We start from the raw sequence: 41,012 nt of genomic DNA on the forward strand, positions 1-41,012 counted from the left end.
CTTTTGCCTACGTTTCTTTGGCGAAGCAAAGAAAAGTAGGTCGCCTGCCGGGGCGAGACCCGGCCTCGGGAAGCAAAACGAGGCACGGCGATGAACCTGTCGCGTCCTTTCGTCCGCCGCCCCATAGGCACAGTCCTCCTGACCATAGGCATCGCCCTGGCAGGAATCGCCGCGTTCTTCGTCCTCCCAGTCTCCCCCCTCCCTCAGGTCGACTACCCAGTCATCTCAGTAAGAGCCTCGATCCCAGGAGCCAGCCCCGAGACGATGGCAACAAGCGTCGCCACGCCACTGGAAAGACACCTGGGAACCATCGCAGGCGTCAACGAAATGACGTCCACCAGCTCGGTAGGCTCCTCCCGAGTCACCCTGCAGTTCGACCTCAGCCGCAACATCGACGGCGCCGCCAGAGAAGTCCAGGCCGCCATCAACGCCAGCCGCGTAGACCTGCCAGCGACATTAAGAAGCAACCCCACCTACCGCAAAGCCAACCCGGCTGCGTCGCCAGTCATCATCCTGGCCCTGACGTCCAAAACAAAGACCCCAGGCCAGATCTACGACGCCGTCTCCAACATCGTCAGCCAGCGCCTGTCTCAAGTAGACGGCGTAGGCGACGTGGAGATCGGCGGCGGTTCGCTCCCCGCGGTGCGCATCGAACTGCTCCCCTTCGCCCTCAACCGCTACGGCATCAGCACCGAAGACGTGCGCGCTGCCATCCAGGCGTCGAATGCGAACCGTCCCAAAGGCATGGTGCAGGGAGAGGGACGCAAGCTGCAGATCTACACCCAGACCCCGGCACTGCGCGCAAGCGACTACGCCTCGATGGTCGTGGCCTGGCGCAACGGCGCGGCGGTGCGGCTGCGCGAGGTGGCCGACGTGATCGACGGCGTGGAAGACACGCGCACGCTGGGCCTGTTCAACGGCGAGCCAGCGATCATCGTGCTGATCACGCGCCAGCCCTCGGCCAACATCATCGAGACCGTCGACAACGTGCGCGCGCTGCTGCCCGAACTGCAGGCGCAACTGCCGCCGGACGTGACGCTGCAGGTCGCCTCGGACAGCACCAACTCCATCCGCAGCTCGCTGCGCGAGGTGGAGATGACGCTGGTCATCGCGGTGCTGCTCGTCGTGCTGGTGGTCAGCCTCTTCCTGCGCAGCGTGCGCGCGACGGTGGTGCCGGCGGTGGCCACGGTGGTGGCGCTCTTGGGCACGTTCGGGGTGATGCACCTGCTGGGCTTCAGCCTCAACAACCTGAGCCTGATGGCGCTCACGGTGGCCACGGGCTTCGTGGTGGACGACGCCATCGTGGTGCTGGAGAACACCAGCCGACACATCGAATCGGGCATGTCGCGCATGAAGGCGGCGCTGCTCGGTGCGCAGGAAGTGGGCTTCACGGTGCTGTCGATCAGCGTGTCGCTGGTGGCGGTGTTTATTCCGCTGCTGTTCATGGGCGGGCAGGTGGGGCGGCTGTTCCGCGAGTTCGCGGTCACGCTGTCGGCGGCGGTGCTGATCTCGCTGGTCATCTCGCTCACCACCACGCCGATGATGTGCGCGTGGATGCTCAAGCCCGGCGGCGAGCACGAAAAGAACAAGCCGCAAGGTCGCTTCGGCCGCGCCGCGGCGCGCAGCTACGACTGGATGCTCAAGCGCTACGAGAGCGCACTCGACTGGGCGCTGGACAGCAAGGCGATCGTCATGGTCGTGCTGCTGGCGGTGGTGGGCCTCAACGTCTACCTGTTCAGCGCGGCGCCCAAGGGCTTCTTCCCGCAGCAGGACAGCGGCCAGCTCAACGGCGGCCTGCGCGCCGACCAGAGCATTTCGTCGCAGGCCATGGGCGCCAAGCTGCGCGAGGTGGTCGACATCATCCGCAAGGACGAAGCGGTCGACACCGTGGTGGGCTTCACGGGCGGCGGGCGCGCGGGCGGCGGCTTCATGTTCGTCAACCTGAAGCCGGCGAACCAGCGCAAGGACAGCGGCCTGGCGGTGATCGCGCGGCTGCGCCCGCAGCTGGCGCAGGTGACGGGGCTGCGCGTGTTCCTCGGCCCGGTGCAGGACGTGCGCTCGGGCGGGCGCTCCAGCAACTCCACCTACCAGTACACGCTCAAGAGCGACAGCCTGGCCGACCTGCGCACCTGGGCCGTGAAGCTGGCCGACGAGATGAAGCAGCAGCCCACGCTGACCGACATCGACACCGACCAGGACCAGAACGGCGTGGAGACGGTGGCCAAGGTCGACCCCGACAGCGCGCGGCGCCTGGGGCTGACCTCCACCGCCATCGACAACGCGCTGTACAACGCCTTCGGCCAGCGGCAGGTGGCCACGATCTACACCGAGCTCAACCAGTACCACGTGGTGATGGAGTGGGCGCCGGCCTACACGCGCAGCCCGAACGCGCTGCGTGACGTGTACGTGCCGGCCACGAAGACCTCGGTGGTCGCGGGGCAGGCCGTGACCACGCAGGTGGCGGCAACGACCACGGCATCCACGGGCAGCAAGGCGGCCTCCACCAGTGCCGTCGCGACGGTGCCGGTGTCGGCCAACGCCGGCTCGCGCAACGCCTCGACCGGCAACGTGCTGAGCAACACGGCCACCGCGCTGGTGCCGCTGTCGGCGGTGGCGAAGTTCGAGGAGCAGTCGGTGGCCACGTCGGTGAGCCACGAGGACGGCGAACTCGCCACCACCATCTCGTTCAACCTGGCCGAGGGCGCCAACCTCGGCGACGCGCGCGAGGCCATCGCCAAGGCCGAGGCCAACATCGCCATGCCGACGAATGTGCGCGGCGCCTTTGCCGGCACCGCGCTGAGCGCGCAGCAGTCGCAGGGGCAGCAGGCGATGCTGATCCTGGCGGCGCTGGTGGTGATCTACATCGTGCTGGGCATCCTGTACGAGAGCCTGGTGCATCCGGTGACGGTGCTCTCGACCTTGCCTTCGGCCGGCGTGGGCGCGGTGCTGGCGCTCTTGATGTTCCGCATGGAGTTTTCCATCATCGCGCTGATCGGCGTGTTCCTGCTGATCGGCATCGTGAAGAAGAACGCCATCCTGATCATCGACTTCGCGCTGGAGGCCGAGCGCTCGCGCGGCCTGAGCCCGCTCGAGGCGGTGCGCGAGGCCTGCCTGCTGCGCTTCCGCCCGATCCTGATGACCACGCTGGCCGCCGCGCTCGGCGCGCTGCCGCTGGCCATCGGCTTCGGCGAGGGCGCCGAGCTGCGCCGGCCGCTGGGCGTGGCGATCATCGGCGGGCTCATCGCGAGCCAGTTGCTGACGCTGCTCACCACGCCGGTGGTGTACCTGCTGCTCGACAAACTGCGCCGCCGCGGCAAGAACGAACACGCGCTGGGCCGCGCCACGGCCGCCTGAGATCCATGACCATGAATGCCTCCTTCTCTTCTCTCGGCCCTTCACGCCGCTTCTTCGCGCTGAGCACGCTCGCGCTGGCCGCCGTGCTCGCCGGCTGTGCTGTGGGCCCGGCCTACAAGGTGCCCGAGTCGGCGGCATCGGCCGGCTGGAAGGAACAGCCCGCCGCCGACGGCTGGCTGCCCGCCGCGCCGGCCGACGCGCTCGATCGCGGCGAGTGGTGGAAGCTCTTCGGTGATGCCACGCTCGACGAACTCGCGGGGCGCGTGCAGGTGTCGAACCAGAACATCGCCGCCGCCGTCGCCAGCTACACGCAAGCGCAGGCGCTGGTGCGCGAGCAGCGCGCGGGGCTGTTCCCGTCGGTGTCGTTCGACGGCAGCGGCAAGCGCTCGGGCACGGTGGGCGGCAACGCCTCGGCCAGCCCGTCGAACACCTTCGGCGCCACGCTGGGCGCGAGCTGGACGCCCGACGTGTGGGGCCGCCTGCGCGAAACCGTGAACAGCGCGCAGGCCAACGCACAGGCCAGCGAGGCCGACCTGGCCTCGGCGCGGCTGTCGGCCGTCGGCGCCCTGGCCACCAACTACTTCTCGCTGCGCGAGGCTGATGCCGAGATCGTGCTGCTCGACGAAACCATCCTCGGCTACCAGCGCGCCTTCGAGATCACGAGCAACCGCTACGCCGCCGGCATTGCGGCGCAGACCGACGTGCTGCAGGCGCAGACGCAGCTGGTGAATGCCAAGGCCGACCGCGTGGGCCTGCAGCGCACGCGTGCCACGCTGGAGCACGCCATCGCGATGCTGGTGGGCGTGGCGCCGGCCGACTTCAGCCTGCCGCCCGCGCGCTGGACGCCCACGGTGCCCGGCGTGCCGACCGGCGTGCCCTCGACGCTGCTGCAGCGCCGCCCCGACATCGCAGCGGCGGAGCGCGCGGTGGCCGCGGCCAATGCGCAGATCGGCGTGGCGCGCTCGGCCTACTACCCGAACATCTCGCTCACGGCCTCGGTCGGCAGCAACGCGAGCCGCGTGAAAGACCTCTTCGGCGCGACCAACACGTTGTGGGGGCTGGGCCTGTCGGTGGCGCAGGTGGTGTTCGATGCGGGCGCCATCAGCGCCAGCGTCGATGCCGCCAAGGCCGGCCACGAGGCCAGCGTGGCGCGCTACCGCCAGACCGTGCTGGCCGCGTTCCAGACCGTCGAAGACCAGTTGACCACCGGCGCCACGCTGGCGCAGCAGGAAGGCTTGCGCCGCGAGGCCACGGCGGCGGCCGACAAGACGGAGCAGCAGTTGCTCAACCGGTATCGTGCGGGGCAGGTGAGCTACACCGATGTGGTGCAGGCGCAGGCCGCTGCACTGAGCGCGCGGCGCGCGCTCGTGCAGCTTCAGGTCAATCGCCAGGCCGCGGCAATCGCGCTGATCCAGGCCATGGGCGGCGGCTGGCAGGCCGACTGGATGGGCGATGCCCGCCCGGCCGGCAACAGCACTTCAAACAACAACGCCGCTTCCCGCACACCGTAAGGGGCGGGCGTCGCGGGCGGGCATGGGAACCTGCCTGGCCCGTCGGCCCGGCTCGGCGCGAACACCGGACCGGGCGTCGTCGCTTCGCGGCGGTGGTCACCGCTCGGCGCTCACACTATCGCTCTCTCCCCATCAGTGCGCCGGACGGTCGATGGCACCGCCCAGGTAGTCCTTGTCTGTCACCAGGACCCAGAGGGCGAGCACCATGATCAGCGCGGCAATCAGCACCGCGTTGACCAGCGCCGGCTCGACCATGCGGAAGTTGAGCAACCAGGGCGACACCGCCAGCCAGGCTGCCAGCGCCACTTCGGTCCACTCTTCCCACTGGTGCGGCACGAAGGTCGCGCCCAAGGCCACGGCGCCCAGCAGGATGCCGGTCGCCACCATGGTCCACATGGCGAGCGAATTGCCCTGAAAGCCCAGTACCCATGGCGAGACGATCAGCCACACACCGGCGACGGCGTTGACGGGGTCCTGCCAATGCTTCACATGCTTCATGGTCGTTACCTCCTGTCGCAGCACGACGCCACGACTCTGGTTGGATCGTTGTGTTACGCCGTGGTTCCACGGGGCCAACGCAGCGGGGGCTTGCGGATCGGCGCTGCGTTCCTATACTTGAGTGCGCACTCATTTAAACGAACGATGGAGATCATCGACGCATGGCCCGACCCCGCAGCGCAGACAAGCACAACGCGATCCTCGAGGCGGCGCTGGTCGAGTTCGGCCGGCGCGGCGTGTGGGCCACGCCGACCTCGGCGATCTCGCGCACCGCGGGTGTGGCCGAGGGCACGCTGTTCACCTACTTCGCAAGCAAGGCGCTGCTGACCGACGCGCTGTACCGCGTGCTGAAGACCGAGCTGGCCGGCGTGATGCTGGCCGACTGGCCCGAAGCCGCCGACCCGCGCACCCAGTTCCACCACATCTGGGACCGCTATGTGCAATGGGGCGTGGCGCATCCCGGCAAGCTGCGCGTGCTGGCGCAGCTCAAGGTGTCGGACGAACTGAGCGACGAGAGCCGCGCCGCCGGCATGGCGCCGTTCGCGCGGCTGGAGGCGGTGGCGCAAGACTGCATGCGGCGCGGCGAAGTCGTCGAGCGGCCGATGGAATTCCTGGGCGCGATGTTGACCGCCATGGCCGAGACCACCGTCGGCTACATCGCGCAGGCCGGTGATGAACAAGAGGCCTTTGACTACGCCGAAGCTGGCTTCGAGATTTTCTGGCGAGGCATCGCCGTGCCGCCCTGACGACGACGACCCCACCTCCCGCACGAACGACAAGACCCACCGAAGAAAGACCACGCCATGCCTCAACTCAAACGCCGCCACTTCGTGCTCGGCACCCTCGGGGCCGCCGGCGCCCTGGTCGTCGGCTGGGCCGCCACGCCGGCGGCTTCGCGCCTCGTACCCGGCGCGCCGCTGCCGGCGGGCAACGGGCAGGTCGCGCTCAACGGCTGGGTCAAGGTGGGCAGTGACGACACGGTCACGCTGGTGATGACGCAATCCGAGATGGGGCAGGGTACGCACACCGGCCTGGCGATGCTGCTGGCCGAGGAGATGGACGCCTCGATGTCGCAGGTGCGGCTCGAGCAGGCCGGCTTCGACGCCATCTACAACAACCAGGCCATGATCCTCGACGCGCTGCCCTTCAAGCCCGGCGACGAGGGCTTCGGCAAGCGCGCGGCGCACCAGGTCGTGGGCAAGCTGCTGCGCACGATCCCGGGGCTCTCGGGCACGGGCGGTTCGTCGAGCGTCACCGACCAGTGGGGCCCGGTGCGCGAGGCCGGCGCCTCGGCGCGGCTCATGCTGGTGGGTGCGGCGGCGGCGCAGTGGCAGGTGCCCGCCAGCGAATGCCGCACGGAAGCGGGCCGCGTGCTGCACCCGGCGTCCAACCGCAGCGCGCGCTTCGGCGAACTCGCGGCAAAGGCCGCGCAGCAGCCCCTGCCCACGGCGGTGAAGCTCAAGGCACAAGCCGACTTCCGCGTCATCGGCCAGCCGCAGCGGCGCATCGACAACGCCGGCAAGCTCAACGGCACCGCCACCTACGGCATCGACGTGCTGCCGCCGGGCTTGCTGTACGCCAGCATCGCCATGTGCCCGACGCTGGCCGGCCGCGTCGCGCGCTTCGATGCGAAAGCCGCCGAGGCGCTGCCCGGCGTGCGCAAGGTGATGGCGCTGGAGCCAGTGGCCGCGAGCCTCGTCGGCACGGGCAGCACGGCGGGCGGCGTCGCGGTGATCGCCGACACGCCGTACCACGCGATGCGCGCGCTGAAGCAGGTCGACATCGAATGGGACCACGGTCCGGCCGCGAGCCTGTCGAGCGCCGAGATGATCGACCGCCTCGCGCGCACGCTCGACGCCGAAGCGGGCAATGCACGCCTCGATACCGGCGGCGTGGCGGCGGCGCTGAAGTCCGCCGCGCGCACGATCGAGGTCGAGTACCGCGTGCCTTTCCTGGCGCACGCCACCATGGAGCCGATGAACTGCACCGTGCAGTTCAAGGACGGCGCCGCCACCGTCTGGGCGCCCACGCAGGCGCCGGGCTTCGCGCGCGCGGCGGTCGCCAAGACGCTGGGCATCGATGCCGACAAGGTCACGCTGCACGTCACCTACCTGGGCGGCGGCTTCGGGCGGCGCTACTTCATCGACTTCCTGGTGCAGGCCGCGCAGCTCGCACGCGAGGCCGGCGGCGCACCGGTGCAACTGATCTGGTCGCGCGAGGAAGACATGACGCACGACTTCTACCGCCCGGCCTACGTGGCGCTGTGCAAGGCCGGTTTCGACGCGGCGGGCGCACTGGTCGCGTGGCAGACCACCAGCGCCGGCTCCAGCCTGGGTGCGCCGTCGTTCATGGACAACTCGACCGACGGCGCCTGGAACACCGCCTACGACTTTCCGCAGGCCCGCGTGGCGCACGTGCCGGTCGAATCGGCCGTCACCACCGGCATCTGGCGCTCGGTGGCGCATTCGCAGAACGGCTTCTTCGTCGAGAGCTTCATCGACGAATGCGCCGTCGCCGCCGGCAAGGACCCGGTGGCTTTCCGCGCCGGTCTGCTCGCCAAGGACGCACGCCACCTGGCGGTGCTCAAGCGCGTGGCCGAACTCTCGAAGTGGGGCGAGCCGCTGGCCGACGGGCCCGACGGCACGAAGCGCGCGCGCGGCGTGGCCATTCACCGGGCCTTCGGCAGCATCGTGGCGCAGGTGGCCGAGGTGTCGGTGACGCCCGAGCGGCAGATCCGCGTGCACCGCGTGGTGTGCGTGATCGACTGCGGCCTGCCGGTCAACCCGAACCTGATCCGCCAGCAGATGGAAGGCGGCATCGTGTTCGGCCTGTCGGCCGCGCTGCGCGGCGAGATCACCGTGGCGCGCGGCCAGGTGCAGCAGAGCAACTTCCACGACTACACGCCGCTGCGCATCGACGAGTGCCCGGTGATCGAGGTCGACATCCTCGCCGGCACCGGCGCCGAGGTGCCGCCCGGCGGCGTGGGCGAGCCGGGCACGCCGCCCATCGCGCCCGCCGTGGCCAACGCCGTGTTCGCGCTGACCGGCCAGCGCCTGCGCAGCCTGCCTCTGCGGCTGGCCTGATCTCCCAGAACAGCAAGAAAGACACCCCATGACCACCACCACGCTGAAGATCAACGGCCAGACCGCCACCGTGAGCGCCGAGCCCGACACCCCGCTGCTGTGGGTGCTGCGCGGCGAGATGAAGCTCGTCGGCACCAAGTTCGGCTGCGGCAAGGCGCTGTGCGGCGCCTGCACCGTGCACCTGGACGGCCAGGCCGTGCGCTCCTGCGTCACCCCGCTGGAGGCCGTGGGCGGGCGCGAAATCACCACCATCGAGGGCCTGAAGGGCCGGGAAGCCGACGCCCTGCGCGCGGCCTGGACCGAGGTCGACGTGGTGCAGTGCGGCTACTGCCAGAGCGGCCAGCTGATGTCGGCCTGCGCGCTGCTCAAGACCACGCCCAAACCCAGCGACGACCAGGTGTCGGACGCCATGCGCGGCAACATCTGCCGCTGCGGCACCTACCCGCGGATTCGCGTGGCGATCCATCGGGCGGCCGAAACGGTGGGGCGTTAACGCAGAAACCGGGGTTGTTGTTTACAGAAGTTAATAATTTCTACGTAACTATCGAAAAAGTCGCCAGAACGGGATTTTTACGGAAATTGGGGATATGAAGCTTCGATACGCCGCCGTACCATCCGCGCGGCCTGCTTCGGGCCGTCCCCTGTTTTCGACTTTCGATGACCCCCCCAGACCCCTCGCGGACGCGCGTGCTGTCCGTGGCCGACACGTTGCGCACCCGCATCTTCGACGGTGCGATCGCTCCCGGCGCCCACCTGATGGAGATTTCGCTCGCCAACGAGCTCGGCGTGTCGCGCACCCCTGTGCGCGGCGCGATGGCGCGGCTGGCCGATGAGGGGCTGTTGGTCTACCACCCGCAGCGGGGTTTCCAGGTGCGCCGTTTCGACGCCAAGGACGTGTTCGACGCCTTCAGCGTGCGCGCCACGCTCGAAGGCATGGGCTGCCGCCTGCTCAGCGAGCGCGGCCTGGGCGGCGAGGCGCTGGCCGAACTGACGGCCATGGTCGACGAGCAGCACGCGCTGCTGCACGCCGATGGCGACTGGACCGACGAGCGGGCCGATCAGTGGCAGGACCTGAACCAGGCCTTCCACCACAAGCTGCTGTCGCTGGCCGACAACCGCTGGCTCAGCGAGGCCGTGCAGCGCGCCTGCCAGCTGCCGGTGATCTTCGACAGCCGCTCGCGCCCGCACAAGCACGACGCCGCGATGCTGATGTACCGGCACGGCCAGGCCCTGCAGGCGCTGGAAGAGCACCGATGCATCGTCGAGGCGCTCGGCCGGCAGGAAGCGGCGGGCGCCGAAGCCGCCATGCGCGAGCACATCAACGCCAACCGCGACCTGCTGGTGCTCTACCTGCGCCAGAGCGCTGGCCGCACCCGCGCGCTCGCCTGATTTCGTCTCTCAGCCGCCGCGCGCCACCGGCGCCATGAGGTAGGCCCCCGACTCGAACAGCTGCGCCTCGGCCTGGTCGATGCGCCGGATCACCGGCTTGCCCGCGCGGCTCGCCAGCAGCTCGACCAGCGCTTCCGTCACGGCCACGCCGGCGGCGACCGAGGGGAAGAACGAGGGGCTGTGGATGGTGAAGAGCAGCGTCTCGTCCGCCAGCAGCGACAGCGGCGAGGTCACGCTGTCGGTGATCGCCACGATGCGGCAGCCGGCCGCCTTTGCCGCCTCGGCCACCTGCAAGGCTTCACGCGAGTAGGGCGCAAAGCTCGCCACCACCAGCGCGTCGCCCTTGGCGAAGGCGCGCTGCTGCATCTCGAGCGAGCCGCCCTGGCCGTCCACCAGGTGCACGCTGGTGCGAAAGAGCCGGTACACGTACACGAACGAGAAGGCGATCGGAAAGCAGGCGCGAAAGCCCGCCGCGTGCACGGCCGGCGCCTTCTCCAGCAGCGCGCAGGCCTTGAGCAGCGCCGGCCCGCTCTGCTGGTGCGTGAGCTCCAGGTTGCGTCGCTGCACCTCGAACATCTCGCCCGCCAGGCTCTGGTCGGCGACACGGCCCACCAGCTGCTTGGCGCGCCCGCCGTAGGTCTCGGTGCCCAGGCCCATGTCGGCGGCGAAGGCCTCCTTCAGCTGCGGCCAGCCCTCGAAGCCCAGGTGCTGGGCGAAACGCACCAGCGTGGCCGGCGTGCTCTGTGCGCGCGTGCCGACATTGCGCATCGAACCCGTGACCACTTCGTTCGGGTGGTCGAGCACGTAGCGCGCGACCTGCTGCAGGGCAGGGCTCAGGTCGTTGAAGCGTTGGCGGATCTGTTCTTTGGCGTTCATCGAAATACCTTCGTGCTTCGCACTGCGGTGCGAGCTTGCTTGGGGCGGCCCGGCGCAGCGCTCATGGCAGTGTCTCTTTTCGTGCGGTGTCTGGAACGAATGTACCGGAGCAGGGAAATCCCGGAAGTTGACGGAACAAATGTTCCAAACAATAATTGGGCCGAAACGTTAGTTCCAATCCCAGTCCAGTTGCCAGCCGCCATGACGCACGTCTTCCACCGCCACCTTCGCCAGACCCCGCCCGTTGCCGCCAGCGCGCAGGGCATGTTCATCCGCGACGCCGAAGGGCGCGAGTACCTCGACGCCTCGGGCGGCGCGGCCGTGTCCTCGCTCGGCCATGGCCATCCCGAGGTGATGGCGGCCATGCACGCGCAGATCGACAAATTGGCCTACGCCCACACCAGCTTCTTCACTAGCGAGGTGGCCGAGCAGCTGGCCGATGAACTGATCGGTTCTGCCCCCGAAGGCATGAGCCACGTGTACCTCGTGAGCGGCGGTTCCGAGGCGGTGGAGTCGGCGCTGAAGATGGCGCGCCAGTACTTCGTGGAAATCGGCCAGCCGCAGCGCACGCACTTCATCGCGCGCCGCCAGAGCTACCACGGCAACACGCTGGGCGCGCTCGCGGTGGGCGGCAACGCCTGGCGGCGCGAGCCCTTCGCGCCGATCCTCGTGCCGGCCACGCACGTCGCGCCGTGCTACCCCTACCGCGAGCAGCGCGAAGGTGAAAGCGCCGAGCAGTACGGCCTGCGCCTGGCGGCCGAGCTCGAAGCAGCCATCGTCGCGCAGGGCGCCGACCGCGTGATCGCCTTCGTCGCCGAGACCGTGGGCGGTGCCACCGCCGGCGTGCTCACGCCGGTGCCGGGCTACTTCAAGGCCGTGCGCGCCGTGTGCGACAAGTACGGCGTGCTGCTGATCCTCGACGAGGTGATGTGCGGCATGGGCCGCACCGGTTCGCTGCACGCCTGCGAGCAGGAGGGCGTGGTGCCCGACCTGATGACCATCGCCAAGGGCCTGGGTGGCGGCTACCAGCCGATCGGCGCGGTGTTGGCGCAGCGCCGCATCGTCGAGGCCATGTCCAAGGGCAGCGGCTTCTTCCAGCACGGCCACACCTACCTGGGCCATCCGATGGCCTGCGCGGCGGCGCTCGCGGTGCAGCAGGTGATCCGCCGCGACGGCCTGGTCGCCAAGGTGCGCGACGACGGCTTGGCCTTCGGCGCGATGCTGGCCGAGGCGCTGGGCGATCACCCGCACGTGGGCGACATCCGCGGGCGCGGCTTCTTCTGGGGCGTCGAGCTGGTGGCCGACCGCGCGAGCAAGCAGCCCTTCGATCCGGCCCTGGCCATCAATGCGCGCCTCAAGAAGGACGCGATGGCGCGCGGCCTGCTGTGCTACCCCTTCGGCGGCACGGTGGACGGGCGCCAGGGCGACCACGTGCTGCTGGCGCCGCCGTACATCGCGACGCGCGACCACCTGCAGGAGATCGTCGCGCGGCTCACGGCCTCGGTCGACGCGGTCACGCGCGACGCGATGCGCTGAGCCACCGCCCCTTTTTCTTCAACCGCCGTTCCGAGGAGCGTTCCATGCCCCAGCTTCGCCTGTCGCTTTCCATCGCCGCCGCCTTCGCGCTGGCCTGTGCCGCCCTGGTGCCGACCACCGCCGCGCAGGCGCAGGCCGCCAACGACACGCTCGCCAAGATCAAGGCCAGCGGCGCCATCACCTTCGGCTACCGCGAGGCCTCGTTCGGCTTCTCGTACCTGGACGCCAACCTCAAGCCCGTGGGCTACAGCATCGAGATCTGCAACCGCATCGTCGACGCGCTGAAGACCGAACTGAAGCTGCCGGCCCTCGACATCAAGTACCAGGCCGTGACGTCGGCCAACCGCATCCCGCTGGTGCAGAACGGCACGGTGGACATCGAGTGCGGCTCCACCACCAACCTGGTCGAGCGCCAGTCGCAGGTGGCTTTCTCGCCGGACATCTTCCGCTACAACGTGCGCACGCTGGTGAAGGCCGATTCGGGCATCAAGAGCATCGCCGACCTGCAGGGCAAGACGGTGGTCACCACCGCCGGCACCACGTCGTTCCGCCTGCTGCGCGCGGCCGACAAGGGCCGCAGCCTCGAGGTGAACCAGCTCTCGGGCAAGGACCACACCGACTCGTTCCTGCTGGTCGAGAGCGGTCGCGCGCAGGCTTTCGTGCTGGACGACATCCTGCTCGCGGGCCAGATCGCCAACGCGCGCAACCCGAAGGACTTCGTCATCACCGGCGAGAGCCTGCGCACCGAGAACCAGTCGCTGATGTTCCGCAAGGACGATCCGGCCTTCAAGGCGCTGGTGGACCGCGTGGTGTCGGGCATGATGAAGTCCGGCGAGATGGACAAGCTCTACAGCAAGTGGTTCATGTCGCCGATTCCGCCCAAGGGCATCAACATCAACTACCCGCTCAATGCCGAGACGAAGGAGGCCTTTGCCAACCCGTCGTCCAAGGGCATCTGATCCCACCTGACTTCATGACACGCATCGCCCTCATCCACGCGCTCTCGCATTCCGTCGCCCCCATCAACGAAGCCTTCGCACGCGACTGGCCCGAGGCCGTGCGCATGAACCTGCTGGACGACAGCCTTTCGGCCGACCTCGCGCGCGACGGCAAGGGGCTCGACGCGGCGATGCACGAGCGCTTCCAGCGGCTGGCGCAGTACGCGGTGGACACGGGCGCGCGCGGCATTCTCTTCACCTGCTCGGCCTTCGGGCCGTGCATCGAGGCGGTGGCGCAGCGGCATGCGGGCATTCCGGTGCTCAAGCCCAACGAGGCCATGATCGAGGAGGCCGTGCAGGGCGAGGGCCGCCTGGGCCTGATCGCGACTTTCGCGCGCACGCTGGAATCGATGCCGCCGGAGTTTCCTTCGGGCATGGCGCTCGAACTCGCACTGGCCGAGGGCGCGCTGGCCGCGCTCGATGCGGGCGACACGCAGCGCCACGACGCGCTCATCGCCGAACAGGCGGCCGCGCTGCGTGCGCGCGGCTGCACGCGCATCGCCCTGGCTCAGTTCAGCATGGCGCGGGCGCGTGGCGCCTGCGAGGCGGCCAGCGGCCTGCCAGTGCTGACGACGGTCGACAGCGCGGTGCGCGCGCTGCGCCGGCGTGCTTCAGCTTCAGTGTGAGCCGCCGTTGCCGACGACCGTGAACAGCGTGGTCATCGCCACCTGCGCCGCCTCGCCGCGCGCGAGCGGGCGGCCCGGGCCGGCGTTGCCGCTGTCGGTTTCCAGGCCCTGCGCCAGGCGGCGGTAGATGTCCGACGAGGGCATGGTCGCCGCCGTGCCGAGTGCGTCGCAGTAGGTGTCGGTGAGCACGGCGGCCAGCCGTTCGCGCTCGGCGTTGGACCGCATGGGCGCCTCGGCGGCGAAGACCGACGCCACGCAGTGCATCAGGTAGGCCTGGGTCTCGAGCGAGAAGGCCTGCTGGCGCACGTAGTCTTCTACTGCATGCCAGAAGAGGGTGTCGGAGGTGCGGCGCCAGCTTTCGAGCACCTTGCGCGACCTGGCGACCAGGTCGGCGTGCGCGTCGTGCGGTTCGGCCGGGCGCAGCGCCAGGCCCTGCAGCGTGAGCGCGGCCACCGGGCCGGCCGCGCCGAGCAGGAAGCTCCAGAACTTCCAGCGCGCGAACCATTTCTTGTCGTGGGCCGGGCCCAGCGGCTCCAGCAGCCGGAAGTCGATGCACAAGGCGGCGTCGGCCTGCAGGCCGGAGGCCATGCGGTCGGCTTCCACGTGGCCCTGCGCGACGATGCAGGCGCTGGCGCCGCAGTGGTCGATGTCGGCCAGGCGCTGCGTCAGTTGACGCAGTTCGTGGGCCGAGGCGCCGGTGGCTTCGGCCACGCGCAGCATGCCGTGGCACTGCTCCCGCTCCAGTTGGCAGGGGCTCTTGAGACGGTCTTCGACATGGTCGTCGAGCGTCGAGGGGCGTTCTTCAGCGACGCACGCCTCGAGTTCACTCCCGGTGGTGAACGTTGACATGGATGCTCCTTCGGACGCAGATGAATAACTGTTACCAATATGTATTAATGCGCCGACGTCGAACATCACCCGAACTAGGTATTTCCGTGGGTCGGCTGCCTGGCGTTTCGCCGGCGCAACGGCGCCTGAACAGGGCCTGACCGGGGGGCTCGCCATAATTGCCGCTCTTTCAAGGAGTACGCGTGGATATCGTTTTGCTGGCCAAGGCCGCTGTCATGGGCATCGTGGAGGGTCTGACTGAATTTCTCCCGATCTCGTCGACAGGCCATCTGATTCTTGCGGGCTCATTGCTCGGCGGCTTCGGCGACGACCGGGGCAAGGTCTTCGAGATCGCCATCCAGACCGGCGCGATCTTCGCGGTGATCCTGGTGTACTGGCAGAAGATCCGCTCCACCGTGGTGGCGCTGCCCAGGCAGCCCAAGGCGCAGCGCCTGGCGCTGAACATCTTCATCGGCTTCCTGCCGGCGGTGGTGCTGGGCCTGCTGTTCGGCAAGGTCATCAAGGCGCACCTGTTCATTCCGACCGTGGTGGCCAGCACCTTCATCATCGGCGGCTTCATCATCCTGTGGGCCGAGAAGCGGCCACCGGGCTCGGTGCGCGTCGAGCACGTGGACGACATGACGCCGTGGGACGCGCTCAAGGTGGGCCTGGTGCAGTGTTTCGCGATGATTCCGGGCACCAGCCGCAGCGGCTCGACCATCATCGGCGGCATGCTGCTGGGCCTGTCGCGTCAGGCGGCGACCGACTTCTCTTTCTTCCTGGCCATTCCCACGCTGATCGGCGCGGGCGTGTACAGCGTCTACAAGGAGCGCGCGGCGCTGTCGATGGCCGACCTGCCGCTGTTCGCGGTGGGCCTGGTGTTCTCGTTCATCAGCGCCTGGCTGTGCGTGCGCTGGCTGCTGCGCTACATCAGCAGCCACAGCTTCGTGCCGTTCGCCTGGTATCGCATCGCCTTCGGCATCGTGGTGCTGGCCACGGCGTGGACCGGCGCGGTGGTCTGGGCGGAATAAGCCAGCAGCCTCAGGCCGCCGCGCCCAGCAGCGCGCCGGCGGCCTTCGCCTCCCGCCGCACGGCGATGGCGATCGGCCCGTCGATGGCCGGGTCGAACCCGCCCGTGGCGCCCAGCGCGGTGATCACGGCGCACACCCTTCCTGCGTAGTCGTACACCGGTGCCGCCACGGCGCTGATGCCGCGCAGGTAGGTGTCCCGCACGATGGCGCAGTGCGCCTGCTGCACCTCGCGGCGCAGCGCGCCGATGGGGTCGTCGGCATCGAGCAGCGCCCGCATGTCCTCGGTGGCGTCGGCCAGTTCCTGCTCGGCCAGCGCCACCACGCGCGATTCGTCGAGCAGGCCCAGGAAGGCGCGCCCGGTGGCCGACCACAGCATCGACATCACCGAACCGGCGCGCACGTTCACCGTCACCGGCAGGCCCGGCTCCTCGAAGCGCACGATGGTCGGGCCCTTGTTGCCCATCACGGCGACGAAGCAGGTCACCTCCAGCGATTCGCGCAGGCGGATCAGGCAGGGCTCGGCCGCGCGGATCGGGTCGGCCTGGCGCATGGCGGCCAGGCCGATCTGGATCGCCTCGGGCCCCAGGTAGTAGTGCTGCGAGGCGGTGTCCTGGCGCACCAGGCTTTCTTCCATCAGGCTCGCGAGGTAGCGGTGCACCTTGGCCGGGCTCTCGCCCACGTGGGTGGCCAGCGCCGTGAGGCTGCTGCGCCCGCCCAGGTGCGCCAGGCCCTTGAGCACGGCCATGCCGGTCTCGGCGGACTGCACGCGCTGGCGGCGCTCGCGGGGAGGGGAAGAGGGTGCTTCGGCGGGGGAGGTCATGTCGTCGGCATCTTAGGTGGCGGCCCCAATGGCCGGGTAAACCCGTGGATCGGTGATTACGCAATGCGTATGATAATTACGCAATACACAATTTCTACCCCGGAGACACCCCGATGAAGAAGCACTTCGCCCGCGGCCTTGCGGTCCTGTCCCTGGCTGCCCTGGCCACCGCCGCCAGCGCCCAGACCGCCTTTCCGAACAAGCCGATCCGCTGGCTCGTGCCGTACGCAGCGGGCGGCGGTTCCGACTTCCTCGCGCGCACCGTCGCCCAGACGCTGTCGACGCAGGTCGGCCAGCCGGTGCTGGTGGACAACAAGCCCGGCGGCAACACCGCGCTGGCCGCCGCCGAAACCGCGCGCGCCCCGGCCGACGGCTACACCGTGCTCTCGGCCGACAACGGCACGCTGGTGTTCAACCCGGCGCTGTACAAGTCGCTGAGCTACAGCCCCACGAAGGATCTGGCGCCCGTCACGCTGATGGGCAAGTTCCCGATGATCCTGGTGGTCGGCGCCAACTCGGGCTTTGCCACCGCCAAGGACTTCATCGCGCAGGCCAAGGCCAAGCCGGGCGGCATCAACTACGCCTCGGCCGGCGCGGGCAGCCCGCACCACCTGGCGATGGAACTGCTGAAGGTGGAAGCCAAGCTCTTCATGGTCCACGTGCCGTACCGCGGCGCGGCGCCCGCGCTGGCCGACGTGGTCGGCGGGCAGCTGCCGGCCATGATGGTCGACATGGCCGCCGGTGCCGGCTTCATCAAGGGCGGCAAGGTGCGCCCGCTGGCCGTGGCCAACCCCACGCGCCTGCCGCAACTGCCCGACGTGCCCACCTTCGCCGAGCTTGGCTACAAGAACGTCGAAGCCGCCGCGCTGGTCGGCGTGGTGGTGCCCGCGGCCACGCCGGCCGACGTGGTGAACACGCTCAACCGCCAGCTGGTGGCCGCCATCCACGAGCCCTCGGTGAACAAGCGCATGGTCGACTTCGGCGTCGAGCCCGTGGGCAACACGCCCGCGCAGTACACCGAGCTGCTCAAGGCCGAGACCGCGCGTTGGCACAAGCTGATCCGTGATTTGAAGATCACGCTCGACTGAGTCTGCTGCCATGTCCGACACCGCCATGCCTTCGCGCACTTCCGGTTGCCCCGTCGCGCACGGGGCGCTCTCCGCCGAGCGCACGCCCACCGGCTGCCCCGTGAGCCAGCGCGCCGCCGAGTTCGACCCCTTCGAAGACGGCTACCAGCAGGACCCGCCCGAGTACGTGCGCTGGGCCCGCGAGCAGGAGCCGATCTTCTACAGCCCCAGGCTGGGCTACTGGGTGATCACGCGCTACGACGACATCAAGGCGGTGTTCCGCGACAACCTCACCTTCAGCCCGTCGAACGCGCTGGAGAAGATCACGCCCACGGGCGAAGAAGCCAACGCCGTGCTCGCAAGCTACGGCTTCGCGCTCAACCGCACGCTGGTGAACGAGGACGAGCCGGCCCACATGCCGCGCCGCCGCGCGCTCATGGACCCGTTCACGCCCGAGGCGCTGAAGCACCACGAGCCGCTGGTGCGCGAACTCGCGCGCAGCTATGTCGACCGCTTCATCGACGACGGCCGCGCCGACCTCGTCGACCAGATGCTGTGGGAAATCCCGCTCACCGTGGCGCTGCACTTTCTCGGCGTGCCCGAGGAAGACATGGACACGCTGCGCAAATATTCCATCGCGCACACCGTCAACACCTGGGGTCGCCCCAAGCCCGAGGAACAGGTGGCCGTGGCGCACGCCGTCGGCAACTTCTGGCAGTACGCCGGCAAGGTGCTCGACAAGATGCGGCAAGACCCCGACGCACCGGGCTGGATGCAGTACGGCATCCGCAAGCAGATGCAGCACCCCGAGGTCGTCACCGACTCGTACCTGCACTCGATGATGATGGCCGGCATCGTGGCCGCGCACGAGACCACCGCCAACGCCACCGCCAACGCCGTGAAGCTGCTGCTGCAGCACCCGCAGGTGTGGCAGGAGTTGTGCGACGACCCGGGCCTCATTCCCAACGCGGTGGAAGAGTGTCTGCGCCACAACGGCTCGGTGGCCGCCTGGCGCCGGCTCGTCACCAAGGACACGCAGGTCGGCGGCGTCGACTTGCCGGCGGGCTCGCGCCTCTTGATCGTCACCTCGTCGGCCAACCACGACGAAGGCCACTTCGCCGATGCCGACCTGTTCGACATCCGCCGCGACAACGCCAGCGACCACCTGACCTTCGGCTACGGCTCGCACCAGTGCATGGGCAAGAACCTGGCGCGCATGGAGATGCAGATCTTCCTGGAGGAGTTCACGCGCCGGCTGCCGCACATGCGCCTGTCGGCGCAGCGCTTCAGCTACGTGCCCAACACCTCGTTCCGCGGCCCCGAGCACCTGTGGGTCGAGTGGGACCCGCGTGCCAACCCGGAGCGCGCCAACGCCGGCCTGCGCGACGTGCAGGTGCCGGTGCGCATCGGCGAGCCGTCGGCGCACGCCATCGCGCGGCCCGTGGTGGTCGAGCGCGTGACGCCGGTGGCCGACGGCATCGTGCGCCTGCGCCTGGTGTCGCCCGACGGCAAGCCGCTGCCGCGCTGGACGCCGGGCTCGCACATCGACGTCGAATGCGGCTCGCCCGAGTTGTCGCGCCAGTACTCGCTGTGCGGCGACCCTGACGAAGCCCATGCGCTGGAGATCGCCGTGCTGCACGAGCCCGAAGGCCGTGGCGGTTCGGCCTGGGTGCATGCGAACGTGAAGGTGGGCGACCGCCTGCGCATCCGCGGCCCGCGCAACCACTTCCGGCTCGACGAGTCGCTGGCCAAGGCGATCTTCATCGCCGGCGGCATCGGCATCACGCCCGTGAGCGCGATGGCGCGGCGCGCCAAGGCGCTGGGCATGGACTACGAACTGCACTACAGCGGCCGCAGCCGCGCCACCATGGCCTTTGTCGACGAGCTGGCCGCGCTGCACGGCGAATGCCTGCACGTGCACGCCGCCGACGAAGGCCGGCGCAACGACCTGCGCGCGCTGCTGGCCACGCCCGTGCCCGGCGCGCAGGTGTATGCCTGCGGCCCGCTGCGCATGCTCGAAGCGCTGGAAGATTGCTGCGCCGCGTGGCCCGAGGGCGCCTTGCGCGTGGAGCATTTCGAATCGACGCTCGCCACGCTCGACCCGTCGAAGGAACATGCCTTCGAGGTGGAGCTGAAGGACTCCGGCCTCATGATCACCGTGCCGCCCGACCAGACCTTGCTGACGGCCTTGCGCGCGGCCAACGTCGATGTGCAGAGCGACTGCGAGGAAGGCCTGTGCGGTTCGTGCGAAGTGCGCGTGCTGGCCGGCAAGGTCGATCACCGCGACGTGGTGCTCACGCGCAGCGAGCGCGATGCGAACACGAAGATGATGGCCTGCTGTTCGCGTGCTTGCGAGGGGCGGCTGGTGCTCGAGCTTTGAGGCCTTTCGCCGCGCATTGATCCATCGCAAGCGTTTCGTGGCACGCCCACCGCACAGTGGGGCGTGCCGAATCGGCACCTCACCGAAGGAACCATGTGATGAAGACGAGAACCACCGCGGCCCTGCTTTTCACGGCGCTGCTCGCCGGCCCCGTGCTGGCCGCCACCTGCGACATCGAGATCGAAGGCAACGACGCGATGCAGTTCAACAAGAGCGCCATCGCCGTGCCGGCCAGCTGCAAGCAGTTCACCGTGAAGCTCAAGCACGTCGGCAAGCTGCCCAAGGCCTCGATGGGCCACAACTGGGTGCTGAGCAAGGCCACCGACGCACAGGGCGTGGCGGCGGACGGCATCGGCGCGGGGCTGGACAAGGCCTACGTGAAGCCGAGCGATGCCCGCGTCATCGCGCATTCGAAGGTCATCGGCGGCGGCGAGGCCGATGCCGTGAGCTTCGATGTGAGCAAGCTCAAGGCAGGGGACAGCTATGCGTGGTTCTGCTCGTTCCCGGGCCACGCGTCGCTCATGAAGGGCACGCTGGCGCTGGTCAAGTAGCCGCCGCACCGCCCAGGGGCATCCGCAGCACCACCTGCGTTTCGCCGGGGCGCGACTGCAGCTGCAGCTGCGCGCCCAGGCGGCGTGCCCGCGCCCGCAGGTTGCGCAGCCCCGCGCCGCCGCTCACGCCGTCCACCGCGAAACCCCGGCCGTCGTCGCGCACGCTGAGCTGCAGCTCGGCGCCCGCGCGCGCCACCGTCACGTCGACGCGACGGCCGGCGCTGTGCTTGAGCACGTTGGTCAGCGCCTCCTGCAGGAAGCGCATCAGGTCCAGGCTCTGCGAGGGCGCGAGTTCGAGCGTGTCGATGCCCGAGACCTTCCAGCGGCAGTCGATGCCGTTGGCGTCCAGCAGCTGCGCGCTGCGGTAGCGCAGCGGCGCCAGCAGCTCGCCGAGCGCGCGCGCCCCGTCGTCGCGGCCGGTGGCGTCGATGATCAGCCGCAGGTCGTCGCGCAGGCTCTTGAGCATCGCCAGCAGCTGCGGCGCGTTGAGGTGCTCGGGCGTGCGCTCCAGCGTCGCGATGCTGCCCACCAGCATGCCGCCCAGGCCGTCGTGCAGGTCGCTCACCAGCGCCACGCGCTCGCCAATGCGCGCGTGCGCGAGTTCCAGCGCATGCTGCTGCGCGAGCGTGGACGCGAGCTCGGCCTTGGCGGCGTTCACTTCCTCGAGCAGCTCGGTGTTGAAGTTCTCGATGCGCCGCAGGCTCTGCACGAAGCGCCCGGCCTGCGTCAGTGCCATGCCCAGCAGCAGCACGTACGAGGACATGGTCGTGTAGTAGATGTTGCTGTCGATCACCTGCGTGAACACCAACAGGTCGTGCGCGCCCGTGAGCGCCGACACCGCCATGAACGGCGCGAGCGAGCGCATCGGGCTGCCCCGGTGGCGCAGCGCATGGAAGATGCCGCTGCTGTTCACCACGATGATGGTGAGGCCGCCCACCAGCGTCCAGATCGCGCGGTGGGTGGGCAGGTTCGCAGCGCCCGCGAACCACAGGTCGAGCACGCCGACGGCCGCCACCGCGAACGCCGCGATCTCCAGGCGCGGCAGGCGCCGCCCGGCAAAGCGCAGCACGAATACGCCGTACGACACGCTGAACACCAGCAGCAGCGAGGTGTTCAGCGCCTGCCAGCTGTGGTTGCTGGCAAAAGGCCACGGGCTGGTGGCGATCTGGTTGTAGCCGAACAGCAGCCACAGCACCGACATCGCCGCGAACCAGCCGTAGGCCGTCTCGCGCCGGCGCAGCAGCCACCATGCCGCAAAGAAGGCCGACACCGCCGCGCTGGTCGCCAGGCCGAACACCTGCAGGTCGCGCCGCATGAGCTGCTCGCGGTCGAACTCCGCCTGCAGGGCGGCGGGCGTGCCCAGGCTCACCGGCCCCAGCCCGGCCTGGTAGGCCGACAGGCCCGACACGCGCACGAGCAGCGTGTTGGTGCCGGCGCGCAGCTGCGGCGCGGCCAACACCCAGTAGCGCGACGAGTTCCACGCGCGCGTGAGCGGCTCGACCAGGCTGCGGTCGCGCCAGATCGTCGTGCCGTTGAGCGAGACTTCGCCGGCCATGTTCAGGTAGTGCAGCAGCAGCCCGGTTTCGGTCACGGGCGCGGGCTGCTCCCAGGTCAGCCGGTACCAGACCACGCCGTCGAAGCCGGGCCAGCGCGTGGCCCAGCTGTCGGGCAGGGCGACGGGCGTCCAGCCATCGGCGGGTGGGGCCGTGTCGTCCCAGCCGGTGCCGCGTGCGGCTTCGGCGCGCAGTTCAGGAACCACCGGTGTTTGTGCGTGTGCGCTGCCCGTCGAGAGCAGCAGCCACAGGGCCCACAGAACGAGGCCCGCAAAGAAGTTCAGCGCAGCAAGCCCTGCCTTCGGCCCTGGTAGACCGCCTCGGTGCGCGAGTTGACGGCCAGCTTGCGGTAGATGTTCTTGGTGTGGCATTCCACGGTCAGTCTGGAGATCGACAGCGCCTCCGCCATGTCGCGGTTGCTCATCCCTTGCGACACGAGCTCGAGGATTTTGCGCTCGCGCGGCGTCAGCATGACGGGCGTGGTGGCCGGCGTCAGCGACGGGTCATCGGGCGGCGTGGGCAGGCTGGGCAGCTGGGTCGCGACCCAGCCGAGGATGCGGCGGGCGATGGCCGGGTCGATCGGCGCGCCGCCTTGCTCGATGCTGCGCAGCGCGATGCTGAGCTCGAGGTCGTCGCGTTCCTTCAGCAGGTAGCCGATGGCGCCGGCACGCAGCGCCGCGAAGATCACGGCCTCGGTGCGCCAGGCCGAGATCACCACCGCGGGCACCAGCCGGTGGTGCTCGTGCATCCACTCGATCAGGTCGACGCCGCTGCCGTCGGGCAGGCCGATGTCGATCAGCGCCACACCGAAATGCTGCTGCTCCAGCAGCGAGCGGGCCGAGGTCAGGCTGTCGGCCCAGGCGATCTGGGGCTCGTCGCATCCGAGCGTCGACAGCACGTACGCCAGGCGCTCGCGCATCGCCGGATCGTCTTCGACCACCAGCGCGGGGCTCAGCGAGACCACTTCAACGTCTTCCAGGAGAGGGGCAGACATAGGACGACATTTTTGAGCCGTGGTGTACGTGGTGCAACGTTTTTTCTTAAATGAAACGACTGTTTCTAAAGTTCCTATTTGTATCTTGATGTTAATTCAAAGCGACCACAACCCTAATCGAGGATGACCCCTCCGCTCAGGTTGACTATTGCGCCCGTCATGGCCCCGGCCAGCGGCGAGGCCAGGAACACCGCGGTGCCCGCGAGCTGGTCCAGCGAGGGCAGGCGCGCCACCAACAGCCCCTCGGGCCGCGCGGCCAGCATCTGCTCGACCGTGAGGCCCATGCGCTCGGCCGCCGGGCGAAACACCTCGCCGCTGTGCGAGCCCGCGGCCACCGCCTCGGGAATCGCGTGCGAGCGGATGCAGGCGGTGCGGATGCGAAACGCCGCCAACTCGCCCGCCATGTGACGCGCGAGCCCCTCCACGCCGGCGCAGGCCACGGCATGCCCGAGGTACCCCGGGCCGGGCAGGCGCGAGGCGGGCGTCGACACCGACAGGATCACGCCGCCGCCGCGCGCCGCCATGTGCGGTGCCACGGCCTTGGCGGTGAGGAAGTTGGCGCGCGTGTAGGCGTGGATGGGGAGGAAGAAGTCCTCCAGCGACAGCTCGGCCAGCGGTCGGCCCTGCACGTGGAAGATGCCGACGGCGTTGAAGGCGAGGTCGATGCCGCCGGCCTGCTCGGCGACCTCGGCGGCGTCGCGCAGCATCGCGGCCTCGTCCAGCGCATCGACCACCGCGGCCTGCGCACGGCCACCGGCTTGGGCGATGTCTCGCACCACCGCGTCAAGCTTGTCGCGGCTGCGGCCGGTGATGAACACGCGGGCGCCTTCGCGAGCAAAGGCGCGGGCGACGGCGCCGCCGAGGGCACCGCTGCCGCCGTGGATCACGGCGCAGCGGTCTTGCAAAGACTGAATAGTCGAGGGCATGAGTGCTTCTCCTTGGAGTGGCGACCTGCGATATGCAGGCGCTCGTTCCAAGGACGGCGCAGGCCCTGGCGATCCGACAGCGCAGTGGAGTTTTTTCAGACCTGCGGGATGCGCGGCGCGATCACGCCCGGGTCGTACCAGGTCACCGGGCGGATCTCGAACACGCCGCCCTCGAAGTCCAGCCGCCGCGCCGCATGCCGCGCGTCTTCGAGCGACTCGCACTCGACGATGTAGATGCCCATCAGCTGCTCCTTCGTCTCGGCGAACGGCCCGTCGGTCACCAGCGGGTGCGCGGCGCCGGCGTGCCGCACGGTGGTGGCGGTGTCGGGCATCAGGCGCAGCACGGTGCCGAGGCGGCCGGCGGCCTGCAGCTCGTCGCGCAGGTCGGTGTGGCGCTCGAGCATCTCGTCTTCGACCTCGGGCGCCCAGCCGGCCGCCGCAGCTTCGGAACCGTAGATCAGGATGGAATAGAGCATCGTGCGTCCTTTGCTTGAAGGGAGTCGGAAGAGGCGCCCGCGCCGAGGCGGTCGAGCAGCAGGCGGATGTGCGCGGCCTCGGCGGCGGTGCGGGCCAGCGCGAGCGCGTCGGCAAAGGCGCGGCGCGCCTCGTCGGCACGGCCCAGCTGCATCAGCAGCCCGCCGCGCAGGCCGTGAAAGTGGAAGTACGCCGACAGCGGCTCCGCCAGCGCGTCGACCATCGCCAGCGCCGCCTCGGGCCCGCGCACCTTGGCCACGGCGACCGCGCGGTTGAGCGTGACCACGGGCGAGGGCTGCAGCTTTTCGAGCCCGGCGTAGAGCCGGTCGATCTCGGCCCAGTCGGTGTCGGCCGCGCGCACCGCCCGCGCGTGCGTGGCCGCGATGGCCGCCTGCAGCTGGTACGGCCCGATGCGGCGCTGGCGCAGCGCGGCGTCGAGCAGGGCCAGGCCTTCGTCGATTGCCGCGCGGTGCCAGCGCCTGCGGTCCTGGTCTTCGAGCAGCACGACCATACCGGCCGCGTCCAGCCGCGCATCGGCACGCGCGTGCTGCAACAGCAGCAGGGCGCACAGGCCGGCGGTCTCGGGCTTGTCGGGGAACAGGTCGTACAGCAGGCGCGCGAGCCGGATCGCCTCTTCGCACAGCGCCACGCGCACATGGGCCGTGCCGCCGCTGGCCGCATAGCCTTCGTTGAACAGCAGGTAGACCACCGCGCCCACGGCCGCCAGCCGCTCGCCGCGTTCGCGCGCGCCGGGCGCATCGAAGGGCAGGCCGGCCGCGGCCACGCGCTGCTTGGCGCGCGTGATGCGCTGTTCCATGGCGCGCTCGCCGACCAGGAAGGCGCGCGCGATCTCCGCCACCGACAGGCCCGAGACGATGCGCAGCGCCAGCGCGATCTGCTGCGCGAGCGGCAGCGCGGGGTGGCAGCAGACGAACAGCAGGCGCAGCACGTCGTCGCGGTAGTGCGACTGGTCGAGCTGTTCGGCGAGGTCGGGGTCGAGGGCCATGTCCGCGTCGCCGTCGTCCGCTTCGGGCAGCGGATCGTGCCGGTCGCGCCGCCGCAGCTCGTCGAGCGCCGCGTTGCGCCCTACGAGGATCAGCCACGCCAGCGGATCGTCGGGCGGCCCGTGCTCGGGCCAGTGCCGCAGCGCGCGCAGGCTGGCTTCCTGGAAGCCTTCCTCGGCCGTGTCCAGGTCGCGGAAGTAGCGCAGCAGCGCCGCCACCGCGCGCGGGCGCGCGGCGGTCAGCGTGGTGGCGATCCAGCTCAGCTCGGTGGTGGTCATCGTCGGCGCGGTCGTGTCGCTTCGAAGAAGGTCGGTTCAACCCCAAGGACGCGCCAGTATGCGGCGGGCCGACAGCGACGCGCAAAAAAAGTCCGCGTGGACAATGCGGCGCATGTCCGACCTCCACGCCCTGACCCGGCAGTTCCCGCACCCCGGCCGGCTCGACGCCATCCTGCTGCGCCCCGCGCGGCGCACGCCAGTTCAATCGGTGAACGAGGTGCTGGCGATCGAAGGGCTGGGCCTGGCCGGCGACCGCAGCAGTGCGGGGCGCGGGGGTGGCAAGCGGCAGGTCACGCTGATCCAGGCGGAGCACCTGCCGGTTGTCGCGGCGCTCGCGCAGCGCATGGAGGGTGTGGATGCGAGCCTGCTGCGCCGCAACCTCGTCGTGTCGGGCCTCAACCTGCTGGCAGCGCGCTCGCTGTTTCGCGACCAGCCGCTGGTGCTGGCGCTCGGGCCCGAGGTGCTGCTCGAGATCACCGGGCCCTGCGAGCCCTGTTCGCGCATGGAAGAACTGCTCGGCCCCGGCGGCTACAACGCCATGCGCGGGCATGGCGGCGTGACGGCGCGGGTGCTGCGTGGCGGTGTGCTGCGCGTCGGCGACGCGGTCGCCTGCCGCACCGCCTGAACACCACCTACATCAGGTTGCGCAGCGAGGCTTCGATGGCCGCTGCCGTGGCCAGCGGCTTTTCCATTGGAAACAGGTGGCTGCCGTCGAGCATCGTGATGCGGCCCTTGGTGACCTGCTCGGTCATCGCCATGCCCACCTGCTTCATCTCGACCGACTGGCGTCCGCCGATGAAGGCCACCTTGCACTTGATCGGGTGGCGGCGCAGCAGCCCGCCCAGCGTGTGGGGCAGGGTGTTGTAGATCGCGGTTTCCACGTCGCGGTCGAAGCTCAGGGCGCGCGTGTCTTCGCTGTCGAAGGTGCCGTGGTCGATGTAGTCGTGCAGCACCTGCTCGTCCCACTTCGCGAACGCCTTCTTGCTTCGGAAGTGCTCGAACACCGCCTCGCGGTGCTCCCAGCTGTTGCGGCGCTTGCGGCTGGTGGCGCCGGGCGAAATGCTCTTCATGAGCGGCGTGCGCTTGACCACGTTGAGCGTGTTCGCGCGCCAGCCGCCGAGGATCGGCGAGTCGATCAGCAGCACGCCGCGCGCCAGCTCGGGGTGGCGCGCCGCGCACATCAGGCTCAGGAAGCCGCCCAGCGAATGGCCGATGAGGAACACCGGGCCGCCCGCGCGGTCGGCGCGCAGCTTGGCGAAGTCGGCCAGCTGCTGCACCAGGTGCGGCCAGTTGTCGGTGACGGGGTACTTCGGGTCATGCCCGAATTTCTCGATGGCGTCGACCTCGAAGCCCCGGTTGCGAAGGCTGTCGAGAACGACGCGGTAGGTGCTCGCCGGAAAGCTGTTGCCGTGCGAAAAGATGACAGGAGGCACGGACAGATTCAGATGAGCTTTTCGTCGGGCGTGGAGATCTTGCGCAGCGGGCTGTGGCGCGTGGCCGGCATCCGCAGCGGGTGTTCGGTGGCGCTGTCGTCCCACACCGGGTCTTCGATGCTGTCGAACACCTCGCGCAGCTTCTGGCCCCAGCTGTTGTGCATCATGCGGTAGTAGGGGTTGTCGGCGTCGATGCAGATCACGCGGTCGGTCTCGAGCTTGTTGGCTTCGTACACCACCAGGTCCAGCGGCAGGCCGACCGACAGGTTCGACTTCATGGTCGAGTCCATCGACACCAGCGCGCACTTGGCGGCTTCGTCCAGCGGCGTCTCGGGCGTGAGCACGCGGTCGAGCACGGGCTTGCCGTACTTCGACTCGCCGACCTGGAAGTAGGGCGTCTCGGTGGTCGCTTCGATGAAGTTGCCCGCGGCGTAGACCAGGAACAGGCGCATGCCTTCGCCCTTGACCTGCCCGCCGAAGATGAACGACACGTTGAAATCGAGGCCCGCGTGCTTGAGCGCCTCGGCGTCGCGGTCGTACACATGGCGAACGGCCGAGCCCAGCACGCGCGCGGCGTCGAACATGCTCTTGGCGTTCCAGATGGTGATGGGTTCGCCCTGCGTGCCGTCTTCGCGCGTTTCGCGCAGCTCTTCGATCTGCAGGATTTCGCGCACCGACTGCGAGATGCTCAGGTTGCCCGACGACAGCAGCACCATGACGCGGTCGCCCGGCTGCTCGTAGACGATCATCTTGCGGAAGGTGCTGATGTGGTCCACCCCCGCGTTCGTGCGCGAGTCGGAGAGAAACACCAGGCCGGCGTTGAGTTTGATGCCTACGCAATAAGTCATGGGTTCGCCTTGCAGGAACTGGGCCCGCTCATGCGGTACTGCGTTCACGTGCGTTCAGTTTCTGGAGGGCATAGAGCGCGTCGAGGGCTTCGCGCGGGCTCATGGCGTCCGGGTCGAGGGCAGCCAGCGCGGATTCTACGGCGCTGGCCATGGGGGTTTCGGTGGCCGGCGGCGGCGCGAACAGGTCGACCTGCGCACGCGTTTGCGCATGCTGCGATTCGAGCGCATCGAGCGCCTGCCGCGCATGGTTGACCACCGCCGCGGGCATGCCCGCGAGGCGCGCCACCTGGATGCCGTAGCTCTTGCTGGCCGGGCCCGGCTGCATCTCGTGCAGGAACACGATGTCGCGGCCCGACTCGGTCGCGCTCACGTGCATGTTCACCGCGCCGTGGTGCGTGGCCGGGAACTCGGTGAGCTCGAAGTAGTGCGTGGCGAACAGCGTGAAGGCCTTGCTGCGGTCATGCAGCTGCGCCGCGATGCCGGCCGCCAGCGCCAGGCCGTCGAAGGTGCTGGTGCCGCGGCCGATCTCGTCCATCAGCACCAGCGACTGCGCCGTGGCGCCGTGCAAAATCTGCGCGGCCTCGGTCATCTCGAGCATGAAGGTCGACTGCGCGTTGGCCAGGTCGTCGGCCGCGCCGATGCGCGTGTGAATGGCGTCGATCGGCCCGAGCCGGCAGGCCGTGGCCGGCACGTGCGAGCCGATGGAGGCCAGCAGCACCACGATCGCCACCTGCCGCATGTAGGTCGACTTACCGCCCATGTTCGGGCCGGTGATGATCTGCATGCGCTGCTGCGGCCCCATCTGCGTGTCGTTGGCAATGAAGCCGCCCGACGACTTCTCGGCCAGCCGCGCCTCCACCACCGGGTGGCGGCCCTGCTGGATCTCGATGCACGGGTGCGACACGAAGGTCGGCGCGCGCCAGTTCAGCGTGTGCGAGCGCTCGGCCAGCGCGCACAGCGCATCGAGCGCGGCAATGCCGCCGGCCAGTTGCGTGAGCGCGGGCACCGAGGGCTGCAGCGCGTCGAGCAGCTGCTCGTACAGCCACTTCTCGCGCGCCAGTGCGCGGTCTTGCGCGCTCAGCGCCTTGTCTTCGAAAGCCTTGAGTTCGGGCGTGATGAAGCGCTCGGCGTTCTTCAGCGTCTGGCGGCGGCGGTAGTTGTCGGGCACCTTCGAGAGCGCGCTTTGCGTCACCTCGATGTAGAAGCCGTGCACGCGGTTGAACTGCACGCGCAGGTTGCTGATGCCGGTGCGCTCGCGCTCGCTGATTTCGAGCTTGAGCAGGAAGTCGTCGCAGTTCTCGCTGATCTCGCGCAGCTCGTCGAGCTCGGCGTCGTGGCCGGTGGCGATCACGCCGCCGTCGCGCACCAGCGCCGACGGATCGGGCTTGATCGCGCGCACCAGCAGGTCGGCGCAGCCCGGCGGTGGTGCGAGGCGTTCGGTGATCTGCGCCAGCAGCGCAGCGGCGCCCGGCAGCAGCGGCGCCAGCTGCTCGGCCTTCGCCAGCGCGAGCTGCAGCGCCACCAGTTCGCGCGGGCGCACCTGGCGCAGCGCGATGCGCGCCGCGATGCGTTCCACGTCGCTCGTGTTCTTCAGTTGCTCGCGCAGCGTGCGCCAGGGCGCGGCGGTGGCGCCGGGCCCGGGGGACTGCAGCGCACCGATGGCGTCGAGCCGGCCTTGCGCTTCGCTGCGGTCGCGGCGCGGCGAGAGCAGCCAGCGCTTGAGCAGGCGGCTGCCCATGCCCGTCATGCAGGTGTCGAGCAGCGAGAACATCGTGGGCGCGTCTTCGCCGCGCAGCGTCTGTACCAGCTCCAGGTTGCGGCGCGTGGTGGGCGGCAGCTCGATCAGGTCGCCGTCGCGTTCCACCGACAGGCGCTGCACGTGCGACAGCGCGCGGCCCTGCGTGTGCTCGGCATAGCCCAGCAACGCGGCGGCGGCGGCATGCGCATTGCCCAGCGATTCGGCGTTCCACGCCGCGAGGCTGTGGCTGCCCATCTGCTCGCTGAGCTTGCGCTCGCCCAGGCCGGGATCGAACTGCCAGGCCGGACGCAGCGACAGCGTGAACGGCACGGCCGCGCGCGCGGCCTTCAGGCGCTGCTCGAAAGCGGGCGTGACCTCGGCGCTGTACAGCAGCTCGCTCGGCGCGATGCGCGCGATCCAGGCTTCGAGCGCATCGGCCGGGCACTCGGCCAGCCGCAGCTCGGCGCCCGTCACGCTGAGCCAGGCCAGGCCGCAGAAATTGCGCGTGCCCGCATGCACGGCGAGCAGCAGCGAATCGCTCTTGTCGTTGAGCAGTTCCGAGTCGGTCAGCGTGCCGGGCGTGACCACCCGCACCACCTTGCGCTCGACCGGCCCCTTGCTGGCACCGACCTCGCCCACCTGCTCGCAGATGGCGACCGACTCGCCCAGCTTGATGAGCCGCGCGAGGTAGGTGTCGACCGAGTGGAAGGGCACGCCGCACATCAGCACCGGCTGCCCGGCCGACTGGCCGCGCTGGGTGAGCGTGATGTCGAGCAGGCGCGAGGCCTTTTCGGCGTCGGCCCAGAACAGTTCGTAGAAATCGCCCATCCGGTAGAACAGCAGGGTGTCCGGGTGGTCGGCCTTGAGGCCTAAGTACTGCGCCATCATCGGCGTGTGCCCGGCGAAATCGCCAGCCGAGGGGGCTTGATCTTTGGTGCTTTTCACCGGTAAGGTCATTGAATCCGTGGAGAAGAAAAGAGGGTGCGCGCTGCGCATCCCGGGGATCGGGTCATTATCGGGGACGGCCATCGGCGTGCGCGCCGGCCTCCCCGCACCGGCATCCCCGCCGCGTCCACTTTGGCCGCATTCCCCTGAATCCAGACAGCTCCCCCGCGCGTAGTCATGCGCATGCGCATGACTACGCGGGCGCACGCGACCTTCATCGATGGAGACCCCAGTGAGCTACGAGGACATTCGGAAACGATTTCATGTGCCTGCCCGCAAGGGCGCCAGGGTGCTGGTGCACGGGCAGCCCGGCACCGTGACCACCGTGCGGGGGCTCACGCTGCGCGTGCGGCTGGACGGCATGAGATGGTCGCGGCCGTATCTGCCGGACGAGCTGCAATGGCTGCCGGCCCCGGCGCCCGAGCCGCAGGGGCAGGGCGGCCCCGAGCACTGACGCGGCCGGGCGGCCTGCACCGCCGCTCCTAAAATCCCCCGGCGCAAACCCCGCGTGAAGAACAAAGGCGCCCATGGCCCCGTCGGATGAAATCAAAGGCCCTGCAGCGGACGCGCTCCCGGACACCGCCACCTTGCCCGCTGAACTCGCGGCGCTGTACCTGTGCATGTCGCCGGCCCAGTTGGCGGACCTGCGCAAGTCGAAACGGCCCGAAGGGCGCCCGGGTACGGGCAACGCCCCGTCCGTCATCCGGCCCGTGGAAGGCACAGGCGGCGCCAAGGACCCGGCGCTCTACCAGCTTGGCACGCTGCGCGACTTTGCCAAGGCGAACGCTGCCCCCTCGGCCTTCGACACCGCGCTGAACACCGGCCTGCCGGGCTGGTTCGGCGCCAAGTTGCCCTTCTTCGCCGAGCGCGAACCCCGCATCAAGCGCGGCAAGCGCGTGCTCATCGGCGGCGCCTGGGACCGGGCCGATCCGCTGCGCGAGCAGCGTTTCGTCGCGTTGGCCAAGGGCCGCATCCGCTTCACGTCGCTGACGTGTGCCGAAGCCGCGGCGAGCCTGTGGGCCGACGTGGACAGCCACCGCGCGTTCGCCGACAAGGGTCTGGCCCTGCTCGCGCGCGAGACGCAGGCCATCGAGGCCTCGCTGGCCGACACGGCCACCCTGGCCGCGACCGCATCGACCGATGCAGCCGCCTGAGTTCATTCCAAGTTCGAAGAGGGAAGCGTCCCGATGCTGATCAACTGCGTGGCCTATGAAAACGGCGCCAAGCTCGCCGACATTCCCGTCGAGGACATCAGCGACTACATCTCCCGCGCCGGCTGCTTCGTCTGGGTGGCGCTGAGCGATGCCACGCCCGAAGAGTTGGCCCAGATGCAGGACGAGTTCGACCTGCACCCTCTGGCCGTCGAAGACGCCCAGCATGGCCACCAGCGCCCCAAGGTGGAGGAGTACGGCGACTCGCTGTTCGTCGTGATGCACCTGGTCGAGCCTTCGACCGAAGCCGACGGCGAGCACAGCGTGAACGTGGGCGAGGTCAACGTGTTCGTCGGCCGCAACTACGTGCTGTCGGTGCGCAACCGCAGCCAGCAGGGCTTCCTGGGCGTGCGCGAGCGCTGCGAGCGCGAGCCCGACCTGCTGCGCAACGGCGCGGGCTTCGTGCTCTATGCGCTGATGGACGCAGTGGTCGACCGCTACTTTCCGGTGATCGACGCGCTCGAAGTGGAACTCGAATCCATCGAGCAGCAAATCTTTGCTCAGGGCGGCGCGGCGCGCGACAAGATCAAGCAGCTGTACGACCTGAAGCGCCGCAGCCTCATCCTCAAGCGCGCGGTGGCGCCATTGGTAGAGGCGGCGGGCAAGCTGCATGGCGGGCGCGTGCCGCAGATCTGCGTGGGCACGCAGGAGTATTTCCGCGACGTGGGCGACCACCTGGTGCGCATCAACGGCTCGATCGACGCGGTGCGCGACACCATCGCCACAGCGGTGCAGGTGAACCTCTCGATGGTCACCATCGAAGAGAGCGAAGTGACCAAGCGGCTCGCCGCCTGGGCCAGCATCTTTGCGGTGTGCACCGCGTTCGCAGGCATCTGGGGGATGAACTTCGAGCAGATGCCGGAGCTGAAATTCCGCTATGGGTACGCGATGGCGCTGGGGCTGATCGTCAGCACCTGCGGCTATCTGTACTACCGGTTCAGGCGCGTCGGCTGGCTTTGAAGGGTTTGGCTCCCTCCCCTTCGGGGGAGGGCTGGGGTGGGGGCTCGCGGCCTCTCAACCCTCAGCGGCTTTTTGAAGGCCGCTTGCCCCCATCCCAGCCTTCCCCCGGGAGGGGAAGGAGCAATACCAACACTTACTCGTCGTGCGTGTCGTGCGTCGCCACCGCACCGCGACGCCAGTAACCCGACGCCCGAACCCACTTCGGGTTCGCGCCGCGCTCGCCCACGAGGTGCGCGCGCAGCGCCTTCGCAATCGCCGATTCGCACCCGACCCAGGCGTGGAAGTCGCCGGCTGGCAGCGCCATCGCCTTCAGCGTGTCGACCAGCACAGGGCTCAGGCCCGGCGCGGCGCCTTCGCGGTGCACCCAGCGCAGCGTGAGTTCGGCCTGCGTCTCGAAGGGAATCTCGTCGGCCGCGCTGTCGACTTCCGCCAGCACCACCACGCGCGCACCGGCCGGCAGTTCGGCCAGGCGGCGCGAGATGGCGGGCAGGGCGGTGTCGTCGCCGATCAGCAGGTGCCAGTCGAATTCGGTCGGCACGATGAACGAGCCGCGCGGGCCGCCCACGCCGACGATGTCGCCGGGTTTGGCCTGCTCGGCCCACTGCGTGGCGGGGCCGGCGTCGTGCAGCGCGAAGTCGATCTCCAGCGTATTGGCTTGCGCGTCGTGGCGGCGCGGCGTGTAGTCGCGCATGGCGGGGCGCCCGCCCTCGGGCCACACGGGGCCGTCGGGGCCGGCGGTCGGCAGCGTGAGCTGGCCGGTGGCGGCGTCGGGAAAGAACAGCTTCGCGTGGTCGTCGAAGCCGGGGCTGGTGAAGCCTTCGAGCGCGTCGCCGGTCAGCGTGATGCGGATCAGGTGCGGCGTCACGCGCTGCACGGTCTTCACCGTGAGTTGGCGAAAACGAAGTTCGTGGCGCACGCGGCGCGGCGTGCGGTCGGGCGTGTTGGAAGAAGAAGCAGTGGTGGTGAAGTCGGTCATTTCAGGTTGAATCAAATGCGTTCGAGCTGTTGTGCGGCGCTGTCGAGCACCGCGGCGAATTCGTGGGCTTGTTGTTCGGTGAGGGGGGCGCCGCCGAGGCGCAGGCGCATCGCGAGCTTGAGGTTCTCGATGGCGCGGGTGACTTGCGGGGGCCGTCCGGCGCGCGGGCCGGCGCCGTCCACGCCGCCCGCCATGCGGGCCATCATGGCGTCGGCCGTCTCGCGGTTGGCGGCCAGGAACTCCTGGCCGCTCGGCGTGATGCTGTAGCGCTTGCGACCGCCGACGTCGGCGGTTTCCACGCTCAGGTAGCCCAGCTCTTCCAGCAGCGTGAGCGTGGGGTAGACCACGCCGGGGCTCGGCGCGTAGGTGCCGCCCAGGCGGTCTTCGATGGCCTTGATGAGCTCGTAGCCGTGCGAGGGCTTGTCGGCAATGAGCTGCAGCAGCACGAAGCGCAGCCCGCCGTGGCCGAACACCCGGCCCGCGCCGCCGCCGCGCCCGCCGCGCATTCCGCGGCCACCGCCGGCCAGGCCGTCTTCGTGTTCGCCGCGCGGGGCGTGGCGGTGGTGATGGTGGTGCGGAGCGTGGTGAAGGTGGCGCATGGGGATGGCTTTCTTGAGTGGGTCGAGACTATTCTAGATATATCGAAATAGAAAGCGAAAGCCCACCCATGGTGCGACCCTGCCGGTCGCATGGGTTCTGGCGCGCGGCCCCGGCGGGCGAGAGCGGGCTACAGCGGACGCAAAGGCGCCGCGCGCGCCATCAGGCGGATCTGCTCGAAGTCCAGCCGGTCCAGCGCCTGGCGCAGCGTCAGCACCATCGGCTGGCTGTGCGCCTCGGCGGCCAGCCGGTTCACCCATTCGTGCAGGTCGCTCCAGCGCCCGTCGCGGGCGAGCGCTTCGAGTTCGTCCTTCTGCGCCGGCGACAACGGCGTCAATACCGGAAGTGGCCGGCGTGCCCGGGGCTTTGGGCGCGGACCGGGCGCGGCGATGGGTTCCGGCAACGGCGGCGCAGGCGCAGCCGACGAAGGCGCCGGCTCGGTCGACAGCGAGAACACCACCCGCGTCCCCGCGCCCATGCCGCTGTGAATGGCGAGCCGCCCGCCCATCCGCTGCACGATGCGCTGCGCGATCACCAGCCCGAGGCCGCCGCCCGCCATGCTGGGTGCGTTGTCGGCCAGCAGGCGGGTCATGCGATCGAGCGTGTCGGTGTCGATGCCCGTGCCGCTGTCGGTCACCTCGAAATGCAACAGCCACGCGCCGTGGGACGGTTGCGCTTGCAAGCGCAGCCCGATGGCGCCGTTGCGCGTGAACCTGGCCGCGTTCGACAGCAGGTTCAGCACCACCTGCTGCAGCCGCTTGCCGTCCAGGTGGACCAGGGCCGGCAGCTCACCGTCGATCGTCAGTTCGAAGCTGTTGTGCTGGCGCTGCGCGAGCGCGTCCGCGTACTGCGCGACGTTGTCGACCAGCGTGCGCAACTGCACCGGCTGCGCCTCGACGGCGAGCGGCGCCAGCTCGCCCTTGGCGTAGTCGACCAGGTCATCGATGAGCTCCAGCTGGTAGGCCGCGCTGCGTTCGATGGTGGCGAGCCGCGTGGGCGCGGGCATGTCGCCGGCGTCCTGCATCAGCCGCAGGTTGCCCAGGATGGTGGCCACCGGCGCGCGCAGGTCGTGGCTGATGTAGGCCAGCAGCTCCTTCTGCTCGCGCGTGCGCTGCTCGGCCTGGCCCAGCGCCTCGCTCAGCGCGCGCGTCTTGCGCACCACTTCTTCCTCGAGCCGCTGCTGCTCCTGGGCCTGCCACGCCAGCAGCGTCTGCTGCGCCGCGTTGCGCTGGCGCGTTTCCTGGAACGACCACGCCGTGATCGCGAACGCGCCCACCAGCATGCCCGGGAACGCGAGCGCATAGTGGTCGAAGTCGGACATCGAGCGCTCCGCGAACATCAGCGCCGACATGCGCATCAGCGCGCCCACGCAGATCACGAGCATCACCAGCAGCGACAGCCGCCCGCCCGGCCCGGCGCGCCGTTGGTAGATGAAGGTGCAGACCGTCAGCGCGAGCACGATCAGCGGCGCGTTCACGATGCCGATGGCGGCGAAGGTCGCGTAGGGGCCGAACAAAGTGCCCAGCAGCACGACGATCTCGACGCCGGCCAGCACGAACAGCAGCGGGCGCCCGGGCACGCGCACCGGGCTCTGGCGGCCGCGCTCGTGAAAGTACAGCAGCAGGCACAGCGCCGTGGCCGCCACCATCACGCTGTGGCCGCGGTAGCTCCAGGTGGTGCTGTCGGGCCACAGCGCAATGCGCGCGTAGCCCCGGTAGGTGGCCTCGTACAGCGCCAGCAGCGCAAAGCTCCCCGCCTGGAAGGCCAGCATCGGCGCGCGCGAAATCCACCACAGCGCCGCCGAGTACACCGCGAAGGCCAGCAGTCCGCCGATCAGCAGGCCGCTGAGCAGCGCGTGGTTGCGCTCGATGTGATGCCACGCCTCGTCGGTGTGCAGCTCCAGCACCAGCTTGATCTGGCCCGTGCTCATCACGCGCACCAGCACCTGCACCGACTCGCCCGGCTGCAGGTCGATCCGCAGCTGGGGAATGCGGTCGTAGCGATGCGTGCTGTCCATCGGGTCGGACACGCCGGCCTGCGCGTGCGTCCATGCGGGTTGGCCATTGCGCGTGCGCAGCAGATGAAAGTCGACATGCCGCAGCCACGTCACATTGAGCCCGAGCCGCGCCGTGCGCACCTCCTGCGCATCGTTGACCAGCGACAGGCGCAGCCAGACCGCCGAGGTCGAGAACCCGCGCATCAGCTGGTCGGGCGTGGCGGGCACGAACCCGTTCGCACCGCCACTCGGCAAGGCGAGCACCTCGCGCGCCGACAGGCGGGCCGTGGGGTCTTCCAGCACCTCGACGGTCTGTTCGATGGCGACCTTGCCCCGGGTCAACGCGCTGAACCTGACGGCTTCGGCCGCGCTGGCCGCGAAGCCCCACAACCACAAGGCCAGGCCGAGCAGCAGACCGCTTGCCCACCAGGGGCGTGTGCGCACCGGATGCATCGCGCGTCAGGTGCCGGAACGTTCGACACCGGCCTGGCGGCAGGCCGAGGGCGTGCAGTCGAAGTACTCGCGAAACGCCGTCGCGAAATTCGCGGCGCTCGAGAACCCCACCGCCGCGGCGATCTCCTCGATGCGCATGGCCGATTCGAGCAGCAGGCGCTGCGCCTCGTGCAGCCGCGCCTCGCGCACGAACTCGAACACCGTGCGGTTCGCGAGCTCCTTGAACACGCGCGACAGGCGCTTCTCGTGCGTGCCCACGCGCGCCGCCAGCTCGCGCAGCGGCAGCACGCGGCTCAGGTCGGCCAGTATCAGCCGCTCCGCCGCCTGCATGAGCGCGCGGTCCATGCCCGAGCCCGGCGCGCCGCCGTCGTTCGCAGCGGGGTCATCGGGCGGGGGCGCCGCCTGCGTGGCAGGGGCGGTGCGCGCCCTGCGGGATTCGGCCAGCGCCAGATGAATTTCGACGCGGGCCATCACCTCGGCCGGGTCGAAGGGCTTCACGATGTAGTCGACCGCGCCGGCCCGCAGGCCCGTCAGGCGCTCTTCCAGGCTGGCCGACGAGGTCACGAAGATCACCGGAATGTCCGCCGTGGCCGGGTCGGCCTTCAGCAGGCGGCAGGCGGCGAATCCGTCGGTGCCGCCCAGGCGCACGTCCAGCAGCACCAGGTCCATCTGCAGCGTCGTCGCCCGCCGGTAGCCCTCCATCGCGTCGAAGGCGAGCGTGATGCGGTAGCCCGTGCCCCGCAGCGTTTCCAGCAAGAGCTTGAGTTCGTCGACGTTGTCGTCGACAACCAGAAGATGAGCTCTCCGGGGCTCCGGAGGTGACCAATAGGACATGGAAAGAGGGGGCGCCGGCACCGCGTGTGAACGCCCTGTGACCGAAACAATGTAACCAAGAAATTAATTTGGTAATCATTGTCACAAGAAATGCAAATTCATCCAATGACCGGTCTTCATTCCTGATCGATTCACCCGCCATTGCCGCCCGAGGCCTTAAAAAAGGTGCCGCGGCGAGGGGGTCTGTCAGAGGGAAAACAGGGTGCCGGACAGGGCCCGTTCGGTATTGCAGGAAATAGCCGGGCCGATTCCGTCCATCAAAAGAATTGGACGCTCCAGCAAAAGCCCGTAAGCCAAAAGGCCGCCAGCGCTCGCTTTCCTAACTTGCGAATTGCTGAATTTCTTTGGCCAATCGTGTGAAGTATTCGACATTCACACACGTTTGTGAACAGTTGTACGCCACGGCAAACGCCACGGCCTCTCCGGCAAAAGTCCGGACACCCCCCCGAACCAAGAATCCGGCCCCATGCAAGCGCAAGCCTGCGTGACCCGCGCACCGGGTCGCGCCGGCGAGTCCTCGAGAGCCACCCGCGGCCTTCGAGATTTCCCAACGTGCGACCCGGGCTGTTCGCTGAAAGCGAGGGCTCGCCCGAGGTTCGGAGTCAAGGAGAAAGACCAATCATGGAAGCTGTTTACAAGTCTGGTGGCGCGTCATCCCGCAAAGCGACGGCGGAAGCCCCTCTGGTTCTGGATCGCCCGTCGATCGTCACGCTGAAGATCGCGCCCGAGAGCGTGCTCAAGTTCGAGCGCCGCGGCGACGACCTCGTGCTCGTGCTGCGCGACGGCCAGGAAGTCGCCGTGCGCGGCTTCTTCGCCGAGTACCCCGACGCCGGCCGCAACGACCTCGTGCTCGAAGACGGCGCCGGCGTGCAGTGGTGGGGTCAGTACACCGCGCCCTGGAAAGACTTCCACTTCACCGAGATCGAATGGAACGACGCCGGCGGCGCCTTGCTGCCCGACGGCGTGCCGGGCTGGCTGCTGGGCGCGCTCGGCGTGCTGGGCGTCGGTGCCGCCGCGAGCGGTGGTGGTGGTGGCGGCGGCGGTGGTGGCCCGGCCTTCATCCCGCCGTTGCTGCCCGCGCAGAACCGCGGCCCCGAAGGCAAGGCTGAGCCTGTCGTCACCGATCAGGACAAGCCCGTGCAGGGCCAGGTGCATGCCACCGACCTGGACCGCGACACGCTGACCTACACCGTCGCCAAGGGCCCCGAGCACGGCACCGTCACCGTCGATCCGACCACGGGCCAGTTCGTCTACACCCCCAAGCCAGGCTACGAAGGCCCCGACAGCTTCGAAGTGACCGTCAGCGACGGCAAGGGCGGCACCACCACCGTCAAGGTGCCCGTGACCGTCTCGCCCGTGAACGACGCGCCCACCGCGCCCGACTACACCGAGACGACGAACGAAGACACGCCCGTGAGCGGTCGGGTGACCGGCCGCGACATCGACAGCGGCGACACGCTGACCTACACGAAGGGCAGCGACCCGGCGCACGGCACGGTGACGGTCAACCCGGACGGCACGTACACGTACACGCCGAACCCGAACTTCAACGGCACCGATACGTTCACTGTCACAGTGAGCGATGGCCATGGCGGGACGACGACGAGCACGGTGACGGTGACGGTCGATCCGGTGAACGATGCACCGACAGCGCCGAACTACACCGAGACGACGAACGAAGACACGCCAGTCAGTGGTCAAGTCGTCGGCAGCGACGTCGATGGCGACACGCTGACGTACACCAAGGGCAGCGATCCAGCGCACGGCACGGTGACGGTCAATGCCGATGGCACCTACACCTACACCCCGGGTGCCAACTTCCACGGCACGGACAGCTTCACCGTGACGGTGAGCGACGGTCATGGCGGCACGACTACCAGCACGGTGAACGTGACCGTCAACCCGGTCAACGACGCACCGACCGCGCCCAACTACAACCAGTCCACGGACGAAGACACGCCCGTCAGCGGCAAGGTGATCGGCAGCGATATTGACGGCGACACGCTGACGTACACCAAGGGCAGTGATCCCGCGCACGGCACGGTCACGGTCAATGCCGACGGAACGTATACCTACACCCCCGGCGCGAACTTCAAGGGCACCGACAGCTTCACGGTCACCGTGAGCGACGGCCACGGCGGAACGACCACCAGTACGGTGAACGTGACCGTGAACCCGGTGAACGATGCACCGACGGCACCGAACTACACCGAGACCACGAACGAGGACACGCCGGTCAGCGGGAAGGTGATCGGCAGCGACGTCGATGGCGACGCACTGACCTGCGTGAAGGGCAGCGATCCGGCGCACGGCACGGTGACGGTCAATCCTGATGGCACCTACGTCTACACGCCGAACCCGAATTTCAACGGCACCGACACATTCACTGTGACAGTGAGCGACGGCAACGGTGGCACGGTCACCAGCACCATCACGGTCACCGTCGATCCGGTGAACGATGCACCGACGGCACCCAACTACAACCAGACCACGGACGAGGACACGCCAGTCAGCGGGAAGGTGATCGGCAGCGACGTCGATGGCGACGCACTGACTTACACGAAGGGCAGCGATCCAGCGCACGGCACCGTCACAGTCAATCCCGATGGCACGTACACCTACACCCCGGGTGCGAACTTCAATGGCACCGACAGCTTCACCGTGACGGTGAGTGACGGCCACGGCGGCACCGCCACCAGCACCGTCAATGTGACCATCAACCCGGTCAACGACGCCCCCACGGCACCCAACTACACCCAGACCACGAACGAAGACACACCGGTCAACGGCAAGGTGACGGGCACTGACGTGGACGGCGATGCGCTCACCTACACGAAGGGCAGCAATCCTTCGAATGGCTCCGTGGTCGTCAACCCCGACGGCACCTACACATACACGCCGAACCCGAACTTCAACGGCACCGACACGTTCACTGTCACGGTGAGCGATGGCCATGGCGGCACGACGACGAGCACCATCACGGTCACCGTCGATCCGGTCAACGATGCCCCCACGGCGCCCAACTACAACCAGACCACGAACGAGGACACGCCCGTCAACGGCAAGGTCGTCGGCAGCGACGTCGACGGTGACGCGTTGACCTACACCAAGGGCAGCAATCCTTCGAACGGCTCTGTCACGGTCAATCCCGATGGCACGTACGTCTACACGCCGAACCCGAACTTCAACGGCACCGACACGTTCACTGTCACGGTGAGCGATGGCCATGGCGGCACGACGACGA

The 41,012-nt window shown here is 69.0% G+C and carries 34 protein-coding genes; 18 read left to right on the forward strand and 16 right to left on the reverse strand.

The window, feature by feature from the left end:
• Positions 1 to 90 precede the first annotated feature (90 nt).
• Both AC3WQM_RS30590 and AC3WQM_RS30595 read left to right on the forward strand, forming a co-directional pair.
• Entirely contained in the window at positions 91 to 3,354 is a 3,264-nt protein-coding gene (locus AC3WQM_RS30590; RefSeq protein WP_492683672.1) for an efflux RND transporter permease subunit, read from the forward strand.
• 11 nt (positions 3,355 to 3,365) lie between these two features.
• Positions 3,366 to 4,865, forward strand: coding sequence for an efflux transporter outer membrane subunit (locus AC3WQM_RS30595; protein WP_492683673.1), 1,500 nt, complete (start codon positions 3,366 to 3,368; stop codon positions 4,863 to 4,865).
• 132 nt (positions 4,866 to 4,997) lie between these two features.
• Here the strand turns inward: AC3WQM_RS30595 and AC3WQM_RS30600 are convergent, their stop codons facing one another.
• Positions 4,998 to 5,363 carry an SPW repeat protein gene (locus AC3WQM_RS30600; protein ID WP_492683674.1) on the reverse strand — a complete coding sequence of 122 codons (366 nt, stop codon included), beginning with the start codon at positions 5,361 to 5,363 and terminating at the stop codon, positions 4,998 to 5,000.
• 161 nt (positions 5,364 to 5,524) lie between these two features.
• Here AC3WQM_RS30600 and AC3WQM_RS30605 point away from each other — a divergent pair, with 161 nt between their 5' ends.
• The 4 genes from AC3WQM_RS30605 (at position 5,525) to AC3WQM_RS30620 (ending at position 9,835) form a co-directional block, all read left to right on the forward strand.
• Positions 5,525 to 6,109, forward strand: coding sequence for a TetR/AcrR family transcriptional regulator (locus AC3WQM_RS30605; protein ID WP_492683675.1), 585 nt, complete (start codon positions 5,525 to 5,527; stop codon positions 6,107 to 6,109).
• A gap of 57 nt (positions 6,110 to 6,166) precedes the next feature.
• Positions 6,167 to 8,446, forward strand: coding sequence for a xanthine dehydrogenase family protein molybdopterin-binding subunit (locus AC3WQM_RS30610; protein ID WP_492683676.1), 2,280 nt, complete (start codon positions 6,167 to 6,169; stop codon positions 8,444 to 8,446).
• Between the two features lie 28 nt (positions 8,447 to 8,474).
• A complete protein-coding gene (locus AC3WQM_RS30615; RefSeq protein ID WP_492683677.1) occupies positions 8,475 to 8,939 on the forward strand; it encodes a (2Fe-2S)-binding protein in 465 nt (154 codons plus the stop codon).
• A gap of 164 nt (positions 8,940 to 9,103) precedes the next feature.
• Positions 9,104 to 9,835 carry a GntR family transcriptional regulator gene (locus AC3WQM_RS30620; protein ID WP_492683678.1) on the forward strand — a complete coding sequence of 244 codons (732 nt, stop codon included), beginning with the start codon at positions 9,104 to 9,106 and terminating at the stop codon, positions 9,833 to 9,835.
• Positions 9,836 to 9,844: 9 nt separating this feature from the next.
• Here AC3WQM_RS30620 and AC3WQM_RS30625 read toward each other — a convergent pair whose 3' ends face one another.
• The gene (locus AC3WQM_RS30625; RefSeq protein ID WP_492683679.1) at positions 9,845 to 10,711 is read right to left on the reverse strand and encodes a MurR/RpiR family transcriptional regulator; all 867 of its coding nucleotides are present in this window, start codon (positions 10,709 to 10,711) and stop codon (positions 9,845 to 9,847) included.
• 201 nt (positions 10,712 to 10,912) lie between these two features.
• Here AC3WQM_RS30625 and AC3WQM_RS30630 point away from each other — a divergent pair, with 201 nt between their 5' ends.
• Genes AC3WQM_RS30630 through AC3WQM_RS30640 form a run of 3 tightly spaced genes read left to right on the forward strand, consistent with a single transcriptional unit; the run spans position 10,913 to position 13,871 of the window.
• Positions 10,913 to 12,247 carry an aspartate aminotransferase family protein gene (locus AC3WQM_RS30630; protein WP_492683680.1) on the forward strand — a complete coding sequence of 445 codons (1,335 nt, stop codon included), beginning with the start codon at positions 10,913 to 10,915 and terminating at the stop codon, positions 12,245 to 12,247.
• A gap of 44 nt (positions 12,248 to 12,291) precedes the next feature.
• Positions 12,292 to 13,206 (forward strand): transporter substrate-binding domain-containing protein, encoded by a 915-nt coding sequence (locus AC3WQM_RS30635; RefSeq protein ID WP_492683681.1) that lies wholly within the window; start codon positions 12,292 to 12,294, stop codon positions 13,204 to 13,206.
• Positions 13,207 to 13,220: 14 nt separating this feature from the next.
• Positions 13,221 to 13,871, forward strand: coding sequence for an aspartate/glutamate racemase family protein (locus tag AC3WQM_RS30640; RefSeq protein ID WP_159276010.1), 651 nt, complete (start codon positions 13,221 to 13,223; stop codon positions 13,869 to 13,871).
• Here the strand turns inward: AC3WQM_RS30640 and AC3WQM_RS30645 are convergent.
• Complete coding sequence (locus AC3WQM_RS30645) at positions 13,863 to 14,720, reverse strand: hypothetical protein (protein ID WP_492683682.1); 858 nt, start codon at positions 14,718 to 14,720, stop codon at positions 13,863 to 13,865. The two genes, AC3WQM_RS30640 and AC3WQM_RS30645, sit on opposite strands and share 9 nt — an antisense overlap.
• A gap of 182 nt (positions 14,721 to 14,902) precedes the next feature.
• Here AC3WQM_RS30645 and AC3WQM_RS30650 point away from each other — a divergent pair, with 182 nt between their 5' ends.
• Positions 14,903 to 15,730, forward strand: coding sequence for an undecaprenyl-diphosphate phosphatase (locus AC3WQM_RS30650; protein ID WP_492683683.1), 828 nt, complete (start codon positions 14,903 to 14,905; stop codon positions 15,728 to 15,730).
• Between the two features lie 10 nt (positions 15,731 to 15,740).
• Here AC3WQM_RS30650 and AC3WQM_RS30655 read toward each other — a convergent pair whose 3' ends face one another.
• Positions 15,741 to 16,550: an IclR family transcriptional regulator gene (locus AC3WQM_RS30655; protein ID WP_095948905.1), complete on the reverse strand. Its 810-nt coding sequence runs from the start codon at positions 16,548 to 16,550 to the stop codon at positions 15,741 to 15,743.
• A gap of 113 nt (positions 16,551 to 16,663) precedes the next feature.
• Here AC3WQM_RS30655 and AC3WQM_RS30660 point away from each other — a divergent pair, with 113 nt between their 5' ends.
• The 3 genes from AC3WQM_RS30660 (at position 16,664) to azu (ending at position 20,548) form a co-directional block, all read left to right on the forward strand.
• Positions 16,664 to 17,638, forward strand: coding sequence for a Bug family tripartite tricarboxylate transporter substrate binding protein (locus tag AC3WQM_RS30660; protein ID WP_492683684.1), 975 nt, complete (start codon positions 16,664 to 16,666; stop codon positions 17,636 to 17,638).
• Positions 17,639 to 17,648: 10 nt separating this feature from the next.
• Complete coding sequence (locus AC3WQM_RS30665) at positions 17,649 to 19,997, forward strand: cytochrome P450/oxidoreductase (RefSeq protein WP_492683685.1); 2,349 nt, start codon at positions 17,649 to 17,651, stop codon at positions 19,995 to 19,997.
• A 98-nt stretch (positions 19,998 to 20,095) separates the two neighbouring features.
• Positions 20,096 to 20,548 (forward strand): azurin, encoded by a 453-nt coding sequence (gene azu, locus AC3WQM_RS30670; RefSeq protein ID WP_492683686.1) that lies wholly within the window; start codon positions 20,096 to 20,098, stop codon positions 20,546 to 20,548.
• On the opposite strand, the gene AC3WQM_RS30675 is transcribed toward azu, so the two are convergent.
• The 5 genes from AC3WQM_RS30675 to AC3WQM_RS30695 all read right to left on the reverse strand — a co-directional run bounded on the left by AC3WQM_RS30675 (position 20,541) and on the right by AC3WQM_RS30695 (position 25,777).
• Entirely contained in the window at positions 20,541 to 22,307 is a 1,767-nt protein-coding gene (locus AC3WQM_RS30675) for a sensor histidine kinase (RefSeq protein WP_492683687.1), read from the reverse strand. The genes azu and AC3WQM_RS30675 overlap by 8 nt on opposite strands.
• A gap of 74 nt (positions 22,308 to 22,381) precedes the next feature.
• On the reverse strand, positions 22,382 to 23,095 hold the full coding sequence (locus AC3WQM_RS30680; RefSeq protein ID WP_095746141.1) for a response regulator transcription factor: 714 nt from the start codon (positions 23,093 to 23,095) through the stop codon (positions 22,382 to 22,384).
• A gap of 113 nt (positions 23,096 to 23,208) precedes the next feature.
• On the reverse strand, positions 23,209 to 24,021 hold the full coding sequence (locus AC3WQM_RS30685; RefSeq protein WP_492683688.1) for an SDR family NAD(P)-dependent oxidoreductase: 813 nt from the start codon (positions 24,019 to 24,021) through the stop codon (positions 23,209 to 23,211).
• A gap of 95 nt (positions 24,022 to 24,116) precedes the next feature.
• The gene (locus tag AC3WQM_RS30690; protein ID WP_070062632.1) at positions 24,117 to 24,497 is read right to left on the reverse strand and encodes a YciI family protein; all 381 of its coding nucleotides are present in this window, start codon (positions 24,495 to 24,497) and stop codon (positions 24,117 to 24,119) included.
• Positions 24,479 to 25,777, reverse strand: coding sequence for an RNA polymerase sigma factor (locus AC3WQM_RS30695; protein ID WP_492683689.1), 1,299 nt, complete (start codon positions 25,775 to 25,777; stop codon positions 24,479 to 24,481). Before AC3WQM_RS30695 ends, AC3WQM_RS30690 begins: the two co-directional genes overlap by 19 nt.
• Positions 25,778 to 25,889: 112 nt before the next feature.
• Here AC3WQM_RS30695 and AC3WQM_RS30700 point away from each other — a divergent pair, with 112 nt between their 5' ends.
• Complete coding sequence (locus AC3WQM_RS30700) at positions 25,890 to 26,402, forward strand: MOSC domain-containing protein (protein WP_492683690.1); 513 nt, start codon at positions 25,890 to 25,892, stop codon at positions 26,400 to 26,402.
• 7 nt (positions 26,403 to 26,409) lie between these two features.
• Here the strand turns inward: AC3WQM_RS30700 and AC3WQM_RS30705 are convergent, their stop codons facing one another.
• From AC3WQM_RS30705 to mutS, 3 genes are read right to left on the reverse strand one after another with little or no spacing between them, the layout of a single operon-like run.
• A complete protein-coding gene (locus AC3WQM_RS30705; RefSeq protein ID WP_174543661.1) occupies positions 26,410 to 27,216 on the reverse strand; it encodes an alpha/beta fold hydrolase in 807 nt (268 codons plus the stop codon).
• Between the two features lie 2 nt (positions 27,217 to 27,218).
• Positions 27,219 to 28,058, reverse strand: coding sequence for a proteasome-type protease (locus AC3WQM_RS30710; RefSeq protein ID WP_062474940.1), 840 nt, complete (start codon positions 28,056 to 28,058; stop codon positions 27,219 to 27,221).
• 28 nt (positions 28,059 to 28,086) lie between these two features.
• Positions 28,087 to 30,753 carry a DNA mismatch repair protein MutS gene (gene mutS, locus AC3WQM_RS30715; protein WP_492683691.1) on the reverse strand — a complete coding sequence of 889 codons (2,667 nt, stop codon included), beginning with the start codon at positions 30,751 to 30,753 and terminating at the stop codon, positions 28,087 to 28,089.
• A 253-nt stretch (positions 30,754 to 31,006) separates the two neighbouring features.
• Between mutS and AC3WQM_RS30720 the strand changes: the two genes are divergently transcribed.
• The 3 genes from AC3WQM_RS30720 (at position 31,007) to corA (ending at position 32,912) form a co-directional block, all read left to right on the forward strand.
• Complete coding sequence (locus AC3WQM_RS30720) at positions 31,007 to 31,195, forward strand: polysaccharide deacetylase (RefSeq protein ID WP_390342593.1); 189 nt, start codon at positions 31,007 to 31,009, stop codon at positions 31,193 to 31,195.
• Positions 31,196 to 31,328: 133 nt separating this feature from the next.
• Complete coding sequence (locus tag AC3WQM_RS30725) at positions 31,329 to 31,895, forward strand: hypothetical protein (RefSeq protein WP_492683692.1); 567 nt, start codon at positions 31,329 to 31,331, stop codon at positions 31,893 to 31,895.
• A 33-nt stretch (positions 31,896 to 31,928) separates the two neighbouring features.
• The gene (corA, locus tag AC3WQM_RS30730) at positions 31,929 to 32,912 is read left to right on the forward strand and encodes a magnesium/cobalt transporter CorA (protein WP_492683693.1); all 984 of its coding nucleotides are present in this window, start codon (positions 31,929 to 31,931) and stop codon (positions 32,910 to 32,912) included.
• Positions 32,913 to 33,045: 133 nt separating this feature from the next.
• Here corA and AC3WQM_RS30735 read toward each other — a convergent pair whose 3' ends face one another.
• The 4 genes from AC3WQM_RS30735 to AC3WQM_RS30750 all read right to left on the reverse strand — a co-directional run bounded on the left by AC3WQM_RS30735 (position 33,046) and on the right by AC3WQM_RS30750 (position 37,768).
• Positions 33,046 to 33,888 (reverse strand): siderophore-interacting protein, encoded by an 843-nt coding sequence (locus AC3WQM_RS30735; protein ID WP_492683694.1) that lies wholly within the window; start codon positions 33,886 to 33,888, stop codon positions 33,046 to 33,048.
• An 11-nt stretch (positions 33,889 to 33,899) separates the two neighbouring features.
• Positions 33,900 to 34,487, reverse strand: a complete 588-nt coding sequence (locus tag AC3WQM_RS30740; RefSeq protein WP_062474958.1) for a PadR family transcriptional regulator — start codon at positions 34,485 to 34,487, stop codon at positions 33,900 to 33,902.
• Between the two features lie 128 nt (positions 34,488 to 34,615).
• Positions 34,616 to 36,925, reverse strand: coding sequence for a sensor histidine kinase (locus tag AC3WQM_RS30745; protein WP_492683695.1), 2,310 nt, complete (start codon positions 36,923 to 36,925; stop codon positions 34,616 to 34,618).
• Between the two features lie 15 nt (positions 36,926 to 36,940).
• Entirely contained in the window at positions 36,941 to 37,768 is an 828-nt protein-coding gene (locus AC3WQM_RS30750; protein ID WP_354344853.1) for a response regulator transcription factor, read from the reverse strand.
• 621 nt (positions 37,769 to 38,389) lie between these two features.
• Here AC3WQM_RS30750 and AC3WQM_RS30755 point away from each other — a divergent pair.
• A partial coding sequence (locus AC3WQM_RS30755; protein ID WP_492683696.1) for an Ig-like domain-containing protein occupies positions 38,390 to 41,012 on the forward strand: 2,623 nt, incomplete at its 3' end.

The organism is Variovorax sp. FW301-JW7 (genome assembly GCF_058788795.1).

What these genes read in the sequence shown, in the direction of transcription:
- AC3WQM_RS30595 (WP_492683673.1), top strand. Translation starts at nt 3,366, where the DNA reads ATGAATGCCTCCTTCTCTTCTCTCGGCCCTTCACGCCGCTTCTTCGCG.
- AC3WQM_RS30600 (WP_492683674.1), bottom strand. Translation starts at nt 5,363, where the DNA reads ATGAAGCATGTGAAGCATTGGCAGGACCCCGTCAACGCCGTCGCCGGT.
- AC3WQM_RS30710 (WP_062474940.1), bottom strand. Translation starts at nt 28,058, where the DNA reads ATGACTTATTGCGTAGGCATCAAACTCAACGCCGGCCTGGTGTTTCTC.
- AC3WQM_RS30695 (WP_492683689.1), bottom strand. Translation starts at nt 25,777, where the DNA reads ATGACCACCACCGAGCTGAGCTGGATCGCCACCACGCTGACCGCCGCG.
- AC3WQM_RS30605 (WP_492683675.1), top strand. Translation starts at nt 5,525, where the DNA reads ATGGCCCGACCCCGCAGCGCAGACAAGCACAACGCGATCCTCGAGGCG.
- AC3WQM_RS30635 (WP_492683681.1), top strand. Translation starts at nt 12,292, where the DNA reads ATGCCCCAGCTTCGCCTGTCGCTTTCCATCGCCGCCGCCTTCGCGCTG.
- AC3WQM_RS30680 (WP_095746141.1), bottom strand. Translation starts at nt 23,095, where the DNA reads ATGTCTGCCCCTCTCCTGGAAGACGTTGAAGTGGTCTCGCTGAGCCCC.
- AC3WQM_RS30640 (WP_159276010.1), top strand. Translation starts at nt 13,221, where the DNA reads ATGACACGCATCGCCCTCATCCACGCGCTCTCGCATTCCGTCGCCCCC.
- AC3WQM_RS30645 (WP_492683682.1), bottom strand. Translation starts at nt 14,720, where the DNA reads ATGTCAACGTTCACCACCGGGAGTGAACTCGAGGCGTGCGTCGCTGAA.
- AC3WQM_RS30735 (WP_492683694.1), bottom strand. Translation starts at nt 33,888, where the DNA reads ATGACCGACTTCACCACCACTGCTTCTTCTTCCAACACGCCCGACCGC.
- AC3WQM_RS30700 (WP_492683690.1), top strand. Translation starts at nt 25,890, where the DNA reads ATGTCCGACCTCCACGCCCTGACCCGGCAGTTCCCGCACCCCGGCCGG.
- mutS (WP_492683691.1), bottom strand. Translation starts at nt 30,753, where the DNA reads ATGACCTTACCGGTGAAAAGCACCAAAGATCAAGCCCCCTCGGCTGGC.
- corA (WP_492683693.1), top strand. Translation starts at nt 31,929, where the DNA reads ATGCTGATCAACTGCGTGGCCTATGAAAACGGCGCCAAGCTCGCCGAC.
- azu (WP_492683686.1), top strand. Translation starts at nt 20,096, where the DNA reads ATGAAGACGAGAACCACCGCGGCCCTGCTTTTCACGGCGCTGCTCGCC.
- AC3WQM_RS30590 (WP_492683672.1), top strand. Translation starts at nt 91, where the DNA reads ATGAACCTGTCGCGTCCTTTCGTCCGCCGCCCCATAGGCACAGTCCTC.
- AC3WQM_RS30690 (WP_070062632.1), bottom strand. Translation starts at nt 24,497, where the DNA reads ATGCTCTATTCCATCCTGATCTACGGTTCCGAAGCTGCGGCGGCCGGC.
- AC3WQM_RS30750 (WP_354344853.1), bottom strand. Translation starts at nt 37,768, where the DNA reads ATGTCCTATTGGTCACCTCCGGAGCCCCGGAGAGCTCATCTTCTGGTT.
- AC3WQM_RS30740 (WP_062474958.1), bottom strand. Translation starts at nt 34,487, where the DNA reads ATGCGCCACCTTCACCACGCTCCGCACCACCATCACCACCGCCACGCC.
- AC3WQM_RS30660 (WP_492683684.1), top strand. Translation starts at nt 16,664, where the DNA reads ATGAAGAAGCACTTCGCCCGCGGCCTTGCGGTCCTGTCCCTGGCTGCC.
- AC3WQM_RS30620 (WP_492683678.1), top strand. Translation starts at nt 9,104, where the DNA reads ATGACCCCCCCAGACCCCTCGCGGACGCGCGTGCTGTCCGTGGCCGAC.
- AC3WQM_RS30655 (WP_095948905.1), bottom strand. Translation starts at nt 16,550, where the DNA reads ATGACCTCCCCCGCCGAAGCACCCTCTTCCCCTCCCCGCGAGCGCCGC.
- AC3WQM_RS30685 (WP_492683688.1), bottom strand. Translation starts at nt 24,021, where the DNA reads ATGCCCTCGACTATTCAGTCTTTGCAAGACCGCTGCGCCGTGATCCAC.
- AC3WQM_RS30625 (WP_492683679.1), bottom strand. Translation starts at nt 10,711, where the DNA reads ATGAACGCCAAAGAACAGATCCGCCAACGCTTCAACGACCTGAGCCCT.
- AC3WQM_RS30615 (WP_492683677.1), top strand. Translation starts at nt 8,475, where the DNA reads ATGACCACCACCACGCTGAAGATCAACGGCCAGACCGCCACCGTGAGC.
- AC3WQM_RS30665 (WP_492683685.1), top strand. Translation starts at nt 17,649, where the DNA reads ATGTCCGACACCGCCATGCCTTCGCGCACTTCCGGTTGCCCCGTCGCG.
- AC3WQM_RS30610 (WP_492683676.1), top strand. Translation starts at nt 6,167, where the DNA reads ATGCCTCAACTCAAACGCCGCCACTTCGTGCTCGGCACCCTCGGGGCC.
- AC3WQM_RS30630 (WP_492683680.1), top strand. Translation starts at nt 10,913, where the DNA reads ATGACGCACGTCTTCCACCGCCACCTTCGCCAGACCCCGCCCGTTGCC.